This is a genomic window from Streptomyces griseicoloratus, assembly GCF_014534645.1.
GTDB lineage: Bacteria > Actinomycetota > Actinomycetes > Streptomycetales > Streptomycetaceae > Streptomyces > Streptomyces griseicoloratus.
Map to the genome: position 1 here is coordinate 57,347 of NZ_JACVQF010000225.1, position 47,446 is coordinate 104,792.

The following is a 47,446-nucleotide window of genomic DNA, read 5'->3' on the forward strand; positions in this document are numbered from 1 at the left end:
AGCGGGGCGACGGCCAGCTTCAGCAGGCCTATGAAGGTGTCGCCGATCTTCTCCAGGGTCGTCACGAGCCAGGACAGGTCCTGGCTGCGGGCCAGCCAGCCCAGCAGGACGCCCAGCACGAGACCGGCGATTATCTGGGCCCAGAAGGGCACCTTCGGCAACTTGGAGGACGCCTTGGCGGGCGTCGCGGACTTCGTGTTCGCGGACACGGACAGACTCCGTAGGGGACGGGACGCGGGGACGGACGCGCAGGGGCTGACGTGGAGGACGGCGGAGGGAAGGACGTCAGGGGCGACAGGTCGCGGACGCGCACCGACAGAGGTCCACGTGCAGGCGCGCCACGAGCCCGAGGCTCGGCGGTGTGGCGGGCGCGGCTGCTGGCATCATGCACACGACTTTAACACCATTGCTTTGGGAGTCCCATAGCCTGACTTTGAGAGGTGGGACACCGCTTTCTCCCGTAAAACGCAAAGTGCCCCGGTTTCCGGGTGATCCGGAGACCGGGGCGGTCGCGTCTGTGAGGAAGCTTACGAGGTCTGGCCCTGGGCGCGGGCGGCGTCGTCGACCACGTCCTCCTGGCTGCGGCTGGCCTCCAGGTTGGCCTTCATGCGGTCCACGCGCTGCACGACCTGCACCGAGGCCCGGTCCCGCTCCCCCCGCAGCGCCACGAAGCTGATCGGGGCCGAGATCAGCAGGGCGAGCAGGATGATCCACATGCCGTTGGAGTCGCCGAGCCCGCGTGGGAACACGCCGGCGTAGACGAGGCCCCAGACGACCACGAGGCAGCCCACGAAGATCCCGAGGCGCATCAGCGTGTAGCGGAGCATCGCAATCCACTCTTCCGTTTCGGGGAGGCCAGAACGTACCCAAAGGGGCACCGTCCAGTGAAGCACGCCGGGGCCCGCATCCCGCAGCCGGGGGGTACGGCGCCGCGTCAGAGCAGCGGCAGCAGCATGGTGATGTCGTCCCGGTCGTCGCCCGGCGCGACACGGATCGCCTCCGGCACCCGGCCGACCTCCTTGTAGCCGCAGGAGGCGTAGAAGTCCTCCAGGCCGAGGCCGCCGCGGCAGGTGAGGCGTATCGCCTCGATGCCGTCGAGGCCGCGGGCGGCGTCCGCGGCGGTGGCCATCAGGTCCCGGCCGTAGCCCCGGCCCTGGTGGCGCGGATGCACCATCACCGTGTACAGCCACAGCCAGTGGGTCATCAGGCGGTGCGTGTTCAGGGCGAGGAACGCGGTGGCCGCCACCCGGCCCTCCTCGTCGTGCCCGACGAGCAGCCGGGTACGCCCCTCCGCCATGGCCACCATGTGCCTGACCAGCTCGGGACGTATGTCCTCCCGCGTCACGGGCGGCACGAAGCCCACGGAGCCGCCCGCGTTGGTGACGTCGGTCCACAGGTCGAGAATGCCGTCGCGCAGGTCGGGGGAGATGGCGGGTTCGAACGTGAAAGTAAGCGGCACAGCGCCATGGTACCTATTACGCCAGAGCTTGGGCCGCCGTCTTGAGATCCGAGACGAGCCCTCGGTAGGCGCCCTCCCGGTCGTCCGCCCGCAGCACCGCCGAGGGGTGCACCGTGGGCACCAGCCGCTCCGGACGTCCGTGGATCTCGGTCTCCAGCACCGTGCCGCGGACCTCGGTGACCCGGAACGACGACCCCAGCAGCGCCTTGCCCGCCGTGGCGCCGAGCACCACGATCAGCTCCGGTTCCACCAGGGCCAGTTCGGCGGCCAGCCACGGACCGCAGGCCGTCATCTCCCGCAGCGTGGGCGCCTTGTGGATCCGCCGCTTGCGCGGCTCGGCCTGCGTGAACTTGAAGTGCTTGACCGCGTTGGTGAGATACGCCTCGGCGGGGTCGATGCCGGCCTCGGCCAGCGCCCGGTCGAGCAGTTTCCCGGCGGGACCGACGAAGGGCCTGCCCTTGCGGTCCTCCTGGTCGCCGGGCTGCTCGCCGACGAGCATGACGCGGCCGTGCGGGTTCCCGGCCCCGAAGACGGTCTGCGTGGCGTCCCGGTGCAGGGGGCATCCCCGGCAGCCGGCGGCGGCCTCGCGCAGGGCGGGGAGGTCGGCGCCGCCGGGGACGAAGGGTTCGGCGGTGTACTGGTCCTCGGGGGAGGCTGTTCTCGGGTTCACGGCCGCCGGGTACCCCGCTTTTCACCTACCGAGTCGGGTGGTGGGTGGGCACAGGCCGGGGGTCCAGGGGGCGGAGCCCCCTGGCCGGGGCCGAAGGGGCGGAACCCCTTCAGACCCGCATCGGCTGCGGCGACTCCCGGCGCGCCGGGTCGGGACCCTCGTACTCCCGGATGATCTCGTACCGCGTGTTGCGCTCCACCGGCCGGAAGCCCGCGTCGCGGATCAGCTCCAGCAGGTCCTCGCGGGTGAGCTTGTTCGGCGTGCCGTAGTTGTCGGCGTCGTGCGTGATCTTGTACTCGACGACCGAGCCGTCCATGTCGTCGGCGCCGTGCTGGAGGGCCAGTTGGGCCGTCTGGACGCCGTGCATGACCCAGAAGACCTTGACGTGCGGGACGTTGTCGAAGAGCAGCCGCGAGACCGCGAAGGTCTTCAGGGCCTCGGCGCCGGTCGCCATCTGCGTGCGCGCCTGGAGGCGGTTGCGGATCTTCCCGTCCTTCATGTCGACGAAGTCGTGCTGGTAGCGCAGCGGGATGAAGACCTGGAAGCCGTTCGTCTCGTCCTGCAGCTCGCGCAGCCGCAGCACGTGGTCGACGCGGTGGCGCGGCTCCTCGATGTGACCGTAGAGCATGGTGCACGGGGTCTTCAGGCCCTTCTCGTGCGCCAGCCGGTGGATGCGCGACCAGTCCTCCCAGTGGGTGCGGTGGTCGACGATGTGCTGCCGCACCTCCCAGTCGAAGATCTCGGCGCCGCCGCCGGTCAGGGACTCCAGCCCGGCGTCGATCAGCTCGTCCAGGATCTCGGAGGCGGACAGCCCGGAGATGGTCTCGAAGTGGTGGATCTCGGTGGCGGTGAACGCCTTCAGCGAGACGCCCGGCAGGGCGGCCTTCAGCTCCCGCAGCGAGCGCGGGTAGTAGCGCCACGGCAGGTTCGGGTGCAGCCCGTTGACGATGTGCAGCTCGGTGAGGTTCTCCGCCTCCATCGCCTTGGCGAGCTTGACGGCCTCCTCGATGCGCATCGTGTACGCGTCCTTCTCGCCCGGCTTGCGCTGGAAGGAGCAGTAGGCGCAGGACGCGGTGCACACGTTCGTCATGTTGAGGTGACGGTTGACGTTGAAGTGGACGACGTCGCCGTTCTTCCGCGTCCGCACCTCGTGCGCGAGGCCGCCGAGCCAGGCCAGGTCGTCCGACTCGTACAGCGCGATGCCGTCCTCGCGGGTCAGCCGCTCACCGGAGCGGACCTTCTCCTCCAGCTCGCGCTTGAGCCCGACGTCCATGCCGATACCTCTTTCTGAGACAGACTCCGTAAACCGTACGCCCAGCCGGTCAGACTTCTTCCGGCAGCTCTCCCACCCGGTTCTCCCACTTGGTGGAGAGCACGATCGTGGTGCGGGTCCGGGAGACGCCCTTCGTGCCGGACAGGCGCCGGATGATCCGCTCCAGGCCGTCCACGTCGGTCGCGCGCACCTTGAGCATGAAGGAGTCGTCGCCGGCGATGAACCAGCAGTCCTCGATCTCCCGCAGGTCCTTCAGCCGCTGCGCCACGTCCTCGTGGTCGGCGGCGTCGGAGAGCGAGATGCCGATCAGGGCGGTGACGCCGAGCCCGAGGGAGGCGGCGTCCACGGTGGCCCGGTAGCCGGTGATGACACCGGCCGCCTCCAGCCGGTTGATGCGGTCGGTGACGCTCGGTCCCGACAGGCCGACGAGGCGTCCCAGCTCGGCGTAGGAGGCCCGGCCGTTCTCCCTCAGGGCCTGGATGAGCTGCCTGTCCACCGCGTCCATGCGATCGAAGCCTTCCGCTGAAGAGTTCTGAGAGGTCTGGAGAGTTCCTGAAACGTGTGGGGGGAGGTGGTGCTCGGGTGCTGCGTCAGTCGGGACGGGAGCCGCCGCCGATCTCGCCGCGCCAGCGGCGGTAGAGGCGGTGCTCGACGCCCGCCGCGTCGAGTACGCGTCCGGCGACGAAGTCCACCAGGTCCTGGATGTGCGTCGCCCCCGCGTAGAAGGCCGGCGAGGCGGGCACCACGGTCGCGCCCGCGTCGTCCAGCGTCACCAGGTTCCGCAGCGTGCGGCCGTCCAGCGGGGTCTCCCGCACGGCCACGACCAGCTTGCGCCCCTCCTTCAGGGTCACGCTCGCCGACCGCTGCAACAGGTCCTTCGACAGCCCGAGCGCGACACCCGCCACGCAGGCCGTCGACGCGGGCACGATCAGCATGCCCTTGGCGGGGTACGACCCCGAGGACGGCCCGGCCGCGAGGTCGCCCGCGCTCCAGTGCCGTACGCCCGAGACGTCGACGTCGAACGTCCCCGGCTTTCCGTCGGCCCCGCGCGCCAGCCATGCGCTCAGGTCGTCCCGCCAGTGTGCGTCACGGAAGGAGATGCCGGTCTCGTCGAGCAGGGTGAGCCGCGAGGCCCGGCTGACCACCAGGTCGACGTCCTCGCCCGCGGCGAGGAGCGCGCGCAGGACTGCGGCGGCGTAGGGCGTGCCGGATGCTCCGGAGACCCCCACGATCCAAGGCGTACGCTGCGCTTCTCCTGGGTTCACATCTTGAGCCTACCGGCGGACGCGGCAGACCTCAGGACCGGTCCACCGCCTCCGGGCTACACCGTCAGGCCCCGAACCAGCAGGTCCAGCAGCGCGCACACGAACAGGGCGATCCCGATGAAGCCGTTGACGCTGAAGAACGCCCGGTTCAGCCGGGACAGGTCGTTCGGCCGCACGATGCTGTGCTCGTACACGAACGCGCCCGCCACGATCAGCAGGCCGAGCCAGAAGAAGGCACCGGCGCCGGTCGCGACGGCGTACCAGACGAACAGGGCCGTGGTCACCGTGTGGCACGCCCGCGCGCCCCAGATGGCCGCCGGGATGCCGAAGCGGGCCGGCACCGACATGACGCCGACCTCCCGGTCGGTCTCGACGTCCTGGCAGGCGTAGATCAGGTCGAAGCCGCCGATCCAGATGCCGACCGCGAGGCCGAGGATCACCGCGTCCCAGGACCAGCTGCCGCTGATCGCCAGCCAGCCGCCGACCGGGCCCATCGCCTGGGCGAGTCCGAGGATGGCCTGCGGGAAGTTCGTGAACCGCTTGCCGTACGGATACACCACCATCGGGATGACCGCGACGGGCGCGAGGGCGAGGCAGAGCGGGTTGAGCAGGGCCGCCGCGCCGAGGAAGACGACGAGGGCGATCAGCGCGCCGGTCCAGGCGTGCCGGACCGACATCGCGCCGGTGACCAGCTCGCGGTGGGCGGTGCGCGGGTTGCGGGCGTCGATCTCGCGGTCGATGATCCGGTTGACCGCCATCGCGAAGGTGCGCAGGCCGACCATGGCGACGGTGACCAGCAGCAGCCGGCCCCAGTGGATGTTCTCGTCCCACTGGAACATCGCGGTGAGGGAGGCGATGTAGGCGAAGGGCAGCGCGAAGACCGAGTGCTCGATCATCACCAGGCGCAGGAACGCCCTCGTGCGCCCCGGCTGCTGCGGCAGCGCGGCGGAAGCCGACGTCACAGTCCGTACTCCTTCCAGCGGCGGTCGACCTTCGCCGCCGTCTCCGGGTCGGACAGCACCATGTCCGGCCAGCCGCCGTCTCGCGTGTACCCCTCCTCGGGCCACTTCTTCGTGGCGTCGATGCCCGCCTTGCCGCCCCAGAACTGCTGGTAGGAGGCGTGGTCGAGGTGGTCGACGGGGCCCTCGACGACCGTGAGGTCACGGGCGTAGTCGGTGTTGCCGAGCGCGCGCCAGGCGACCTCGTGCAGGTCGTGCACGTCGCAGTCGGAGTCGACGACCACGATCAGCTTGGTCAGGGACATCATGTGCGCGCCCCAGATGGCGTGCATCACCTTCTGGGCGTGTTTGGGGTACTTCTTGTCGATCGACACGATCGCACAGTTGTGGAAGCCGCCCGCCTCCGGGAGGTGGTAGTCCACGATGTCCGGGACGATGATCTTCAGGAGCGGCAGGAAGAAGCGCTCGGTGGCGCGGCCCAGCGGCCCGTCCTCGGTCGGCGGACGCCCGACGACGATCGACTGGAGCAGCGGGCGCTTCCGCATCGTCACGCAGTCGATCTTCAGCGCCGGGAAGGGCTCCTGGGGCGTGTAGAAGCCGGTGTGGTCACCGAACGGACCCTCCGGCAGCATCTCGCCGGGCTCCAGCCAGCCCTCCAGCACGACCTCGGCGTTGGCGGGCACCTGGAGCGGCACGGTCTTGCAGTCGACCATCTCGACCCGCTTGCCCTGCAGGAACCCGGCGAACAGGTACTCGTCGATGTCACCGGGGAGCGGCGCGGTGGAGGCGTACGTCACGGCCGGCGGGCAGCCGAAGGCGATGGCGACGGGCAGCCGCTCGCCGCGCCGGGCCGCCACCTGGTAGTGGTTCCGGCTGTCCTTGTGGATCTGCCAGTGCATGCCGATGGTGCGCTTGTCGTGGCGCTGGAGCCGGTACAGGCCCAGGTTGCGGATGCCCGTCTCGGGGTCCTTGGTGTGGGTGAGTCCCAGGTTGAAGAAGGCGCCGCCGTCCTGGGGCCAGGTGAAGAGAGCGGGCAGCCGGTCGAGGTCGACGTCGTCGCCGTGCAGGACGACCTCCTGCACGGGCGCGTTCTCGGACTTCACCTTCTTCGGCGGTACGTGCGTCATCGCGCCGAGCTTGCCGAAGGCCTCCCGCATCCCGACGAAGCCGTGCGGCAGCTCGGGCTTGAGCAGCCCGCCGATCTTGTCGGAGATGTCGCCGTACGACTTCAGGCCGAGGGCCTTCAGCAGGCGCCGGTCGGTCCCGAAGACGTTCATCGCGAGGGGCATGGAGGAGCCCTTCACGTTCTCGAAGAGGAGGGCGGGGCCACCGGACTTGTTCACCCGGTCGACGATCTCCCCGACCTCCAGATACGGGTCCACCTCGGCCTTGATGCGCTTGAGGTCGCCCTCGCGCTCCAGCGCCCTGAGCAGGGAGCGAAGATCGTCGTAAGCCATGCGGTCCAGTATCCCCGAGCGGCTACGCTGGCCCCGTACCGACCCTGTATCGACCTGTATCGCCCACTGCTTCCGTTGGAGAGGGCCCATGCTCCGGGTGCTGATGTTCCTCGTGCCACTGGCGTTGAGCGTCTACGCGTTCATCGACTGCATCAGCACGAAGGACGAGGACGTCCGCCACATGCCGAAGCCGCTGTGGGCGATCCTCGTGCTGCTGTTCCCGCTGGTCGGCTCGATCTCGTGGATCATCGCCGGGAAGAAGCGGCAGCCGGCGGGCGGGTCGCCGTGGCAGGGCGGCGGACGGCGCCAGTGGGTCGCGCCGGACGACAACCCCGAGTTCCTGAAGTCCCTCGACGACGACAAGGACGACAGGCCCAAGAGGGACGGCGACGGCTGAGACGGGGTCGGACCGGCGGCGCCCGGCCGGACCCGTGGCCGCACGTTCCCCCCGGTCCGCACGGACGGACACGGGTCCGGACAGGGCCTCAGTCTGCACCATCGGCGTCCCGGCTTAAAAGGTGCTTCTAGAAAATCATTCTATTTCCGCGCGGCTCCATAAGTTCATCGCACCAGCACGACGTTCGAGGACGGTCGCCCCATGAGCCCCAAGCAGCAACGTGGCGAGGCCACCGTCGAACTGCTCCTGGACACGGCGCTGCGCGTCTACGCCGAGGGGGGCGAGCAGGCGCTGACGGTCAACGCCGTGACCAAGGCCAGCGGGGTCAGCCTGGGCAGCCTCTACCACCACTTCGGCAGCATCGACGGCCTGGTCGACGCCCTGCTGATGCGCTGGCTGGAGCGGCTGCTGGGCGAGATGGTCACGGCCCTGGAGCACTCGCGCACCGCCCGCACCGGCGTCCGCGCCCTGACGCGCGCCTACTTGTCCTTCGTCCGGGAACACCGGGAGGCGGGCATGCTGCTGCACTCCTCGCGGGCCGACCGTCTCGGGATGACCCAGGCGGCACGGCTCCGTGACGCCCAGGAGGCCAGGCTGACGCCGATGGCCGCATGGGTGGCGCACCACGTCGAGAAGGGCGAGATCGCACCGCTGCCCGTGCCGCTGATCGAGTCCCTCGTCCTCGGCCCGGTCGTCGGCGCCGCCCGCCGCTGGCTGACCTTCGGCGACATCGACCTCGACGAGGCGGCCCGTGTCCTGCCGGAGCGGATCTGGCGCTCGATCAGCGCGGAGCCGGAGTGAGACGGGGCCGCCTCACTCGTCGCCGAAGATCCCTTCGGCTGTGCGTGCGGTGACAGCGCGGGCGAGCCAGCGGCGGAGGACTTCGGGGTCGTCGCACTCCGTGATGCGCCTGCGGACGTCATCGGCGACATCGAGGCCGCGCTGCTCCAGGACGAGCAGGACGTCTTGGGCGCCCTGCTGGGCGCGGCCCTGTTCGCGGCCCTGTTCGCGGCCCTCGTCCAGGATCTCTTGGGCGATGTACGACTTGTAGAAGGAGAGGTCCACGGCCACCAGGTTCCTCCAGAGGTGCTTCGCCGGGCGGCTGCCCAGGGCTGACCATGGGTCTCCGTTCAGGGGTCAGGGATGGCCGGCGGCTGCTCGGCAGTCGCGGCAGCGTCCTCCGGGCTCCGGGGCGCGGAAGCCGCGGTCGCAGCCGTCGCAGTTCTGGAGCGGGTGCCGGACGGGTGGCGGTGCGGCCGGGGCGCGGACGGGCGGCGGCGGGGGCAACTGGGCCGTGAGGCGGTGGGCGAGGAGGGCGGCCGGGCGGCGAACGCCTTCGGGTGGCAGGCCGGTGGTCAGGGCGTGGCGTACCGCCGAGGGGGTCACGTCGCGTTCCAGCCAGGCCGCCACGCCGGGGGCCAGGTGGGTGGTGTCGCAGGCCGACAGGAGCAGGCCGGGGGCGTGGCCGCGCAGGCCGGCGAGGAGGTCGGTGGCCTGCTGGAGGAGCGCCGGGGACTTGCAGCTCGGCTGCGGTACGGCGGGCAGGGCGCGCTTCTTGCGGGGCGGGCGCTGCTCGGCGTGGGGCTTCCTGACGGGCTCCGGGCGGTGCCGCGTCGCACCCGGGTGGTTGCAGGAGACCGTACGGGTGACGATGCGCCCGGCGGGGGTACGTACGCGTTCCCGGCGCAGGTAGCCGTGGGCCTCCAGCTCGCGCAGGCCGGCGGCGATCCGGGCCGTGCCCTCCTTGAAGCGCGCGGCGAGGGTCTTGATGTCGCAGGGCCTGCCCGCGGGCAGCGACTGGATGTGCAGCCCCAGCCCGATCGCCAGCAGCGACAACTCCGGGTGCTGGGCGAGGTGGTTGCCGACCACCGTGAAGTTCGTGGTGTGCCGGACGTTGTCGTGGATGACGCCGGAGGGATGGCGGCGACCGTCCCCGGATCGGGGGTGATTGACGCCAACGGCGGACTGGGCGTGCGAGGGCACGCTAAGGTCGGGGGTACCCATCAGGAAGATTGGACCTTCCTCGGTGGTCAGGCCCTCGCGGGGATCGCTACTCCCCGACGGGGGCCGACATATGTCAGCGGTTGTTGCGCTGAGCGTAAGGGAGTTGGGGGATCCGAAATCCAGCCCAACCGATGATGTTCACCCGCCCGAGTGAGACCGCGCCACGGGCGGGAGGGGTGGGGCTTGGTGGGGTTCTTTCTTCCCCAGGAGTCCTTTACGGGGTAGTCGCCCGCAGCACCGGAGCGCGAGAAACCGGGTTCCGGTGTCAGCGCAGGGCCGACGTGAACGCGGCCCAGGCGGAACGGGTGACCAACAGGACCGGCCCGTCAGGGTTCTTGCTGTCGCGGACCGGGACGACGCCGGGGAATTCGGGGGCGATTTCGACGCAGTCTCCGCCGTTGGCGCCGCTGTAGCTGCTCTTGATCCAGTTGGCGGCGCTCAGATCGTGGCTCTTCATGATGCTCGTACCCTTCCATCACGTCGCTGATCAGAGCGGCGGACTCAAGGGCTGACAGCACGTCCGCCCGGAGCACATCATAGGTCGCACTATGGCGGGCGAAGACGGTCGGATCGTCGCTGAAATGGCCACGATCCAACGACTCCGAGTACACCCAACGCTCCCCGTCGGGCAGTTCGATCAACGACAGTGAGGTGTCCGGCCGGTCGATGTCCGGGCGGCTCAACGGCACCACCTGGATACGGATGTTGGGGAGGCGGCCAACGGTCAGCAGATGCGCACACTGGTCGCGCATCACCGCCGGACCACCCACCACGTGACGCAGACAGACCTCGTCCAGAACGACGAGGTAGTACGGACCGCCGTCCCCGTAGAAACGCTGCTGTCGACTGAGTCGTGCCCGCACCCGCTCCTCCACCTCGGCGGGATCCGCCAGGCGCCGCGCGAACAGGGCGGTCGCATAGGCCGGTGTCTGCAACAACCCCGGTACCACCTGCGTCTGGTAGGCGCGGATGGCCACCGCCTCCGCGTCCATGCGCGCCCTGCGCTCGAACCAATCCGGATGCTCCACCTGCGGATACCAGTCGATCCGCCCCCACAACCGCGCCAACACCCCACCCGTGCCCAGCAACTCGTCGCACGTCTTCGCGAACGTGTCCTGCGGCACCCGCGTCCCCGCCTCCACGCGCGCGACGTGTGAGCGGTCGCACGGGATGCGGGCCGCCAGGCCCTCCTGCGTCAGCCCCGCGGCCTCACGGAAGTGCTTCAGCACCTCGCCGAACACCGCGGCCGTACTCACCCCCGAGGCCCCCTCGGCGTTGCGTCGGCTCACGGCCGCCCCTCCCCCTCCGTGACAGTGGTCGACTGTCACGCGTCAAACGTTGATACGGACGGTTCCCCTCGGCAACCCTCGATACACCCAGAGTGACGGAGGTTGAGGATGGAACCGGGATCGCTCGTCTACGACCCGCGGACGCGGAGGGTCGGCGAGTACCAGGGCCTGTCGGGCCCGTACGTGATGCTGCGCCCGGTCGGCGGGGGCCGGGAGTGGCAGGCGGACCCGGCGCTGGTCCGGGCCGCGACGTCCGAGGAGCGGATCAGTGCCGGGGTGCGGGCGGTCAACGGCCGGTCGCTGGTCGGGCTGTTGACGGACCGCCCGTTGGTGGAGGTGGGGCCGCCGCCCGAGCCGTTCGCCGGCTGCGCCACGTGTACCGCACTGGCCCGGCGGCGCGCCCGCGCGCGGGCCGAGGGCGACGGGAGCGCGGAGACCGACGCCGACGTGCTGCTGGCCCGGCACCAGCGGCTCCGGCACGGCGTGGACCGGGCCGGGCGCCGGATCTTCCGGTACGTGCCGTTCACCATCGTGCAGGACCCGTCGGCGCTGCCCGAGTACGAGGCCCGGTGCGTGTCGGGCGACGAGTCGGACTGCGGGGCCGCCTCCGGACCGTTCCCGAGCCCGGAGCAGGTCGAGGAGTGGCAGCGCAGGCACACCCAGGAGACCCGGCACACCCGCTACCGGCGCTGCTTCACCGACTACGCGGTGCTGGAGTGCCGGTCGTAGGCCGTAGGCTGCGGGGCCGATGACCAACGACCGTCGCCTCCGCTCCGTCGACCTGGCCCGTCTGGCCGGCCTCTCGACGCAGCAGATCCGCAATTACGAGGACGCCGGGATCCTGCCCCCGGCCGGGCGGACCGCGTCCGGCTACCGCGTCTTCGCGGAGGTGCACCGGCGTGCGCTGCTGACGTACCGGGCGCTGCGGGAGGGGTACGGGCCGGTGACGGCCGCGCAGGTGGTGCGGGCCGTGCACGACGGGGACGTGCCGGGCGCGCTGGCGCTCGTCGACGCCGCGCACGCCGCCCTGCACGAGGAGCGGGTCTCGCTGCGGGCCGCGAGCGAGGCGCTGGAGGACCTGGCCCGCGAGGAGCCGGAGCCGCTGCCCGGCGCCGGCGGTCTGCGCATCGGCGAGGTCGCCGCGCTGATCGGCGTACGGACGTCCGCGCTGCGGGTGTGGGAGGCCGCCGGGCTGCTCACGCCCCGCCGGGAGCCCGGCACGAAGTACCGCCTGTACGACCCCGCCGACGTCCGCGACGCCCGGCTGGTCCGCACCCTGCGCCGCAGCCACTATCTCTTCGACCAGATCCGCCCGGTGCTGGACGGCCTGCGCCGGGAGGGCAGCGGCGAGGCCCTGCGGGCGGCGATCGCGGCACGGGGCGAGGTGCTCACGGCACGTACGCGGGCGATGCTCGCTGGTGCCGGGGCCCTGCACGCGTACGTCGAGTACGTCGAGGAGGGCCCGTGACGGGCGTCGCGCCGGTCAGGTGCCGCCCTCCAGCAGGCCGATCAGCCGCTCGAACCGCGCCCGCCAGCGCTGCTCGGTCTCCTGCTCGCCCCGGAACTCGTGGGTGAAGCGCAGCGTGGTGCCCTGGTCACCGTCCCGTTCCAGATGGAAGCGGATGCGGCCGCCGCCCTCCACCGTGTACTCGGCGACCCTCTCCACGTCCCAGGCGGTGACCCGTCCCGCACCCACGCCACGCAGGGTGACCGCCCCTTCCAGACGGTGTTCGAGGACGTCGGCCGGGGTGTACCAGGCCGCGAGGCCGACCTCGGTGGCCAGTGCGGGCCAGACCTTCTCCACGGGCCGGGGAAGCCGCACCAGGAAGTGGAGGAGATGGGCGCTCCCCCGGGTCTCGCTGGTGCCCTGTTCGATGGAACCGGTCATGACACCAGCGTGACTCCGCACCCGAGGTCGCGCACGCCCTGCGGTGTCAGAAACCGACGGACGTCAGCGCGCCCAGGCCCACGTCGGCGTAGGAGTGCTTGCCGGAGACGAAGATGTTGACGCCGTAGTAGTTGAACAGCCAGCAGCCGAAGGCGACCAGGGCCAGGTAGGCGGCCTTGCGGCCCTTCCAGCCGGCGGTGGCGCGGGCGTGCAGGTAGCAGGCGTAGGCGACCCAGGTGATGAAGGACCAGACCTCCTTGGGGTCCCAGCCCCAGTAGCGGCCCCAGGCGTCGCCGGCCCAGATCGCGCCCGCGATGATCGTGAACGTCCACAGCGGGAAGACGGCGGCGTTGACGCGGTAGGCGAACTTGTCGAGGGAGGCCGCGGCGGGCAGGCGGTCCAGGACCGAGTTCGCGAAGCGGCCGGGGGTGCCGCCGCCGGCGAGCTTGTTCTCGAACGAGTCCTTGAACAGGTACAGGATCGTGGAGACCGCGCCGACGTAGAAGACCGCGCCGCAGAAGATCGCCGTGGAGACGTGGATGTACAGCCAGTACGAGTGGAGGGCGGGAACCAACTGGTCGCTGGCGGTGTACAAGACAGTGACGGCGAGACCGAGGTCGAGGAGGACCGTGGTGGTCAGGGGAAGGCCGAGCCAGCGGACGTTCTTCTTCAGGGCGAGCAGCGCGAGGTACACACCGACGGCGACGGTGGTGAAGGTGATGTTGAACTCGTACATGTTGCCCCACGGCGCCCGCTGCACCGACAGGGCCCGCGTGAGCACACCGCCGGCCTCGATGGCGAAGGCGAGCACGGTGAGCGAGATGGCGATACGCCCGTAGAGGTCGCCCTTCTCGGTGCCGCCGTGCGCCCCCGGCCCGTCGGGCACGTCACGGGAGCCGGCCGCGGCGCGCACGACGACCTTGGGCCGCTCCAGCACGGCGGTGCCGCCGGCCTTGTTCACGGTGACGGCCGGTGCGGCCTTCGCCTTGGCCTCGCTCGTGGCGGTGAGCGCGGCGGCGGTGCGGCCGACCTTGCTGCGGCTGCCGAAGAGCCATTCGGCGATGTAGGCGAAGAAGGCGAGGGTGTAGACCGCCATCGCGGAGTAGATCAGCGTGTTGCTGAGGTTCGCGAGGTTCTCGTTGGTCGCGGCGGCCAGTTCTGTTACGGCGGCGAGAGTCACTTCTCAGCCCCTTCGGCAGGTACGACTTGGGGGTCGGGGGATTCGGGGGTGTCGTCGTCGGGCGCGCCGGGCGCCTGTTCGTAGAGGATTCCGGCGAGGTCGCCGAGCTCTTCGGGCACCTTGGCGGACTCGCTGCGGCCGAGGCCCGCCATCTCGACGACCGTGACGCCGTCGGCACCCTTGACGGCCCGCACCCACACGCGGCGGCGCTGGACGAAGAGGGAGGCGGCGAGGCCGAAGATGGCGGCGACGGAACCGGCGAGCGCCCAGCCGCTGGCCGGCTGCTGGGTGACCTGGAAGCCGGCCCACTCCTGGACGCCGTCGAAGGTGACGGAACCGGCGCCGTTCGGGAGCGTCATGGTCTCGCCGATCTTGAGCTGCTTCTTGAACAGCTCGCCGTCGGAGTCCTTGAACTCCTTCATCTTGCGCTTGTCGAGCTGGTACACGCTCTGCGGGATGCCCGCGTCGACGCCGAGGTCGCCGTGGTAGGCGTTCAGCGCGAGCATCGGGTTGATCAGCGCCGGGAACATGGACACCATCGTGCTGCCCTTCCCGCCGTAGGTCGGCAGGAAGAAGGCCTGGAAACCGAGCTGCTCCTTCTTGCCCTTGGCGTCGCGGTAGCCGTCCATGACCTTGATGGCGCCGGAGGAGGTGACGTTGGCGTCCAGCGGGAGCAGGGCCACGGCCTGCTTGTCCATCACGACCTCGCCCCTGCCGTCCTTGACGGTGACGATGGGGGCGTAGCCGTGGCTGACGAGGTAGACCTTCGAGCCGTCGATCTCCAGCGGCTCGTTGACCTTGATGGTGGTCCTCTTCTCCTTGCCGTAGGCGCCGACGCTGTAGGTGACGTCCGCCTCGTAGGTGCGCGGCGTGCCGCGGTTGGGGCCGGTGGGCTCGTAGGTGCCCTTGAAGTCGTTCAGGCGGAAGCTGAACGCGTCCAGGTCGTCCTGGCCGAAGAGGTTGCCGGACTTGAAGTCGTCGTACTGGGTGAGCGTGTTGGCGAAGCCGTCGCCCTCCAGGATCAGCTTGTTGCCCTCGTACTTGAACAGCTGGCCCCAGGCGAAGGCGATCAGCATCACGATCAGCGCGATGTGGAAGGCGAGGTTGCCGACCTCCCGCAGATAGCCCTTCTCGGCGGCGACGGCGTCACCGACGGTGTGGGCACGGAAGCGGCGCTTCTTCAGCAGGGCCAGCGCGGCCTCGCGGACCTGCTCGGGCTCGGCCTCGGTGCGCCAGGTGGTGTAGGCGGGCAGCCGGGTCAGGCGGCGGGGCGCGCCCGGCGGGCGGCCGCGCAGCTGGCCCACGAACTGCCAGGTGCGCGGGACGATGCAGCCGATGAGGGAGACGAACAGCAGGATGTAGATCGCGGAGAACCACACCGAGCTGTAGACGTGGAAGAGACCGAGCTTGTCGTAGATCGGCGCGAGGACGTCGTGCCGCTCGCGGAAGTCCTCGACCGCCAGGGCGTCGATGCCGGACTGCGGGATCAGCGAGCCGGGGATCGCGCCCAGCGAGAGCAGCAGGAGCAGCAGCAGCGCCACCCGCATCGAGGTCAGCTGCCGCCAGAACCAGCGCGCCCAGCCGATGACACCGAGGGCGGGGAGGTTCGGCGCCTCCTCCTTGGGCGCGGTGGACAGCTGGGAGCCGGCGGCACCCAGGTCCTGGTCGTCACCGGCCTTCGGGGTCTTGTCTGCAGTGGTGTTGCTCATGGATCAGATCCCCACAGTGAAGCCGTTGGACCAGGTCTGCATGTCCTGCACGATGCTGTCCCACGCGCCGGTCAGCAGCAGCAGACCGGTCGCGATCATCATGGTGCCGCCGATGCGCATCACCCACGTGTAGTGGCGCTTGACCCAGCCGAAGGCGCCGAGCGCCTTGCGGAAGGCGACCGCGGCGAGCACGAAGGGCAGGCCGAGGCCGACGCAGTAGGCGACGGTCAGTATCGCGCCGCGTCCGGCGGTGCCCTGGTCGGAGGAGAGCGCCAGCACGGAGGCGAGGGTGGGGCCGATGCACGGCGTCCAGCCGATGCCGAACAGCGCGCCCAGCAGCGGGGCGCCGACCAGCCCGGTCACGGGCCGCTTGTGGAAGCGGAACTCGCGCTGGGTGAGCCAGGGCATCAGTCCCATGAAGAAGACGCCCATGAGGATCATGAGCACCCCGAGCACCTTGGACAGGACACCGCGCTGTTCCTGCAGCGTCGAGCCGAAGAAGCCGAACAGGGCCCCGCTGGAGACGAACACGGCGGTGAAGCCGAGGACGAAGAGGGAGGCGCCGGCGACCATCCTGCCGCGCCGGGCCTCGGCCAGGTCGGTGCCGGTGACCCCGGTGACGTAGGAGAGGTAGCCGGGGACGAGCGGCAGGACGCAGGGCGAGAAGAAGGAGACGAGGCCGCCGAGCAGTGCGATGGGCAGGGCCACCAGCAGGGCGCCGTTGAGCACCGTGCCGTTGTAGCCCTCCGCGGCGAGCGTGGTGACTGCGGTCACGTCACTTCTCCGCGAGGACCGGGTCGAGCATCTTGCGCAGCTTCTCCTCGCTGAGCGCCTGGAGGGTGCGCGCGGCGACCTTGCCGTCCCGGTCGATGACGAGCGTGGAGGGGATCGCCTGCGGGTTGAGCGTGCCCTTCTCGAAGCGGAGCATCAGCTTGCCTGCCGGGTCGTACAGGCTCGGGTAGGTGACCCCGTACTCCTTCTCGAAGGCGCGGGCCGGACCGGTGGAGGTGTCGCGGGTGTTGATGCCGACGAACTGGACGCCCTGGTCCTTGACGTCCTGGTAGACCTTCTCGAAGTTCTTGGCCTCGGCGCGGCAGGGCGGGCACCAGGAGCCCCACACGTTGAGGACGATGACCTTGCCCTTGTAGTCGCCGACGTCCAGCTGTCCCCCGTCGACGGTCTCGCCGGACAGGTCGGGGGCGTCGGCCCGCTCCCCCTTCTTGACGGTGGCGATGCCGTCGGAGCCGGTGATGAAGCCCGTCTGGCCGCCGCCTCCCGAGGTGCCCCCGGAGCTGCACGCGGACACGAGCAGCGCGCACGCGGCGGCACCGGTGGTCAGTGCGGCGCGGCGACGGACGCGGGCGGTGGTGCGGTTCGAGCGCAGGGGGGCGCGGCTGGCGGCACTCATGTGAAAAGTTTCGCATGTCCGTTCCGGGGATCTTGCGCACCCCCCTCACGGGCGGAAACCCGCATTTCAGGCGGTGTTTGCGGGGGGTGTCGAGGTCTCCTTCAGGAAGGCGTTCCAGCCGCCGGCCGGCCGCTGCCCGACCTCGACGGTGCGGAGCTTGGCCAGCACCTCCGGCCGCTGGACGTCCAGCCAGTCGGTGAACTGGCGGAAGGAGACCAGCCGGACGTCCCCGCCCTTCTCCTTCTCCCGTGCGATGTGCTTGAGGGCTTCCTCGACGGCGTCCATGTAGATGCCGCCGTTCCACTGCTCGAAGTGGTTGCCGATGAAGAAGGGGGCCCTGTTTGTCTCGTATGCCCGCTTGAATCCGGATATGTACGCCTGGGCGGACTGCTCCCGCCAGCCCGGGTAGTTGTGGGCGGGTGCCTTCGTCGAGTTGAGCGACTGGTTGGCGAGCATGTTGTAGTCCATCGACAGCACCTCGAAGGAACGCCCGGGGAAAGGTATCTGCTGCAACGGCAGGTCCCAGATCCCCTGCCGCTTCACCGGCCAGACCTGGCGGCCGCCGGGCGAGGAGGCGTCGTAGCGCCAGCCCAGTTCACGGGCGGTGGGCAGCAGGTTGTCCTGGCCGAGCAGACAGGGCGTGCGGCCGCCGACGAGTTCCTTGTCGTAGTCGAACGGCAGGGACGGCAGGTCGGTCCAGCCGGTGTTGGTCCGCCACTGCTTGACGAAGGACTTGGCCTGGTCGATCTCGCTGCGCCACTGCTGCGGCGTCCAGTTCGCCACGCTGCCGCGGCCGGCGCAGAAGTGCCCGTTGAAGTGGGTGCCGATCTCATGGCCCTCCAGCCAGGCCCGGCGGACGTTCTGCAGCGTGGCCTTGACGTGGTCGTCGGTCAGGTAGCCGATGTCGGACGCGCCACGAGGGTTGTTCGGCGGGTCGTACAGCCGCTTCTTCGACTCGGGCAGCAGGTACAGCCCCGAGAGGAAGAAGGTCATGTGCGCGCCGTGCTCCTTGGCGAGGTCGAGGAAGCGCGGGAAGAGCCCGTTGCCGACCTCCCCCGCCCCGTCCCAGGAGAAGACGACGAACTGCGGCGGGGTCTGCCCCGGCTCCAGCGGGACGGGCGCCTCCGGCTGGTGCGGCTGCTTGCCGGTGTACGACGTCGAGCCGTCACCGATGGGGCGGGCGGGCGGCGTGCTGCTGCCGGACGGAGACGGCCGGGCCCCGGAACCGCCGGCCTGGTGCGAGCCGTCCGGCGAGGTGTGGCTGCCGCAGCCCGCGAGCCCGACGGCGGCGGCGGCCCCCGCGCCGAGTCCGAGCATCCCCCTGCGGGTGAGAGTGCGGTGGGAAGTGCGCATCGCAACCCCGTTCGTCGCGTCCTGTGGTGGTCACCCAGTCAGAGGACGTGACGAACGGGCGGGTTCCGAAAATACGTGCGGATTCCGTAACGAATGTCACGAATACCGTCACCGCACGGGAGGGACGGCAGGAGCCGGGGGGACGGCGGGGGGCGGAGGTACGGCAGATGGCGACGAGGCGTCAGGCCCCGAACGCCTTGGCCTTCCCCTTCACCGGCTTGGCCCCGGCCAGCAGGTGCGCCGGGACCAGGTCCCGGGCGGGCTCGGTGTAGCCGACGGACACGATCCGGTCGCCCTGGTACGTGAACGTCGTCAGGGACGCCAGCGTGCACTGCCGCTTGCGCGGGTCGTGCCACAGCCGCCGCCGCTCGACGTAGGAGCGCAGGATCCAGATCGGCAGCTGGTGGCTGACCAGGACGGCCTCGTGCCCCCGGGCCCGGTCCTTGGCCGCGTTCAGGGCGCCCATCATCCGCACGACCTGGTCGATGTACGGCTCGCCCCAGGACGGCCTGAACGGATTGACCACGTGCTTCCAGTTGGCGGGCCGGCGCAGCGCGCCGTCGCCGATGCCGAAGGTCTTGCCCTGGAAGACGTTGTCGGCCTCGATCAGCCGCTCGTCGGTGTCGAGGTCCAGCCCGTGCGCCTTGGCGATCGGCGTCGCCGTCTCCTGCGCCCGCTCCAGCGGGGAGGCCACGACGTACGTGATGTCGCGGGACGCGAGGTGATCGGCGACCCGGTCGGCCATCCGCCGGCCCAGCTCGGAGAGGTGGTAGCCGGGCAGGCGGCCGTAGAGGACGCCGGTGGGGTTCTCCACCTCGCCGTGCCGCATCACATGGACGACGGTGATGTCGCTCTTGCTGGTGCTGGTGCTGTCGCTCACGCCGTCGCCTCCGCGGCCGCCCGGGCCGCCGCCGGAAGGGCGTCGGCGATCCGCTGCACCGCCCGCTCGTCGTGCGCGGTGGACACGAACCACGACTCGAAGGACGACGGCGGCAGGTAGACGCCGTTCGCCAGCAGCGAGTGGAAGAAGGCGGTGAAGCGGAAGGACTCCTGCGCCTTGGCGTCCTCGTAGTTGCGGACCGGCCGGTCCGTGAAGAAGACGGAGAACATGTTGGAGGCGGTCTGGAGCGTGTGCGCCACCCCCTCCTTGCTCAGCGCCTCGGTGACGAGCGACTGGATCTGCGCGGAGACCGCGTTGACCTTCTCGTACGCGGCGTCGTCGAGGAGGCGGAGCTGCGCGAGGCCGGCGGCGGTGGCGACCGGGTTCCCGGAGAGGGTGCCCGCCTGGTAGACGGGGCCGGCCGGGGCGAGGTGGGCCATGACGTCGGCGCGCCCGCCGAAGGCCGCGGCCGGGAAGCCGCCGCCCATGACCTTGCCGAAGGTCATCAGGTCGGGGACGACGCCTTCGACGCCGTACCAGCCGGCCTTGCTGGTGCGGAAGCCGGTCATGACCTCGTCGGAGATGAACAGCGCGCCGTTCGCGGCGCACGCGTCCTTCAGCCCCTGGTTGAACCCGGGCAGCGGCGGCACGACGCCCATGTTGCCGGGGGACGCCTCGGTGATCACGCAGGCGATCTCGCCGGGGTGGGCGGCGAAGGCGGCGTGCACGGCGTCGAGGTCGTTGTACGGCAGGACGATCGTGTCGCCGGCCTGGGCGCCGGTGACGCCGGGGGTGTCGGGCAGCGCGAACGTGGCGACGCCGGAGCCCGCGGCGGCCAGCAGGGAGTCGACGTGCCCGTGGTAGCAGCCGGCGAACTTGATCACCTTGGCGCGCTGCGTGAACCCGCGGGCGAGCCGGATGGCGGACATGGTGGCCTCGGTGCCGCTGGACACCAGCCGCACCTCCTCCAGCGGAGCGACCCGGGCGACCATCTCCTCGGCGAGCGCGACCTCACCCTCGGCGGGCGTGCCGAAGGACGTCCCGCGGGCGACGGCCTCCTGCACGGCGGCGATCACCTCGGGGTGCGCGTGCCCGAGGATCATCGGCCCCCAGGAACACACCAGGTCGACGTACTCCCGCCCGTCGGCGTCCGTCAGATAGGGCCCGGTGCCGGACACCATGAACCGGGGCGTGCCGCCCACGGCACGGAAGGCCCGCACCGGGGAGTTCACGCCGCCGGGCGTGACGGCAGCCGCGCGGTCGAACAGAGCCTGCGAGGCCGGTGCTTCGTATGGATATGCCAGTTCGCTCATGACCTGCGACTTCTCCGACCTTCTCGACCTTCTCCGACGTCTCGGACTCTGCGTGCCCGGGTGACCTCATCAGGGTAGACAACCCACCCGGACGCCGTGCCGTCTGCCAGACTGGAAGCCATACACGCAGTTCACGGGGGCATGCGGACCAGGGGGCCGCGGACGACCCACGGGCAGATGCTTCACCGCACGTTTCGGCGCGCGGCCGTGGGGGAGGTCACTGACACGATGATCGGGTTGCGCGGCGGGGGTCACGCGTCCTAGAAAAGCAGTCGGGTGGAGATATGCATCGCGGTGGCGGACTGGGCGAGGGGACCGACGACCTGGGTCCTCGACGTGCCCGGCGGGGAAGGCACCGGCGCGACGCGGAGGAAACGACCGGAGCACGTCAGGGACACGGTGCGTCGAGTGAGCCGGACCGGTTCGACCGACGGGTCGAACGGCTGGGGGCGGGGAGCGGGAATGGTGGCCGGGTGGGGGTGACGTACAAGTACTTCGGCGCGCCCGACGGCGCGACCGCGGCCCGCGTCCCGATCTCGATGCGCCCCGAGGAACTCGGCGGCGACGAGCTCGGCATGAACGGCATGTTCACCAAGATCAAGCCGGAGACCATGGCGGCCATGGTCCTCACCGGCATCGAGGGCGTCCCCCTGCACCGGGTCCCGCCCCTGGAACTGGTCGTCCTGCACCCCGACTACGCGGTCGTGAAGCTCCCGATGACGGTCGTCGACCCCCTGCGCGGCATAGGCGAGGAGGCGGTCGGCGCGGCAGCCTTCATCTGGTCGACGGTCCCGGACCGGGGCGGTCCGCGGGACGCGTTCAACGTGTACCAGTTGCTGCACGAGTGGCAGGACTTCAGCCACCGGCTGCACGAGGCGGGGCATCAGCCGTATTGCCTTGTGTGGCCCTGATTTGGGGTTTCCGGTCGGCCGGGCGGGGTTTCCGGAGCCCGCCCTCGTCATGGGCCGGGAGGGGCGTCATGCCGCGAGGGCACATTGAGGGCAGACGGGTTTCTCCCAGGGCACAAATGTGCCCTGGGCCTCTGCTGCCGGGGCCTCGGTGAAGACTTCGTCGATCGCCTTGCGGGTCCGGGTCTCGCTGGACGCAGCAGGTGCATGTACGTCCGGAGCCACTGCTCTGGCCCACGAGACAGCACCGCCTTGTCCCCCGCAGTCGCGAGCACGTCGGCGCTGATCACGACCGCACGGACAGCCTGGGGGCAAGTAGCTCCAGCACTTCCTCCCAGCCGTAGCGGCCGGCTCCGCCGCCCGCCTTTGGCCGGTGAGGCTCGTAGGAACCGAGCAGGACGCCCATCTCGCGCAGCCGTTCCAGGCTCTGGCGGTACGCCGGGTGGGCGGCCTGGGCGGAGTTCAGGTACGGCAGCACGGCGACCGGAACGCCCATCGCGGGAGCCTCGCACAGGATGCCCAGGGCGAGATTGTCGGAGATTCCGGCGGCCCACTTGTTGACCGTGTTGAAGGTGGCTGGGGCGACCGCAATCACATCCGCAGCTCGGCTCGGGCGCGGTTGCCCCGGTGATCGCCAGGCCGAGCGGATGGGGCGGCCGGTTTGGGCCTCGACCGCCTCAGCGTCAAGGAAGCCGAGTCCTTGGGGGGTGGCGACCACGCCGACCTCCCAGTGCTGTTCCTGCGCCGCGGTGATCAGCCGGCCGACATCGGCGGCGACCCCGGCCGCGCAGACCACGATCTGGAGGAACGGCTTGTAGTGCGGGTCACTCACGCGGGCACTCCCAGTTGGCGGCTGAAGTGGTGGAGCTCGGGCAGCGCCCGGCGACGGTCACGGGCTACCATGTCGGCGACCAGTTCGCGTACGGCCGGGCGGCGGACGTCCTGTGCCGCGCAGCCCTCGGCGATGCGCAGGGCCTGGTAGCCGTCGGCGAGCCTGCCCTGCTGACTGTAGGCGCGGGCGGCCTCCACCCAGAGCGCGGCCCGTCGCTCGGGGCCGGGGATGTGCCGCCGCATGAGGGGGCGAGCGGTTTGAAGGGCGATTCCGGCGTCGCCGAATGAGACAGCCGCGCTGATCTCGTGCAGGGCTACGTTAGTCGGGCTGAAGTTCGCCCAGGCGTCCGGCCTGTCGAATGCGACGTAGCGGGCCACCTCTTTGGCCTCGGTGAGGAAGTCCTGGGTGGTGCCGCGGTCGCCGTTTCTGCTGGCGGCGGTAGCTCCGCGGAGCAGCAGCAGGCCGACCGCTGCCAGGTATCGGGGCGAGCGTTGGTCGTAGGAGCCGCTGAGCTGGTCGACGGTGTGGCGCACCATGTTCACGGCCTGGGCTGTGTGCTTCTCCCGTACGAGCACGTGGGCGTGAACGCGGACGCTGGCGGCGAGGACGACAGGGTCCCCGGATCGCTCTGCCTCGGCCATGGCCCGACCGGCCGCTAGCCAGGCGTTTCCCTGGTCGGCTAGCTTCAGTAACAGGCTCACCGACGTCTGGTAGGCGGTCGCGAGCAACCCGGACGCCTCCGCCGAACCGGATGAGCCGCCGACGACCTGGCGCAGGTCGGCGCGCTCGCCCGGGACGGGGCGGCACGGCTGCCGTGGCCGGGAGGCTGCCGGATCGGCGTACGCGCGATGGACCTGTATTTCAAGGTGTACGAGGCGTTCGGCGACCGGGGTGTGCTGGACGACTGCGGATATCGCGTCGCGGCCGCCAGGCGCCGCAACGGCACCGTGTCCCTGGTGCTGCCGTTCCGCTCGCGCGGGGCGACGGTGGCCGCCCTGCTCCGGGCCGTTACCACCGGTCGGCCTCTGCGGCTGGGCGAGCCCAATCTCTCTCCGGAAGTGATTTATGTGCTGGAGGCCCTGCAGACGGCTGGCTGGGAGGCCCGGACCGGCAAACGTCTGCTCACCCTCTCACCGCCATCCTCAGCACCAAGCGACGCCGCATGGGTGGTGCCAGGAGACAAGGTAGAGGCAGGGACACTGGCCTGTGCAGTCGCCGCGACCGGCGGAAGCGCACGCATCACAGGGGCGCGGGCCGACGACCTGGGCCCTCTCGTGGCCGCCCTGCATCGACTGGTGCATCTCTGGCGGCAACGAGGCGGACGCTCTCACCGTGAACGCCCAGGATGGCCGCGTGGCCAGCCGCCTCTTACGGGCCACCGCCTCGCTCAGCCCTGGCGGATTGGTCGCCGACTTCGAACCACCGCTCATGGCCCTAGCCCTCGGCCTGCCTGGTACCCACCTGTTCGCCGACGCCATCACCCCGGGTCGCCACGGCAATCTTCTCCCGCAGTTGGCCCGCCTCGGGGCGATCATCGAAGAAGTCTCCCCCACCGAGTGCCGTCTTACCGGTCCTCAACGGCTGACCGGAACGGGCGTGGAGGCCACCGACATCCGAACCGGATCCGCCCTCATGGTCGCCGGCCTCACCGCCCAGGGCGGCACCATCCTCTTGCGCGTCAACGCACCGGCATCGCCCACCCTAAGTCTCCACGGCCCAACTCTAGGGGGTGGCAAAACCGCCGGATCGTGACAGCGCTTCTGATGCACCTACCAATCAGTAGCCACTACGTTCTCCTGCGCCGCCGTGACCAGGGCGGATACCCTCTCTACTCCACACAGCGCGATGCGCAGGGGGCACGGGAGTCGGCGTGAATCTGAGCAGTGGTACTGGAGTGCTGCAGGGTCGTTACGAGCTCACCGAAAGGGTTTTCCGCCGCAGGCTTAGCGATGAGAACGGATCCGGAGGCGCAGAGAACTGGCTCGCCCTTGGTGAATATGGGCAGGAGTACCTGCTGAAGATCTGGCCTCACAGCAAAGATGACCCTGACGTCTCCGACATGAATCGAGCATTGTGGGACGCGGAGCTACGAACCCTGTATCGAGCGTGCAGCTCCCCGGGCGCCGAGCGATCTTTGATGGTCCTCAGAGAAGCTGGCGTCGACAATGAAATCGGGCTCTTAGTAATGGCCCTGGAAGCGCCAGGATATTCATGCCTTGCCGTCGAACTCGCCGAAAACCGCAGCTCTCACTACTGGCTGACCAACGAGAACACTGAGTCGCGTCGCGACCTATGGAATGGCCTCAAGGGACTTGCCGACGGCCTCAACCTACTCCACGAACAGCAGGTGCTGCATACTGGAGTCTCGGCGGAGAGTGTCTTCTTGGATCCCACGCAGGGGGCCGACTCGCTAAGACTGGGCGGATTCGAGTGGAGCGTGCGGGTTGGCTCTGGCTCGGCGCGCCCATTGTCGGCACACTGGGGTACACCACCTGAAACCATGGGTGGCCCACATCAGGTGTTCGGTCCGGATGGCGACTGGTTCGGATTTGGCATTCTGGCGGCACGATGCCTGTTGCCCATCGAGCACCTCAACAACAATTCCCCCACAGTCCAGGCGCGTTACAAGCACATCCTGAACAAAATCGAAAAATCGAAGGACCTACTCACAGACCTGGAGCGAGACTTCCTTCTGCGCCTGGTTGCGGAATCTCCCCTAGACCGAATGACACGCTACGAGGACATCGCAGCACGCATAGAGGACATTGTAAGCCGACTGGGACGATCGCCAGCACCCAATGAATGGGACGACCGTTACGTCCTGATGATCGACCCAAAGAACACCCAGGTTACCGAATCTGCCATGGCGGCGGGTCTCCGCAAAGAACTGAGCCTGGGCCCCACGGAGATGTTCAATCCGCGGGACGCCAGGCATGCCACCGCCCTAACCCGGTTCGTACAGCAAGATTTGAATAGTCAGGGTGCCCGCTTGTACGCGGTCCGCAACCAGCATTTCTTCATGCTCCTCGGGGACAAACTGCAACTTCGTATCGGCCAGTACCGGGATCGGTACGTGGGCGCCGGCGAGGCAGAAGCCACCTGGAAACACGCCCGCGTCCTCGGTGTGGGAGAACTGCGTGGAGCGTCCGATGACGCCGTTTCTGCGTTCCCGCCAGGCAGCATCACTGTGCTGAACATCCTCGAGAACCTCCGCCGAACCGAGCCCACCCTGTTGCAAAACGCATCAAGCTGGGAACGCCGCCTTCCCAGGGTAGACAGGGCTGCCAAGCAACGGGCAGAGCTCGAAAAGTTCTGCGCGTTCGTGCGGGTGACCAACCAGATCGAACTCCTCTTCCGAGACGCCGAGCTCTTCGCCTACCGCATCGTGGACCGCACCGTCACCGACAGCGGCAAGGAAGAGATCACGATCGAGGAGTTGGAACGCCCACGAGAGGTGCTCAGCTTCCTCCAAGTAGATGGCGGGCTTGTGGAGTTTCTCCAGCGCGAGCGCGAGAACTCTTCCAAGACCGACGCCGGACTCGTCGTCCTCACGGGACTCAGCCTGGACTCTTTGAGCTCTCCTCCGGCCGAACTCTCCTCCACCTGGAACATCACCCAGGTCGACGTGGCCCACAGACAAGCCAAACTGACCCGGCAGGACGTGGCGGCGCAGATGACGGAGGTGCCTGATCACGGAATCCTCCGCAGCCACGGTATGGAGGGTCAGATCAGGCTGATCAAGCGGCGTAAAGAGGCCATCGACCGACTGCCCAGTCACACATACCTGCTGCGCAGCCTGGCCAATCCTGGGGAGGTGTTCATGGACACGGGTGACGTGGAGCCACCTGTCGCCCTTGACCCTGCCAAGCTCGATCAGTCCAAACGAGGTGTCATCCAGGACATCCTCCGGGTCCGTCCTATCTACGCACTCCAGGGCCCCCCTGGAACAGGAAAGACCACCATGGTGGCCTGGCTGCTGCGGCAGATCCTCGACGAGGATCCAGTCGCCCAGATCCTCATCACGGCTCAGGCCCATGGAGCCGTCGATGTGCTGTGGTCGAAGGTAAAGGAGGAGGCATTCCGGGGCGTCCGCGAGGAACGCCAGCCACTGGCCGTGCGACTTGGGCGCAAGTCGACAGAGGGAGCCTCTGAGCAGGAGGGGTCGGTCGACGAGGTCGTCGGCAAGACCTTGGACAGTGCGGTCCGTCACCTTCTGGCGGAACCAGACCGCAGCGCCGTCCAGAACCAATGGCTGGCTGCATGCCGTGACATGCAGGCCGAACTTGCCGCTCCGGAGCCCGGAGCCCTCCTTCCGGACTTCCGTCAGCTCGTCAAGAGGGGGGCCAATCTGACGTTCTGCACCACCAGTGCTGGTGAGCTTGAAGGGCTCTCGTCGGAGCTGAGCTTCGACTGGTCCATCGTCGAGGAATCCGGCAAGGTCCATGGGTTCGACCTGGCGCTCCCCCTTCAGGCGGGCCACCGGTGGCTCCTGATCGGTGACCAAAAACAATTGCCACCATACCGAGACAAAGACTACCTCGATGCGGTCAACCATTTGGATCGCGTCGTCGATGCACTGGACTCCCTCCCCGACGGCGGTGCACGTCTATTGGACCGCGAGTTCGTGCGGATGTGGCGGGAGTGGGACGAGGCCGAGCGTGACGATTTCATCGTCTACTCCCGGGAATGGCTGAAGGTCTTCAAGACGATCTTCGACAACTGCAGCTACGCACAGGGCGGCCGAGGGGAGAATGACCCTGTGCTGACGGGTAAGACCGAGCAGGGCGCCGCTATGGCAGGAATGCTCGCCGTACAGCACCGGATGCATTCGGACATCGGCACACTCATCTCGGAGGCGTACTACGACGGTGAACTGACCAACTCCGACAGGACGAAACCGTCATCGGGTCGACTCGGCAACTTGGCTCATCCGTTCGTGGCACCCGACGGAATCGCCGGAAAGGCGATCGTGTGGATCGACACGCCGTGGAGTGCCGCGGGTGAGGAGGCGGGTGAGTGGGGAGCACCCACTGGAGGTAAGCAGGTCCCCCGGTACATAAACCCGGCGGAGGCACACGCACTGTTCCGCTTCATCGAAAAGCTGAAAGTCGACCCGACTGCCGCCGGACGAGAGCCTCTCAAACTCACCGTGCTCTCGCCCTACAGCCAGCAGGTCGGATATCTGGAGCGCAATCTTTCGTCCTGTCGGCTACCTTCCGGGGTACGGTTCGCGGAACGGGCCCGGCGGGGCGGTGGGCAGCCTCGCTCAGGGGCCTTCACCGTGGACTCTTTCCAGGGCGATCAGTCAGACATCATCGCCGTCAGTCTGGTCCGGAACAACCAGGCTCCGGGACATCTCCGCGGCCAGGGAATGGGCTTCCTTCAGGATGCGCCTCGACTCAATGTTTTGCTCTCAAGAGCAGAAAGACTGCTCGTGCTCGTCGGCTCGTGGGATTTCTTCCGGAAGCAAACTGAGCTAATCGAGCTAGACGAGCAGGACAAGGAACTCTGGCACTGGAAGAAAGTACTGACCACACTCGAAGCTTGGGAGGCGGACGGGCGAGTACTACGGCTCCCCGCTGACCTGAGCGAGTATCGGGAACCTACCGTTCGAGAAGTCCTCAGCAACCGCCACAGGAGTGCACAGTGATTCTGCTTGTTCCTGTAAGCCGATTCCATGTCACTTATGAGGTGGGTGTTGGGCGGCCGTATTCGCAGCTCGAGGAACTCGTGTGCCGCTTGATCGCCGAAGCCGACCAGCCTGTCACGTTGACAGAGTTGCGTGACACTTTCAAGGTGCACGATCGTCTCCTGATCGAGAGCGTGGTTACCCTAGTCCGCGCTGGATGGGCGGCGATGGATCTCGGGGTTGGGCTTGTTGTCACGGAGCAGGGCCGGCAGACCTTCAGCGAGGGGGGCAAGCCGCACAACACAGTCGTACGTAGAGCGCGTGCGAATCTCTACATGGAGCGGGTGTGTGGGCTTCTACAACGCGAGACGCAGTCCAGGCTCAACGTGCGGACTCTGCGGGACCTTAGGTCCCTAATGAGCCAAACCGACCTGGATCGTTCGATGGTCACCGTACGCAACCCGCGCAATAGTCTGTCCGTCGGGCAGGCCCAGGGCTTGCTGCCGCACCGGCCTGGCGAGTGGATCAAGTGGGTAGCCGAGCCACGCATGCACACCAAGGCCAACGAGTTCATGCCGGTCGCTGTTGATCTCTCCACTCGCACTGTGACCGGCCTGCCCAGGTCTTGGGAACCGCTACTGACCGACACACTATTGCGCGAGGCCACGGAGCGGGCCGAGGAGATGCGTGAGCTCTCATACGACGAGATCTCACAGTTGATGCCCCATCGGCCTGGCGCCAGGTCGAACCGCAGCTCGGCGCCAGGCACTTTGCTCCCCGGGAGCGCAACCTTGCTTCGGAGCACAGACGACTTCCTGACAGCGGTGGAACGGGCCGTCGAGCAAGCCCAGACCTCCATCCTCATCATGGCTCCGGAGATCGACGCAGCAGGCGTGAAGGCATGGGAGCCTCGGCTCAAAGCCGCGTTGGAGCGAGGCGTGTGCATCGACGTGCTCTGGGGAACTGGCCAGGCCGATAACGAAGCTGGGCTGGCTGAGCTGAAGCGCATTTCCGCACAGAGCGCAAATGGTCCTGTCCGGTCCCTGCGATTTAACGACCGATCCGCCGGAACAGTGAGCCGAATCGTCATAGCAGACGTCAAAGCCGAGCGCGGAGCCAGAGGCTGCAGTGCCATCTTGGGTGGCCTCTCCCTGCTGAGCGCGCAGGAGCCGGCGGACTGCCTGCTTCCCGGACTGCTCGTATCCGACCCTGGCGTCGTCGCGCAACTCGCCCGCGCGGTTGCCGGATGGTGGGCAGAGACACCAGGTCAGGAGTTCTCCGCTGCGATCGATCGTTGGCGGACCCTGGCGTCCCGTTGGGAAGAGAGCTCAAGATCGCCACTTGGCCATCACCCACCACCTCAGCAGACCAATCGACTGTGCGTTTCTGGGGGCTACACCTCAGCGCGGGTGGTCCTCGACGTCGACTGTGCAGTGCTCGACTCCGAATCCGTCACGCCGGACGTGGAACAGGATGTAGTTGTTCGCGCATACCAATCCGATGGTGCCAGCAGTGAGGACGAGTTCGGACATATTGGTTCGATGACTCTCCGTGGCGCAGTTGCGGTACATCTACGCAGTTAGCATCCTGCTTCGCGCGGCATGCTCCAGTGGCACGTGAATGCCCACCAATCGCGCCTGCCCGACGGGCGCGGAAATCGGACCAAGCACTCCGGCCGCCGAGATGCCGAGGGCACATCCAAGGCACATGAGCCTGGGAAACGGCGTTGACCCGTGAGAACTACCGAGACCAGTTTCCGCCAGGTCAACGCACTTTTCACCGAGAAACTCCAGGTCAGCGCCCCGTCCCTCTCAGTTGCTGCACGAGTGGCAGGACTTCTCGCACCGGCTGCACGAGGCGGGGCATCAGCCGTACTGCCTTGTGTGGCCCTGAGCTGGGTCTCGCTGGTGGCGGGTGGGGCTTCGGGGCTCGGGTCACAGGCCGCGGGCCAGGAGCAGGGTGACGTCGTCGGGTGGGGGCGTGGTGGGTAGCGTGGCGATTGCCGCCGTGCAGAGGTCCTCCAGGGACGCCGTGCGCTGGGTGAGCGCACGTCCCAGTCGTCGCAGGCCGACGTCGATGTCCTGGTGACGGTCCTCGACCAGCCCGTCGCTGAAGAGGGCGATCAGGGTGCCCGCGGGCAGGTCCAGCTCCGCGGTCGGGAATGCCAGCATTCCGAGACCGAGCGGTGTGCCGTGCGGCAGGTCGGGGAAGGAGACGCCACTGTCCGGGTGGACGACGGCGGGCGGCGGATGGCCGGCCAGTGCCAGCGTGCACTTGCGGGTGGCGGGGTCGTAGACGGCGTAGACGCAGGTGGCACCCAGGGACGGGATCTCCGTTTCGGCCGCCTCCTCGTCCTCGGTCAGCCGGATGAACGTCCGGTCCAGCCTGGTCAGCAGCTCCCCAGGAGGCAGGTCGAGGTCCGCGAGCGTGCGGATGGCCGTACGCAGTCGCCCCATGGTCGCCGCCGCGGCGACGCCGTGCCCCACCACGTCGCCCACCACGAGGGCCAGGCGCCCGCCGGGCAGTCCGATGACGTCGAACCAGTCGCCGCCGACACCGTCCTCGGCGTCCGCGGGGAGGTAGCGGGCGGCCACCTCCATGGCGGTGCCGCCGTGCACCCGCCGCGGCAGCAGGCTGCGCTGGAGGGCGAGGGCCGTGTTCCGCTCACGGGTGTACCGGCGGGCATTGTCCAGGCTCAGCGCGGCCCGGGCCACCAACTCCTCGGCCAGGAGCTGGTCGTTCTCGTCGAACGGCGTCGGATTCGACGTCCGTACGAAGACCGCCACGCCCAGGAGGACGCCTCGGGCGTGGACCGGGAGGATCAGCAGGGAGTGCATGCCGAACTCACGGATCTTCGCGGCCCGCGCCGGGTCGTCGGCCAACCAGGTGTCGTGCGAGGTGTCGAGCAGGGGTTCCAGCAGGGGACGGCCCGTGTACAGCACCTGAGTGAACGGCGACGTCTCCGGGACGTACACCACCTCGCCGATCGACCACAGCGACTCCGGGGCACCGGTGTGGACCGAGGCCCGGCCCGCTCGCCTGAACTTGGGGACACGTCCGCACGAGGGGCCCAGCCGGTCCAGCGGCTCCTCCCCGAACCGCACCGCCTCCGTGAGGTCGACGGTCACGTAGTCGGCGATCAACGGCACCGTGTAGTCGGCCAGCTCCTGTGCCGTGCGCATGACGTCCAGCGTGGTGCCGATGCGCGCGCCGGCCTCGCTCACCACCGCCAGGCGGTCCCCCGCCCACCGCCGGTCGGTGACGACCAGTATCAGCATGCACACCCCGAGAATGCGGCCGTCGGCGTCCTCCAGGCGCACGAAGGAGGCCGAGAAGGCGCGGTCCCGTCGTTTCCCCGCCACTGCCGGGACGCGGTACTCGCGGCCCGTGACACAGTGGCCGCCGGCCAGCACCCGGCGTATGAGGGCTTCCAGCCGGTCGGAGTCCCCGGTCAGGGAGTCCCGTGGCCGGCGGCCCAGGCGCTGCTCCCGGGCGATCCCGTCATAGCGTTCGAGGGCGTCGTTGGCCCAGACGCACCGCAGGTCGGTGTCCCAGACGGCGAGACCGACGACCGAGCCGGTCAGCAGGGCCCGGAGTGCCGGGCCGGCATCGTTCATGCGCTCAGATGAGGTCCTCGATCGTGATCGGCAGTTCGCGTATCCGCCGCCCCGTGGCGTGGTGCACGGCATTGGCGATGGCGGCGGACACGCCGACCTGGCCGATCTCGCCGACGCCTTTGACACCCAGGGGGTTGACGACGTCGTCCTCGACCTCGATCAGTTCGACGTCGACGTCGGGTGCGTCCGCGTTGACGGGGACGAGGTACTCCCCCAGGCTCGAACTGACCCAGTGCCCGGTGTCCGGGTCCATGTGGTTGGCTTCCAGCAGGGCCTGGCCGAGGCCCCACAGCATGCCGCCCATCAGCTGGCTGCGGGCCGTCTTGGCGTTGAGGACCCGGCCGGGCGCGAAGGCGCCGGTCATGCGCCGCACCCGGACGACGCCCAGGTCCGCGTCCACGGCGACCTCGGCGAACTGGGCACCGAAGGTCATCATCCCGTAGGGGACGTCGTGTGCGGGCGGATTCCACTGCCCCACGGCCTCGGCGTCCGGCCGCAGGGTGCGCCGCAGAAGGTCGCTGTACGACTCGGAGGCGGCTCCTGCGGTCATGACGCCGTCCCGCACGACCACGCGTACCGGGTCCGCACCGAACAGCGGCGAGCCGGGATCCGCGACGGCGCTGTCGACGAGTTGCCGGCGCAGGGCCGTGGCGGCGCTGTGCACGGCCGCACTGATCATGCCGGCGCCGGCCGAGCCGACCGCGGCGGCGATGTTCGGCAGATCGGTGTCACCGCTCTCGAAGCGGCACCGGTCCACGCCGAGTCCCAGGCCGTCGGCCGCGACCTGGGCCATGACCGTGGCGACACCGGTGCCGAAGTCGGGGGTGGCGGCCTGGACGACCGCCGTGCCGTCGGCGTAGAGACGCGCGCGGGCGCGCTGCGGGTTGGCGAGCGGAGCGACCGGGTAACTGGCGGTGGCCATACCGGTGCCGATCAGCCAGTCGCCCTCCCTGCGCGTGCCCGGACGGGGATCACGGCCGGCCCAGCCGAAGCGGTCGGCACCGCGCTCGTAGCACTCCCGCAGGCCGCTGCTCGACCAGGGGTGCCCCGTCATGGCGTCGACCTCGGTGTGATTGCGCAGTCTCAGCTCGATCGGGTCCAGGCCCAGCTCGTGCGCGAGTTCGTCCAGCGAGCACTCGAGCGCGTGCATGCCGCTGGCCTCTCCCGGCGCCCGCATGAAGGTGGGGGTCATGGTGTTGGCACGGAACAGCCGGTAGGCCCCCTCGTAGTGGGGGCACGCGTAGATCTGCGAGGAGGTGCCGACGGACGGTTCCGCCCAGTCGTCGAAGTGGGAGGTCGGGGACAGCTTGAGGTGCCGTATGGCGGTCAGCCGGCCCTCGCGGGTGGCACCGAGCGTCACCTGCTGCTCCTGTTCCTCGCGGTGACCGACCGAGGTGAACATCTGCTCGCGGGTGAGGAAGAGCTTGACGGGCCTGCCGACCGCGCGTGCCGCCATCGCGGCGAGGGTCGGGTGGGCGTGGATCATCGCCTTCGACCCGAAGCTGCCGCCGACGTAGTGGCCGATGACCCGGATCCGCGACATCGGGATGCCGAGCAGCCGGGAGACGGTCATCTGGGTGGCGTTGACGCCCTGGGTGGCGTCGTACAGCAGCAGGTCGTCCCCGTCCCACTGGGCCGTGGTGCAGGACGCCTCCAGCGGGTTGTGGTTGTTGGCCGCGTAGGTGTACGTGCCGTCCACCGTGACGTCCGCTTCCCGCAGCCCGGCGGCCACGTCCCCGCGTTCGGAACGGCCCGGTATCCAGCCCCCGAAGATCCGCTCGGGCTCGTAGGCCAGATCGCGTCCCTGGTCGAGGGTGGTGACGGGAGGGGTCTCCTCGTAGGAGACGCGCAGCAGCCGCGCGGCGTGCTGGGCCCGCTCCCAGGTGTCGGCGACGACCAGCGCTATCGGCTGGCCCGCGTAGTGCACGGTGTCGTCCTGCACGGGGAAGAAGGTCTGACCGGGCGCCGCCGTGCCGGCGAGCGAGGGGATGAGCGGGGGCTGCTCGGCGATCCTCGGCAGCGTCTGACGGGTGAGGACGGCCAGTACGCCCTCCTCGGCCTGTGCGGCACTCGCGTCGATGCCGGTGACTCGTCCGGCGGCGATACGGGAGCCGACCACGTACGCGTACGCCATGTCCGGGATGGGGATCTCGGCGGAGTACCGCGCGCGTCCGCTGACCTTGGCGTAGCCGTCGACGCGGTCGAGCGGCTGTCCTGTGGCGGAGGGGATGGTCGCGGTCATGACGGGCTCCCTGTCCCGGGCCGGGGCGCCGGCCCGGCTCCCGGTCCATCGCTGAGCGTGCGCAGGGCGCGGACGATCGCGCGCTGGGCGAGTTCGACCTTGAAGGCGTTCAGGGGGGTGGGCCGGGCGTCGGCCATCTCCACGCGTGCGGCCATGCGGAAGCCGTCGGGGTCGGTGGCCGCGCCGACGAGGAAGTCCTCGGCCCGTCGGGCCCGCCAGGGTTTGGTGGCGACGCCGCCGAGGGCCATGCGCACATCCGCGATCGTGCCGTCCGCCACGGACAGCGCGGCCGCCACCGAGACCAGCGCGAACTCGTACGATGCGCGGTCCCGGACCTTGAGGTAGAGCGACCGGCGCGCCACCGGTGTGGCCGGCACCTCGATCCCGGTGATCAACTCACCGTGTTCCATGGGGTGTTCGCGGTGCGGGGAGTCACCGGGGACGAGGAAGAAGTCGTCGACGGCATAGGTCCGCTCCCCCTTCGGGCCCAGGGTGCGCACCCGGGCATCCAGCGCCACCAGGGCGACGGCCACGTCCGAGGGATGGGTGGCTATGCAGTGTTCGCTGGTGCCGAGCACGGCGTGACCGCGGCTGAAGCCCTTGATGGCCGAGCAGCCGGTGCCGGGTTCCCGCTTGTTGCACGGGGATTCGGCATCGCGGAAGTACGAACAGCGCACGCGTTGCAGCAGGTTGCCCCCCATGGACGCCATGTTGCGCAACTGGGCGGACGCTCCCGACTCCAGCACCTGGGCCAGCATCGGGAAGCGCTCGCGCACGACGGGGGCCGCGGCGACGTCGCTCATCCGGGCCAGTGCGCCTATGCGCAGGCCGCCTTCGGGGGTGCCTTCGATGCCGGTCAGCGGCAGGTCGTTGATGTCGACGAGTCGGCGGGGGTTCAGTACTTCCTGTCGGAGCAGGTCGACCTCGGTGGTGCCGCCGGCCAGGAAGTCGCTGGTGGGGTCCGTGCTGACGGCCTCGACGGCGTTCGCCGCATCGGTCGCGCGGAGGTAGGCGATGGGCCGCACGAGAAGTCTCCCTACGTCTGGTCGCGGACGGCGCGGATCGCGGCCCGGATGTTGGGGTAGGCGGCGCAACGGCAGATGTTGCCGCTCATCCACTCCTTGATCTCGGCGTCGTCCCCCGCGTGTCCTTCCTCGATCAGTGCCACCGCGGACATGATCTGGCCCGGAGTGCAGTAGCCGCACTGGAAGGCGTCGTGCTCGACGAAGGCCCGTTGCAGGGGGTGCGGTTCGGCCTCCGGGGCGAGCCCCTCGATCGTCGTGACCTCGTGGCCCTCGCAGGTCAGCGCCAGGGTGAGACAGGCCAGTACGCGCCGTCCGTCGACCCACACGGTGCAGGCTCCACAGGTGCCCTGGTCACAGCCTTTCTTGGCGCCGGTCAGGTCCAGGTGCTCCCTCAGCGCGTCCAGGAGGCTGACGCGTGGTTCGACGTCGAGGCTGTGCTCGGTGCCGTTGACCGACAGGGTGATCCGGACCGGATCAGGTCCCCGTTCCACCGCGGTCGTGTCTCGTCGAGTGAGGGCCGGGCCAGTAGCGGACATGGGGCACCTCCAAGTGCAGCACCTTCCGATTCTCTTATGGGCGTATTTAGTGCGCAAAAGGTGGGTTCGCGGACTGCGCCGGACGCGCGAGCGCGGCTTCCCCCTGGTGGCGTACGCCTGGTGGTCCGGACCCTCCGCGCGGGTGAGAGTGGCACTGGCCGTGCGCGCGGTCGCGCCACGTGCGCGGCGCATGCCGTCTGCCAGGGAGCTGCCGATGCCTCAGAGCGCTTCCCTTTCGAGGTCTTCACCCCCTGACACACCGGCCGGCGAGGCCGTATGACGCATCCCGGCACGCTCGTCCTGATCCTGGCCGCGGCCGTACTGGCGCCGCTCCTCGTCCACGCCACGGGCCGCCGGGTCCGTATCCCGCTGGTCATCTTCGAGATCGCCCTCGGCATCGTCATCGGTCCGCAGGTCCTCGGCTGGGCGCACACGGACGAGGTCGTCGACACGCTCGCCGATCTCGGGCTGTCGATGCTGATCTTCCTGGCGGGCTACGAGATCGAGTTCGCCGCGATCCGCGGTGACACCCTGCGCCGGGCGCTGTGGGCCTGGCCGGTGTCGCTCGCGGCCGGGATCGGGCTGGGGTTCCTGGTCTCCGGCGGCGAGGTGTTCGAGGCGTTCGTCGTCGGCACCGCGCTGACCAGTACGGCACTGGGGACGGTACTGCCGATGCTGCGGGACCGCGGGGAGCTGCGGGGGCGTTTCGGGACGGTGGTGTCGGCCTTCGGGGCCGTGGGCGAGTTCGGGCCCGTCGTCGCCATGGCCCTGCTGCTCAGCGGACGCCGGCCGGCCGAGTCCGCGGTGCTGCTGGCCGCGTTCGGCGCCGTCACGGCCGCCGCCGTCTTCTGGGCCCTGCGCCCTCGGCCGGCCTGGTTCGGGCGGCTGACCGAGCGGACCCTGCACAGCAGCGGCCAGTTCGCGGTCCGGTTCGTCATGCTGATGCTGGCCTGCATGCTCGGCCTCGCCGAGGTCTTCGGCCTCGACGTACTGCTGGGCGCCTTCGCCGCGGGGGTCCTCACCCGTCTCGTACTCCACCGGGCCGCCCCCGCGAGCAGCGGCGAGGTCCTGGGCAGGGTGGAGGCGATGGGCTTCGGCTTCCTCGTGCCGTTGTTCTACGTCGTCACCGGCATCGAGTTCGACCTGGACTCCCTGCTCGACGATCCGGTCGCGCTGCTGCTCGTGCCGGTCTTCCTGGTGCTCTTCCTGCTGGTGCGCGGCGGGCCCGTGTACCTGCTCGCCCCGAGGGATCTGAGCCGTGCCGACCGGACCGCTCTCTCGCTGTTCTCCTCCACGTGCCTGCCCCTGGTCGTCGCCATCACGACCATCGGCGTCGACCAGAAGCTCCTCGGCACGGACCGGGCCGCCTCACTGGTCGGGGCGGCGATGGTCTCCGTCCTCGTCCTCCCGCTGCTCGCGATGCGGGTGCGGCAGGCGCGCGGCGGGGCGGGGCCGCCCGGGCCCCGGAGCGGCGAGGGCACGGCGGAAGGCACGGAGACGTGGTGAGCGCCGGCTTCCGGTGCGTCCGCTCCGAGGGGCGACGCCTCGGTGGTGGGCGGGTCAGGCCGTGGAGGCGGGGCCCGGGGGCAGGTGGACCGTCATGATCAGGTGGCAGGTCCCGGTGCCGGCGCCGCGGTAGGTGTGGGGGGCGTCGCCGTCGAAGGCGGCGGTCTGCCCGGCCTCGACGGAGTGCTCGGTGCCGTCGACGACCAGGGTCATCCGGCCGGCGGTGACGCTGACGGTTTCGACGACTCCGGGCTGGTGGGGATGGCTGGGGTATTCCTCGCCCGGTTCCAGGCGCCAGCGCCAGACCTCGACGGGGGCCGGCCCCGAGGTCGTCAGCATGAGCCGGGCCTCGCTGCCCCGCTCTCCGGCCCAGAGCGGCATGACGGCATCGGCGGCCACGATGCGGACGCGGCCCTCGGCGGGCCCCTCCATCAGCGCGGAGACGGAGATGCCGAGGGTGTCGGCCAGCCGGACGAGGGTGGCGAAGTTCGGGTTGCCCTGGGCCTTCTCCAGACCGACCAGGGCGCCCTTGCTCACCTGGGCCCGTCGGCCGAGTTCGTCCAGGGACAGGCCGGCGCGAGTACGGGCCGCCCTGACGTTGTGCGCGAGCGTCCGCAGGGCCGCCTCTGTCTCGGCCATCCGATCACCCTTCCGAAAGTGGCTTCCGAGAGTGGACCAATGGAATGCACCGGCCGGTCGTTTGGTTGACACAGGCCGGTCGATCCGTTGTACGGTTCAGTCGTTCCACTGAATGGTAAAGGATTCCCCGTGCTCGCTCTGCTGCTGGCCCTGGGCAGCTCTCTCGCCTACGGATGCGCCGACTTCCTCGGCGGTCTCGGCGCCCGCAAGGCCCACGTCCTGCGTACCGTCATGGTCGCGGCCCCGGCCAGCCTGGCGATCGAACTGCTGCTGTGGCCGGTGCTCGGCGCCTCCTTCGGCCCGGCCGCCCTCGGCTGGGGCGCCGCCTCCGGTGTCGCCTCGGCCGCGGCGTTCGCCCTGCTCTACAAGACCCTGGCGATCGGCCCGATGAACGTGCTGTCCCCCGTGACCGCGCTGGTGTCCGCCGCGCTGCCCGTCACCGTGGGCCTGCTCCAGGGCGAGCACCTGAGCCGGGCGGGACTGATCGGCCTGCCGCTCGCGCTGGTCGCGGTCGTGCTGGTCAGCGCCGGAAGCGGCGCGGGCTCCGCGCGGCCCTCCCGGACGGCGCTGCTGCTGGCCTTCGGCGCCGGGGCCGCCATCGCCCTGCAGCTCGTCTTCCTGCACCAGGCGCCGTCCGACAGCGGCGTGGCCCCGCTCATCGTCGGCAGGGCGGTCTCCTCGGCCGTCACCCTGACCGCGGCGGGCATCCTGCACCGCAGGCTCGGCGCGGAGAAGCCCGCGTACGCGATGTCGGCCGCCGCGGGCGTGCTCGACTCGGTGGCGAACCTGCTGTTCCTGCTCGCCGCCCGCAGCGGCGACCTCACCGTCGTCGCCGTGATCACCGCCCTCTACCCGGCCGGCACCGTCCTGCTCGCCCGCGGCGTCCTCGCCGAACGCATCCACCGCGGCCAGCTCGTCGGCCTGGGCACCGCCGCCGTCGCCGTCAGCCTCCTCGCCCTCACCTGAACCGCCGCCAACCGCACGCAGGAACGGAGATCCTCTCCATGACCGCCTTCCTCATCGCCCCCGCCGTCGCCGAGGCCTTCCCCGACACCCTCATCGCCGTGGTCACCGCCACCGGCCTGCGCGGCCGCGAACCCTGGCCGGACACCGTGGCCGCACTCGACGGCCTGGAGCAGCGGCTCGCCGACGGCGCCTGGCAGCCCGCCGACGAGAGCGACCCCCGTATCGAGGCGTGGCACACCGCCTACCGCTCCTTCGGCACCAACCCGCGCCGCATCCGCCCCAGCGTCGACGCGCTCGGCCGCCGCCTGGCCAAGAAGGGCGCCCTGCCCCGCATCAACCCCGCCGTCGACTCGTACAACACCGTCTCCGTCCGCCACGGACTGCCCGCCGGCGCCTTCGACCTGGACCACGTCGCCGGCGACGTCGACATCCGGTACGCGGACGGCACCGAGGAGTTCACCCCGCTCGGCGAGCCCGAGACCGTCGAGAACCCCAAGCCCGGCGAGATCATCTACGCCGACACCGCCGGCGTCCTGACCCGCCACTGGAACCACCGCGACGCCCACCGCACCCGCGTCACCGAGGACTCCGCCCACGTCGCCTTCGTCCTCGAAACCCTCCACGCCGAGCGCGACGGCCACCTGCTGAAGACGGCGGCGGAGGAACTGCGGGGCCTGCTCTCCCCGCACGCCGACGAGACCGCCGTGCACCACCTCGGCCCCGACCGTCCCCGGCTGTCGCTGTGACGGCGGCCCGTACGATGGGCGGGTGACCAGCAGTACCCGATCAAGCAGCCGCCCGGCCGGGCGGCTGTTCGTGCTGCTGGTGATGGCGGTCCTGGCCGGTGTGCTCGGCATGCACGGCCTGGCGCCCGGGGTGGTGCCGACGAAGCATTCGGGTGCGGGCCACGAGATGGCGATGGCCGCCGCGGGCGGTGCGCCGCACGCGGACGTGGCCTGCGCCCACACGGACGGCGGAACGGGGCACCTCGATCACGCCGATGGTACGTGTGCCGCCGCCGGGACCGGTTCGGCCTACACGCCACCGGCGCCGGCCGGCACCCTGCCGGACGCGCCCGCCGCCACCTCGCCCGCCTCGGCGGCCATGGGAGCGTCCCGCGGCGGGCGGGCGCCGCCCGACCTCTCCGAGCTGCAGCTTCTGCGGATATAGAGCGGCCCGCTCGGCACCCCCGCGTCCAGTGATCTCCGGTGACGGGTGCCGTGCTTCCGCATGCCCTCACATCCGTTCCTCCCGCACGCCGTGACCGGCGTGCGCCAAGGAGTTGCATCACCATGATCCACAAGCGTTCACTCGTCCGCCGCAGTGCCGCCGTCGTCGCCGCCGGTGCGGCAGCGCTCGTCCTGGCCGCCTGCGGCGGCGACGGCAGCGGCGACGGCTCCGCCGGGCACGGCGGCCACAACGCCACCGCCTCCTCGTCCGCCCCGGCATCCGCCCCGGCTTCGGCGCCGGCGTCTCAGGGGCAGCACAACGCCGCCGACGTCGCCTTCGCGAAGGGGATGATCCCCCACCACCGCCAGGCCGTCGAGATGGCCGGCCTCGCGCCCGGCCGGGCCCAGTCGGCCGAAGTGAAGAAGCTCGCCGAAGAGATCAAGAAGGCCCAGGCCCCGGAGATCAGGACGCTCTCCGGCTGGCTGACCTCGTGGGGCGAGGAGGTGCCCGCCGAGGGTGCCATGGACCACTCCATGCACGGCTCGGGCGGCATGATGACGGCCGCGGAGATGAGCGAGCTCGAGGACGCCTCGGGCAAGGCGTTCGACACCGCCTTCATGGAGCTGATGATCAAGCACCACGAGGGCGCGGTCGACATGGCGAGGACCGAGCAGGCCGACGGCGCCTACTCCCCGGCCACCAGGATGGCCGAAGAGATCATCGCCTCGCAGAGCGCGGAGATCGAGCAGATGAACAAGCTGCTCGGCAAGGACTGACCACCACCACGTCGGTGCGGGGCGGGCGCCTTCGGCCTTCCGGGTGCCCGCCCCGTGGGCCCGAGGATCACCCTCTCGACGGAATACCCCCTGGGGGTATACCGTTGGGCATGTGGGACCGCCCGGTTCCTCGTTGGAACGTCGAATGGGGATGAAGGTCATGGACCACAGCACGCACCACACCGGCACCCCGCACCACCACACCGGCACCGCGCACCACCACGCCGCCCCCGTCGGCGGCCACGCGCACGGCGCGTCGTGGGCGACGGCGGTGAAGGCGACGCTGCACTGCCTCACCGGGTGCGCCATCGGCGAGATCCTCGGCATGGTCATCGGCACCGCCCTGCTGTGGGGCAACGTGCCGACGATGATCCTCGCGATCACGCTGGCCTTCGTCTTCGGGTACTCCTTCACCCTCTTCGCGGTGGTGCGCGCCGGGGTGTCCCTGAAGGCCGCGATCAAGGTCGCACTGGCCGCCGACACCGTCTCCATCGCAGTGATGGAGCTGGTCGACAACACCATCATCGCGCTGACGCCGGGAGCGATGGACGCACACCTGTCGGACGGACTGTTCTGGTCGGCGCTGCTCGGCGGGTTCGCCGTGGCCTTCGTGATCACCACGCCGGTCAACAAGTGGATGATCGGCCGCGGCAAGGGCCACGCCGTGGTGCACGCCTACCACTGACCCGCACAACGGCGTGCGCATACCACCTCTGGGTATGCGCACGTCGTTGTCGCCTTCACCCGAACGGCCCACACCCGCTCGCCACCCGCCCGTCACGGACCGACGCTCGAAGTTCCCCGCCCAGCGCGGATTCCGAGAGACGGAGAACGACCATGGCCAACGCCACCCGAAGCAGCGGGCACCCCACAGGGCACGGAAGCAGCGCGAGCGCCTGGGCCTCCGGCGGTGTCGTCTTCGCCGGTGTGCTGATGCTGGTGGAGGGCATCTTCGGCATCCTCACCGGCATCGCCGCCATCGCGGAGGACGACGTGTACACCCGCATCGGCGACTACGTCTTCGAGTTCAACCTCACCACGTGGGGCTGGATCCACCTGATCCTCGGCGTCCTGGTCGCCGTCACGGGCTGGGGCATCCTCAAGGGCGCCGCCTGGGCGCGGGGCCTCGGTGTCGGACTCGCCGCCCTCGTCGTCGTCCTGCAGTTCATCTGGCTGCCGTACCAGCCGGTCTGGGCGATCATCTCGATCGCCATCGCCGTCTTCGTCATCTGGGCGCTGTGCACCGACCACGGCCGCCCGTCGTCGGCCTGACGCCCCCGCGCCGCGGCCGGCCCGAGGCCCCCCGTCGCTCTCCGGCCCCACCAGCCCTCCACGTCCTCACCCGCTCGAAAGGAACCCCCGTGGCCGCCACCCTCACCGCCTGGAAGTTCCCCAACCCCGAAGGCGCCGAGCACGTCGAGCAAACCCTCCTCGACCTCCAGAAACAGGGCCTGATACAGGTGCACGACGCGGCCGTCGTCAGCTGGCCGGAGGACCGCAAGCAGCCCAAGACGAAGCAGCTGCACAACCTCGCCGCCACCGGCGCCCTGTCCGGGACCTTCTGGGGCATGCTCTTCGGGCTGATCTTCTTCGTACCGCTGCTCGGCGCCGCGCTCGGCGCCCTCAGCGGTGCGCTCGGCGGCTCCCTGGCCGACGTGGGCATCGACGACGACTTCATCGACAGCGTCCGGGGCGAGGTGACGCCGGGCAGCTCGGCCCTGTTCCTCCTCACCTCCGAGGCGGTCGTGGACCGCGTCCACGAGGCGTTCCCGAACGGCAGCGCCCAGCTGATCAGCAGCAACCTGTCCCACGACGACGAGCGCAAGCTCCGCGAGGTCTTCGAGGCGTGAGGGACCGCGGCCCGCCGGTCACTTCGTGCCGACCGTCCGCAGCAACGCCACCACCAGCGTCCGGGTCACCGCCACCACCTCCCGCAGCGACACGTGCTCCCGCTCGCTGTGCGCCACCTGGATGTCCCCCGGCCCGAACTGCAGCGTCGGTATCCCGGCTCCCGCGTACAGACGCAGGTCGCTGCCGTACGGCGCCCCGCGCTCCCGCAGGGCCGGGCCGCCGGTGGCGTCGGTCCGCGCGGCGCGGATCACGTCCGGCAGCGGGTGGCCCTCCGGCAGGCGGCCGCTGGCGAACCTGCCGCCGGGCCAGGTCACGGTGGCCGGGTGGTCGCGCAGCCACGGGTCGGCGGCGCACGCCTCGGCCACACACCGTTCCAGCTCGGCCCGCGCCCGTGCCGGGTCCTCGCCGAGGCGGACCCCGAGCCGGCCCTCGGCGACCAGCAGGTCCGGCACGCTGCTCGCCCAGTCGCCGGAGCGCAGCGTGCCGACGGACAGGGCGTAGGGGAGGGCGTACTCGGCCATCAGCGGTGCCGGATCGGCGTTGCGTTCCGCTTCCAGGCCGGCCAGCGCCCGGTGCAGGGGCAGATACGCGTCGATCGCGCTGACGCCCTGGTCGCGCGCACTGGCGTGGGCGGCCTTGCCGGGCACGGCGAGACGGAAGGTCAGCGCGCCCGCGTTGGCGGTGATGAGCGTGCCCGCGGTCGGTTCCGCGATCACGCAGGCGTCGCCGCCGTACCCGCGCCGCAGGGTGCCGAAGGCGCCGAGACCGCCGTCCTCCTCGCCGACGACGAAGTGCGCGGCGACCCGGCCGCGCAGGCGCACGCCGGCCGCGCGGACGGCCGCGAGCGCGGCGAGGTGGGCGGCCAGGCCGGCCTTCATGTCGCAGGCCCCGCGCCCGTGCACGACGTCGTCCCCCGTCACCCGCGGCACGAACGGATCGCCCTCCCAGGCCGCGAGGTCCCCGGGCGGTACGACGTCGACGTGGCCCTGGAGGATCAGGGTCGGCCCGTCGCCGCCGTCCGGGGTGGTGCCGACGAGGCCCCAGGCCTCGTCCCTCGGGGCCTCGGCGCCGGGGAAGCCGGGGTCCGCCCGGAGCGCGGGCAGGTCCATCGGCCACAGGTCGACGTCCATGTCCAGCCGCTCCAGGCGGCGGGCCAGGTCGTGCTGGAGTTCCGACTCCGCCGGGCTCCCGGTCACGCTGGGCACGGCGATCAGCTCCAGCAGCGTCCGGGCCAGGTCCTTCTCGTCGATCGCCGCCAGTGCGGCGGCCTCCTCGTCGCTCAGCACGCTGCCGGTCCTCCCCTTCCGCCGCCGACGCCCCCCGCACGGATGACTGCTCAGCCGGAGCCGCCGCTATGCGGCTCGTCCCCGGCGGGTCCTCCGCCCACGGTGAACCCGATCACCGAACCGCCCCCCTCCCGCCGGTGCGCGAACGGCGCTCCCCCATGGGCCAGGGCCACCTCCCGGACGATGGACAGGCCGAGGCCCGAGCCGGGCTGGGAGCGGGCGTCGGCGGCGCGGTAGAAGCGGTCGAAGACGTGGACCAGGTCGCGGTCGGCTATGCCGGGGCCGCGGTCCAGGACCTCGACGCGGACCGTACCTGGGCGGGCGGGCCCGGCGACGGAGACCTCGATGGGGCCGGTGCCGTCGCGGTCGAACTTCGTGGCGTTCTCGACCAGGTTGGACACGGCGCGGGTCAGCATGGCCGGGCGGCCGTCCGTGGTCGTGTCGCCGCAGGCGCGGACGCTGATCTCGCGCCCGGTGCGGCGCCGGGCCAGCGTCGCGACGTCGTGCGCGATCTCGGCGAGGTCGACCCGCTGCGGGGGCTCGGTGTCGGACTGGCCGGCCGCCAGGTCGACCAGCTCGTTGACCAGGTCGGTCAGTTCGCGGGCCTCCTGGCCGAGGTCCGCGACCAGTTCCTCGCGTGCCGCGGGCGGAAGCTCGTCGATCCTGCGCAGCAGCGAGATGTTCGTACGCAGCGACGTCAGCGGCGTGCGCAGTTCATGGCCCGCGTCCTGCACCAGCCGGCGCTGGTCCTCCTCCGACTGGGCGAGGCGGCCCAGCATGCGGTCGAAGGCGCGGCCGAGCCGGCCGACCTCGTCGAGCCCGGTGACCGGGACCTGGATGCCGAGCCGGCGGGTGCGGGCGACGTCCTCGGCGGCGGCGGTGAGGGCCACCAGGCGCCGGGTGATGCGCCGGGCCAGCCACCAGCCGAACAGGCCGGCGGCGGTCACGACCGCCGCCATCAGGATCCCCGTCCGCCGCTGCAGGGACCGCAGCAGGTCCTCGGTGTCGCCGAACTCCTGCGCCACCTGCACCGCACCCCGGCCACCGCCCAGGGCGACGGTCGCGATGCGGTAGACGTCCCGGCCGACGACCACGTCCTTGTGCTGGACCATCCGCGCGGAGACGGCGGCGCCCGCGGTCCTCCGGTCGGACTCGGTGACCGGCAGCCGGGGATCGGACGGGTCGGTCACCCTCCCGTCCGGCCCGAGCACCTGTACGTCCGTGCGGACCGGGCGCACGATGTCGTGGCCCGGCGCGGAGGAGGAGAAGTCGTCCGGCGTCATCCGCCGCTGCCGCACCTCGTCGCGCAGGTCCTGCACGACCTGGTCGAAGACCGACTCGTGGTCCACCCGGACCAGCCGGGCGGCGGCGTTGTACGACAGCACGCCCACGAGCACCGTGACCACGGCGGTGACCGTCGCGAACGACACGGCGAACGTGGTCCGCAGCGACAGCAGCCGCAGCCGCCGCGGGATGCCGGCAGCGCCCACTCAGCCCTCCCGCAGCACGTAACCCACGCCGCGCACGGTCTGGATCAGCTGCGGGGCCCCCGGCTCGTCCAGCTTGCGGCGCAGATAGCCGACGTAGACGGCCAGGTTCTTCGAGCCGGGCCCGAAGTCGTACCCCCAGATGCGGTCGTAGATGGTGGAGTGGTCGAGGACGATGCCCGCGTTGCGGACCAGCAGCTCCAGCAGCTCGAACTCGGTCCGGGTCAGCTCCAGCTCACGGCTCCCGCGCCAGGCGCGGCGGGCCTGCGGGTCCATGCGCAGCCCGGCGGCCTCGACGTACCGGCCGGGGCCCTCGGGGGCCGCGGCCGCCTCCGGGGCGGGGGCCGGCTTCGGCGGGTCGCCCGGGTCCGCCCCGCCGGTACGGCGCAGCAGGGCGCGCAGCCGGGCGAAGACCTCCTCGACGTCGAACGGCTTGAGGACGTAGTCGTCGGCGCCGGCGTCCAGGCCCGCGATGCGGTCGGCGGTCTCCACCAGCGCCGTCAGCATCAGGATCGGCGTACGGTCGCCCTCTGACCGCAGGGTCCGGCAGACCTGGAGTCCGTCGATGCCCGGCATCATCACGTCCAGGACGAGCACGTCGGGCCGGCCGCGGTGCGCCTGCGCCAGCGCCTCGACGCCGTCGGCGACCGCGGTGACCTCGTAGCCCTCCAGGGTGAGGGCGCGCTCCAGGGCGTGCCGGATGGCGCGGTCGTCTTCGGCGAGCAGAACAGTCCGGGGCACCCGTCCAGTCTGCCAAGGCCGCGGGCACGGCGGCCGGGCGGTGGCGCTTCTTACCGAGCTCTCACCCCGCGGTCCGCAGCGCGGCGAGCCGCTGCTCGAACGGCACCACCTCGGGCTCCCGGCCCGCCGGCTCCGCCGTCGTCGTCGACAGGCCCCGCATCAGCGCCGCCAGCTCGCCCGCCGCCCGCTCGATCCGCCCGTCCAGGCCGCCGGCGCCCCAGTCCTCGGAGGCGGCGTAGACACCGGTCGGGACGACGACGGCCTTGAGGTACGCGAAGAGCGGGCGCAGGGCGTGGTCCAGGACGAGCGAGTGCCGTGCCGTACCGCCGGTCGCGGCGATCAGTACGGGCTTGCCCGCGAGGGCGTCGGGGTCGCTCACACTGAGGGTGTCGAAGAACGACTTGAACAGCCCGCTGTACGACGCCGAGAACACCGGCGTGACGACGATCAGGCCGTCGGCTCCCGTCACGGCGTCGAACGCGGCGGACAGCGCCCGCCCCGGGAACCCGTTGGTGAAGTTGTGCGCGATCTCCACGGCGAGGTCGCGCAGCTCCACCACCTGGACCTCGGCCGAGGCCGGGCCGGCGGTGGCCGCCGCGAGCCGGTCGGCCAGGAGCCGGGTGGAGGACGGGACGCTCAGCCCCGCGGAGACGACGACGAGCTTCATGCGCGGGCTCCTTCCTTCACGGTGTCCTTGCCGGCCAGCAGGGAGGTGTGGGTCGGCGCGTCCGGCACGTTCGCGGGCCGGTTCTTGGCGAACTCCTTGCGCAGCACCGGCACGACCTCCTCGCCGAGCAGGTCGAGCTGCTCCAGCACGGTCTTCAGCGGCAGCCCGGCGTGGTCCATCAGGAACAGCTGGCGCTGGTAGTCACCGGCGTACTCGCGGAACGACAGGGTCTTCTCGATCACCTGCTGCGGCGAGCCGACGGTCAGCGGCGTCTGCTCCGTGAAGTCCTCCAGCGACGGGCCGTGCCCGTAGACCGGCGCCACGTCGAAGTACGGCCGGAACTCGCGCACGGCGTCCTGCGAGTTCTTCCGCATGAACACCTGCCCGCCGAGGCCGACGATGGCCTGCTCGGGCGTGCCGTGCCCGTAGTGGGCGTACCGGGTCCGGTACAGCTCGACCATCCGCTTGGTGTGGTCGGCCGGCCAGAAGATGTTGTTGTGGAAGAAGCCGTCGCCGTAGTACGCGGCCTGTTCCGCTATCTCGGGGGAGCGGATCGAGCCGTGCCAGACGAAGGGCGGCACGCCGTCCAGCGGGCGCGGCGTGGAGGTGAAGCCCTGCAGGGGGGTGCGGAACTTGCCCTCCCAGTCGACGACGTCCTCGCGCCACAGGCGGTGCAGCAGGGCGTAGTTCTCGACGGCGAGGTTGATGCCCTGCCGGATGTCCTGGCCGAACCAGGGGTAGACCGGGCCGGTGTTGCCGCGTCCCATCATCAGGTCCATGCGGCCGTCGGCCAGGTGCTGGAGCATCGCGAAGTCCTCGGCGATCTTCACCGGGTCGTTCGTGGTGATGAGGGTGGTGGACGTGGACAGGATCAGCCGCTCGGTCCGGGCCGCGATGTAGCCGAGCATCGTGGTCGGCGACGAGGGCACGAACGGCGGGTTGTGGTGCTCGCCGGTCGCGAAGACGTCGAGGCCGACCTCCTCGGCCTTCAGCGCGATGGCGACCATGGCCTTGATGCGCTCACGTTCGGTCGGCGTACGGCCCGTGGTCGGGTCCGGCGTGAC

General features: G+C 70.2%; 47 protein-coding genes and 2 pseudogenes (1 of these 49 only partly in view). 16 read left to right on the forward strand and 33 right to left on the reverse strand.

The genetic code is table 11. The annotated features are described in order from the left end of the window. From H0H10_RS32655 to H0H10_RS32695, 9 genes are all read right to left on the reverse strand, one after another. A protein-coding gene (locus H0H10_RS32655; RefSeq protein WP_188184830.1) for a dicarboxylate/amino acid:cation symporter crosses the window boundary here: on the reverse strand, positions 1 to 215 show its 5' portion. It extends 1,120 nt beyond the left edge of the window; 215 of the gene's 1,335 nt are visible here — the first part of the coding sequence; the start codon lies at positions 213 to 215; its stop codon lies off the left edge, out of view. Positions 216 to 527: 312 nt separating this feature from the next. Next, entirely contained in the window at positions 528 to 827 is a 300-nt protein-coding gene (locus tag H0H10_RS32660; RefSeq protein WP_188184784.1) for a DUF4229 domain-containing protein, read from the reverse strand. Between the two features lie 107 nt (positions 828 to 934). Further along, positions 935 to 1,459 (reverse strand): GNAT family N-acetyltransferase, encoded by a 525-nt coding sequence (locus H0H10_RS32665; RefSeq protein ID WP_188184785.1) that lies wholly within the window; start codon positions 1,457 to 1,459, stop codon positions 935 to 937. A 16-nt stretch (positions 1,460 to 1,475) separates the two neighbouring features. Continuing rightward, the gene (locus H0H10_RS32670; RefSeq protein ID WP_188184786.1) at positions 1,476 to 2,129 is read right to left on the reverse strand and encodes a UdgX family uracil-DNA binding protein; all 654 of its coding nucleotides are present in this window, start codon (positions 2,127 to 2,129) and stop codon (positions 1,476 to 1,478) included. Between the two features lie 109 nt (positions 2,130 to 2,238). Next, the gene (mqnE, locus tag H0H10_RS32675; protein ID WP_188184787.1) at positions 2,239 to 3,402 is read right to left on the reverse strand and encodes an aminofutalosine synthase MqnE; all 1,164 of its coding nucleotides are present in this window, start codon (positions 3,400 to 3,402) and stop codon (positions 2,239 to 2,241) included. Between the two features lie 49 nt (positions 3,403 to 3,451). Beyond that, a complete protein-coding gene (locus H0H10_RS32680) occupies positions 3,452 to 3,907 on the reverse strand; it encodes an Lrp/AsnC family transcriptional regulator (protein ID WP_188184788.1) in 456 nt (151 codons plus the stop codon). An 85-nt stretch (positions 3,908 to 3,992) separates the two neighbouring features. Then, positions 3,993 to 4,667 (reverse strand): UbiX family flavin prenyltransferase, encoded by a 675-nt coding sequence (locus H0H10_RS32685; RefSeq protein ID WP_188184789.1) that lies wholly within the window; start codon positions 4,665 to 4,667, stop codon positions 3,993 to 3,995. Positions 4,668 to 4,723: 56 nt separating this feature from the next. Further along, positions 4,724 to 5,629: a menaquinone biosynthesis prenyltransferase MqnP gene (gene mqnP, locus H0H10_RS32690; RefSeq protein WP_188184790.1), complete on the reverse strand. Its 906-nt coding sequence runs from the start codon at positions 5,627 to 5,629 to the stop codon at positions 4,724 to 4,726. After that, positions 5,626 to 7,083, reverse strand: coding sequence for a menaquinone biosynthesis decarboxylase (locus H0H10_RS32695; RefSeq protein WP_188184791.1), 1,458 nt, complete (start codon positions 7,081 to 7,083; stop codon positions 5,626 to 5,628). The genes mqnP and H0H10_RS32695 overlap by 4 nt, the downstream gene beginning before the upstream one ends. 88 nt (positions 7,084 to 7,171) lie before the next feature. Here H0H10_RS32695 and H0H10_RS32700 point away from each other — a divergent pair, with 88 nt between their 5' ends. Further along, positions 7,172 to 7,480 (forward strand): PLD nuclease N-terminal domain-containing protein, encoded by a 309-nt coding sequence (locus H0H10_RS32700; protein WP_188184792.1) that lies wholly within the window; start codon positions 7,172 to 7,174, stop codon positions 7,478 to 7,480. A 201-nt stretch (positions 7,481 to 7,681) separates the two neighbouring features. Continuing rightward, positions 7,682 to 8,281: a TetR/AcrR family transcriptional regulator gene (locus H0H10_RS32705; RefSeq protein ID WP_188184793.1), complete on the forward strand. Its 600-nt coding sequence runs from the start codon at positions 7,682 to 7,684 to the stop codon at positions 8,279 to 8,281. A gap of 12 nt (positions 8,282 to 8,293) precedes the next feature. On the opposite strand, the gene H0H10_RS32710 is transcribed toward H0H10_RS32705, so the two are convergent. From H0H10_RS32710 to H0H10_RS32720, 4 genes are all read right to left on the reverse strand, one after another. Next, complete coding sequence (locus tag H0H10_RS32710) at positions 8,294 to 8,551, reverse strand: hypothetical protein (RefSeq protein WP_188184794.1); 258 nt, start codon at positions 8,549 to 8,551, stop codon at positions 8,294 to 8,296. A gap of 66 nt (positions 8,552 to 8,617) precedes the next feature. Next, entirely contained in the window at positions 8,618 to 9,484 is an 867-nt protein-coding gene (locus tag H0H10_RS32715) for a helix-turn-helix domain-containing protein (RefSeq protein ID WP_188184795.1), read from the reverse strand. A gap of 265 nt (positions 9,485 to 9,749) precedes the next feature. After that, the gene (locus tag H0H10_RS40805; RefSeq protein ID WP_309141943.1) at positions 9,750 to 9,863 is read right to left on the reverse strand and encodes a DUF397 domain-containing protein; all 114 of its coding nucleotides are present in this window, start codon (positions 9,861 to 9,863) and stop codon (positions 9,750 to 9,752) included. After that, positions 9,811 to 10,773, reverse strand: a complete 963-nt coding sequence (locus tag H0H10_RS32720; protein WP_188184796.1) for a helix-turn-helix domain-containing protein — start codon at positions 10,771 to 10,773, stop codon at positions 9,811 to 9,813. The genes H0H10_RS40805 and H0H10_RS32720 overlap by 53 nt, the downstream gene beginning before the upstream one ends. 108 nt (positions 10,774 to 10,881) lie before the next feature. On the opposite strand from H0H10_RS32720, the gene H0H10_RS40810 reads away from it, so the two are divergent. Beyond that, positions 10,882 to 11,502, forward strand: coding sequence for a DUF7848 domain-containing protein (locus H0H10_RS40810; protein WP_188184797.1), 621 nt, complete (start codon positions 10,882 to 10,884; stop codon positions 11,500 to 11,502). Between the two features lie 19 nt (positions 11,503 to 11,521). Continuing rightward, on the forward strand, positions 11,522 to 12,241 hold the full coding sequence (locus H0H10_RS32730; RefSeq protein WP_188184798.1) for a MerR family transcriptional regulator: 720 nt from the start codon (positions 11,522 to 11,524) through the stop codon (positions 12,239 to 12,241). Between the two features lie 15 nt (positions 12,242 to 12,256). Here the strand turns inward: H0H10_RS32730 and H0H10_RS32735 are convergent, their stop codons facing one another. The 8 genes from H0H10_RS32735 to hemL all read right to left on the reverse strand — a co-directional run bounded on the left by H0H10_RS32735 (position 12,257) and on the right by hemL (position 20,504). After that, positions 12,257 to 12,661 carry an SRPBCC domain-containing protein gene (locus H0H10_RS32735; protein WP_188184799.1) on the reverse strand — a complete coding sequence of 135 codons (405 nt, stop codon included), beginning with the start codon at positions 12,659 to 12,661 and terminating at the stop codon, positions 12,257 to 12,259. A gap of 46 nt (positions 12,662 to 12,707) precedes the next feature. Continuing rightward, entirely contained in the window at positions 12,708 to 13,841 is a 1,134-nt protein-coding gene (gene ccsB, locus H0H10_RS32740; protein WP_188184800.1) for a c-type cytochrome biogenesis protein CcsB, read from the reverse strand. Next, positions 13,838 to 15,550 carry a cytochrome c biogenesis protein ResB gene (resB, locus tag H0H10_RS32745; protein ID WP_188184801.1) on the reverse strand — a complete coding sequence of 571 codons (1,713 nt, stop codon included), beginning with the start codon at positions 15,548 to 15,550 and terminating at the stop codon, positions 13,838 to 13,840. Before resB ends, ccsB begins: the two co-directional genes overlap by 4 nt. 3 nt (positions 15,551 to 15,553) lie before the next feature. After that, positions 15,554 to 16,324, reverse strand: coding sequence for a cytochrome c biogenesis CcdA family protein (locus H0H10_RS32750; RefSeq protein ID WP_188184802.1), 771 nt, complete (start codon positions 16,322 to 16,324; stop codon positions 15,554 to 15,556). Position 16,325: 1 nt separating this feature from the next. Beyond that, positions 16,326 to 16,958, reverse strand: a complete 633-nt coding sequence (locus tag H0H10_RS32755; RefSeq protein ID WP_188184803.1) for a TlpA family protein disulfide reductase — start codon at positions 16,956 to 16,958, stop codon at positions 16,326 to 16,328. A gap of 66 nt (positions 16,959 to 17,024) precedes the next feature. Further along, the gene (locus tag H0H10_RS32760; protein ID WP_188184804.1) at positions 17,025 to 18,311 is read right to left on the reverse strand and encodes a polysaccharide deacetylase family protein; all 1,287 of its coding nucleotides are present in this window, start codon (positions 18,309 to 18,311) and stop codon (positions 17,025 to 17,027) included. 181 nt (positions 18,312 to 18,492) lie between these two features. After that, positions 18,493 to 19,140: a histidine phosphatase family protein gene (locus H0H10_RS32765; RefSeq protein WP_188184831.1), complete on the reverse strand. Its 648-nt coding sequence runs from the start codon at positions 19,138 to 19,140 to the stop codon at positions 18,493 to 18,495. Positions 19,141 to 19,187: 47 nt separating this feature from the next. After that, positions 19,188 to 20,504: a glutamate-1-semialdehyde 2,1-aminomutase gene (hemL, locus tag H0H10_RS32770; protein ID WP_188184805.1), complete on the reverse strand. Its 1,317-nt coding sequence runs from the start codon at positions 20,502 to 20,504 to the stop codon at positions 19,188 to 19,190. A gap of 284 nt (positions 20,505 to 20,788) precedes the next feature. Here hemL and H0H10_RS32775 point away from each other — a divergent pair, with 284 nt between their 5' ends. After that, positions 20,789 to 21,415: a hypothetical protein gene (locus H0H10_RS32775; RefSeq protein WP_188184806.1), complete on the forward strand. Its 627-nt coding sequence runs from the start codon at positions 20,789 to 20,791 to the stop codon at positions 21,413 to 21,415. 283 nt (positions 21,416 to 21,698) lie between these two features. On the opposite strand, the gene H0H10_RS32780 is transcribed toward H0H10_RS32775, so the two are convergent. Together H0H10_RS32780 and H0H10_RS32785 are read right to left on the reverse strand one after the other, a co-directional pair. Further along, entirely contained in the window at positions 21,699 to 22,244 is a 546-nt protein-coding gene (locus H0H10_RS32780) for a flavoprotein (protein WP_188184807.1), read from the reverse strand. After that, positions 22,241 to 23,041: pseudogene (locus tag H0H10_RS32785) on the reverse strand (helix-turn-helix domain-containing protein); the annotation flags it as partial. The gene H0H10_RS32780 and the pseudogene H0H10_RS32785, both read right to left, overlap by 4 nt. Between H0H10_RS32785 and H0H10_RS32790 the strand changes: the two are divergent. From H0H10_RS32790 to H0H10_RS32800, 3 genes and pseudogenes are all read left to right on the forward strand, one after another. After that, positions 23,012 to 23,996 (forward strand): annotated as a pseudogene (locus H0H10_RS32790) (carboxyvinyltransferase). The pseudogenes H0H10_RS32785 and H0H10_RS32790 sit on opposite strands and share 30 nt — an antisense overlap. 118 nt (positions 23,997 to 24,114) lie before the next feature. Beyond that, positions 24,115 to 27,894 (forward strand): AAA domain-containing protein, encoded by a 3,780-nt coding sequence (locus H0H10_RS32795; RefSeq protein WP_188184808.1) that lies wholly within the window; start codon positions 24,115 to 24,117, stop codon positions 27,892 to 27,894. Next, positions 27,891 to 29,456 carry a phospholipase D-like domain-containing protein gene (locus tag H0H10_RS32800; protein WP_188184809.1) on the forward strand — a complete coding sequence of 522 codons (1,566 nt, stop codon included), beginning with the start codon at positions 27,891 to 27,893 and terminating at the stop codon, positions 29,454 to 29,456. The genes H0H10_RS32795 and H0H10_RS32800 overlap by 4 nt, the downstream gene beginning before the upstream one ends. Positions 29,457 to 29,807: 351 nt before the next feature. On the opposite strand, the gene H0H10_RS32805 is transcribed toward H0H10_RS32800, so the two are convergent. From H0H10_RS32805 to H0H10_RS32820, 4 genes are read right to left on the reverse strand one after another with little or no spacing between them, the layout of a single operon-like run. Beyond that, positions 29,808 to 31,490: a SpoIIE family protein phosphatase gene (locus H0H10_RS32805; protein ID WP_188184810.1), complete on the reverse strand. Its 1,683-nt coding sequence runs from the start codon at positions 31,488 to 31,490 to the stop codon at positions 29,808 to 29,810. 4 nt (positions 31,491 to 31,494) lie between these two features. Then, positions 31,495 to 33,732, reverse strand: coding sequence for a xanthine dehydrogenase family protein molybdopterin-binding subunit (locus H0H10_RS32810; RefSeq protein WP_188184811.1), 2,238 nt, complete (start codon positions 33,730 to 33,732; stop codon positions 31,495 to 31,497). After that, positions 33,729 to 34,757 (reverse strand): FAD binding domain-containing protein, encoded by a 1,029-nt coding sequence (locus H0H10_RS32815; RefSeq protein WP_188184812.1) that lies wholly within the window; start codon positions 34,755 to 34,757, stop codon positions 33,729 to 33,731. The genes H0H10_RS32810 and H0H10_RS32815 overlap by 4 nt, the downstream gene beginning before the upstream one ends. A gap of 11 nt (positions 34,758 to 34,768) precedes the next feature. Beyond that, on the reverse strand, positions 34,769 to 35,293 hold the full coding sequence (locus H0H10_RS32820; protein ID WP_188184813.1) for a (2Fe-2S)-binding protein: 525 nt from the start codon (positions 35,291 to 35,293) through the stop codon (positions 34,769 to 34,771). A 276-nt stretch (positions 35,294 to 35,569) separates the two neighbouring features. Here H0H10_RS32820 and H0H10_RS32825 point away from each other — a divergent pair, with 276 nt between their 5' ends. After that, positions 35,570 to 36,799: a cation:proton antiporter gene (locus tag H0H10_RS32825; protein WP_188184814.1), complete on the forward strand. Its 1,230-nt coding sequence runs from the start codon at positions 35,570 to 35,572 to the stop codon at positions 36,797 to 36,799. A gap of 54 nt (positions 36,800 to 36,853) precedes the next feature. On the opposite strand, the gene H0H10_RS32830 is transcribed toward H0H10_RS32825, so the two are convergent. Further along, positions 36,854 to 37,438, reverse strand: a complete 585-nt coding sequence (locus H0H10_RS32830; protein ID WP_188184815.1) for a helix-turn-helix domain-containing protein — start codon at positions 37,436 to 37,438, stop codon at positions 36,854 to 36,856. A 129-nt stretch (positions 37,439 to 37,567) separates the two neighbouring features. On the opposite strand from H0H10_RS32830, the gene H0H10_RS32835 reads away from it, so the two are divergent. The 7 genes from H0H10_RS32835 to H0H10_RS41005 all read left to right on the forward strand — a co-directional run bounded on the left by H0H10_RS32835 (position 37,568) and on the right by H0H10_RS41005 (position 42,200). Further along, entirely contained in the window at positions 37,568 to 38,404 is an 837-nt protein-coding gene (locus H0H10_RS32835) for an EamA family transporter (RefSeq protein WP_188184816.1), read from the forward strand. 38 nt (positions 38,405 to 38,442) lie between these two features. Continuing rightward, positions 38,443 to 39,150, forward strand: a complete 708-nt coding sequence (locus H0H10_RS32840; RefSeq protein ID WP_188184817.1) for a B3/B4 domain-containing protein — start codon at positions 38,443 to 38,445, stop codon at positions 39,148 to 39,150. 22 nt (positions 39,151 to 39,172) lie between these two features. After that, the gene (locus H0H10_RS32845; RefSeq protein ID WP_188184818.1) at positions 39,173 to 39,574 is read left to right on the forward strand and encodes a DUF6153 family protein; all 402 of its coding nucleotides are present in this window, start codon (positions 39,173 to 39,175) and stop codon (positions 39,572 to 39,574) included. A 122-nt stretch (positions 39,575 to 39,696) separates the two neighbouring features. Further along, positions 39,697 to 40,350 (forward strand): DUF305 domain-containing protein, encoded by a 654-nt coding sequence (locus H0H10_RS32850; RefSeq protein WP_188184819.1) that lies wholly within the window; start codon positions 39,697 to 39,699, stop codon positions 40,348 to 40,350. A gap of 160 nt (positions 40,351 to 40,510) precedes the next feature. After that, entirely contained in the window at positions 40,511 to 41,035 is a 525-nt protein-coding gene (locus tag H0H10_RS32855) for a DUF4396 domain-containing protein (protein ID WP_188184820.1), read from the forward strand. A gap of 152 nt (positions 41,036 to 41,187) precedes the next feature. Continuing rightward, complete coding sequence (locus H0H10_RS32860; protein ID WP_188184821.1) at positions 41,188 to 41,622, forward strand: DUF7144 family membrane protein; 435 nt, start codon at positions 41,188 to 41,190, stop codon at positions 41,620 to 41,622. Positions 41,623 to 41,711: 89 nt separating this feature from the next. Beyond that, on the forward strand, positions 41,712 to 42,200 hold the full coding sequence (locus H0H10_RS41005) for a DUF1269 domain-containing protein (RefSeq protein WP_188184822.1): 489 nt from the start codon (positions 41,712 to 41,714) through the stop codon (positions 42,198 to 42,200). Positions 42,201 to 42,218: 18 nt separating this feature from the next. Here the strand turns inward: H0H10_RS41005 and H0H10_RS32870 are convergent, their stop codons facing one another. From H0H10_RS32870 to H0H10_RS32890, 5 genes are all read right to left on the reverse strand, one after another. Further along, positions 42,219 to 43,487 carry an ArgE/DapE family deacylase gene (locus tag H0H10_RS32870; RefSeq protein WP_188184823.1) on the reverse strand — a complete coding sequence of 423 codons (1,269 nt, stop codon included), beginning with the start codon at positions 43,485 to 43,487 and terminating at the stop codon, positions 42,219 to 42,221. Between the two features lie 50 nt (positions 43,488 to 43,537). Next, a complete protein-coding gene (locus H0H10_RS32875; RefSeq protein WP_188184824.1) occupies positions 43,538 to 44,977 on the reverse strand; it encodes a HAMP domain-containing sensor histidine kinase in 1,440 nt (479 codons plus the stop codon). Then, positions 44,978 to 45,715, reverse strand: coding sequence for a response regulator transcription factor (locus H0H10_RS32880; protein ID WP_188184825.1), 738 nt, complete (start codon positions 45,713 to 45,715; stop codon positions 44,978 to 44,980). Positions 45,716 to 45,776: 61 nt separating this feature from the next. Continuing rightward, a complete protein-coding gene (locus H0H10_RS32885) occupies positions 45,777 to 46,382 on the reverse strand; it encodes an FMN reductase (protein WP_188184826.1) in 606 nt (201 codons plus the stop codon). Continuing rightward, positions 46,379 to 47,446: LLM class flavin-dependent oxidoreductase (locus H0H10_RS32890; protein ID WP_188184827.1), on the reverse strand; the 1,068-nt coding region annotated here is incomplete at its 5' end. The genes H0H10_RS32885 and H0H10_RS32890, both read right to left, overlap by 4 nt.

Coding starts and splice junctions, on each gene's coding strand:
- H0H10_RS32825 (WP_188184814.1), top strand. CDS start 35,570: ATGACGCATCCCGGCACGCTCGTCCTGATCCTGGCCGCGGCCGTACTG.
- H0H10_RS32715 (WP_188184795.1), bottom strand. CDS start 9,484: ATGGGTACCCCCGACCTTAGCGTGCCCTCGCACGCCCAGTCCGCCGTT.
- H0H10_RS32755 (WP_188184803.1), bottom strand. CDS start 16,958: ATGAGTGCCGCCAGCCGCGCCCCCCTGCGCTCGAACCGCACCACCGCC.
- H0H10_RS32660 (WP_188184784.1), bottom strand. CDS start 827: ATGCTCCGCTACACGCTGATGCGCCTCGGGATCTTCGTGGGCTGCCTC.
- H0H10_RS32810 (WP_188184811.1), bottom strand. CDS start 33,732: ATGACCGCGACCATCCCCTCCGCCACAGGACAGCCGCTCGACCGCGTC.
- H0H10_RS32850 (WP_188184819.1), top strand. CDS start 39,697: ATGATCCACAAGCGTTCACTCGTCCGCCGCAGTGCCGCCGTCGTCGCC.
- mqnE (WP_188184787.1), bottom strand. CDS start 3,402: ATGGACGTCGGGCTCAAGCGCGAGCTGGAGGAGAAGGTCCGCTCCGGT.
- H0H10_RS32885 (WP_188184826.1), bottom strand. CDS start 46,382: ATGAAGCTCGTCGTCGTCTCCGCGGGGCTGAGCGTCCCGTCCTCCACC.
- H0H10_RS32680 (WP_188184788.1), bottom strand. CDS start 3,907: ATGGACGCGGTGGACAGGCAGCTCATCCAGGCCCTGAGGGAGAACGGC.
- H0H10_RS32760 (WP_188184804.1), bottom strand. CDS start 18,311: ATGCGCACTTCCCACCGCACTCTCACCCGCAGGGGGATGCTCGGACTC.
- H0H10_RS32765 (WP_188184831.1), bottom strand. CDS start 19,140: ATGCGGCACGGCGAGGTGGAGAACCCCACCGGCGTCCTCTACGGCCGC.
- H0H10_RS32855 (WP_188184820.1), top strand. CDS start 40,511: ATGGACCACAGCACGCACCACACCGGCACCCCGCACCACCACACCGGC.
- H0H10_RS32805 (WP_188184810.1), bottom strand. CDS start 31,490: ATGAACGATGCCGGCCCGGCACTCCGGGCCCTGCTGACCGGCTCGGTC.
- hemL (WP_188184805.1), bottom strand. CDS start 20,504: ATGAGCGAACTGGCATATCCATACGAAGCACCGGCCTCGCAGGCTCTG.
- H0H10_RS32830 (WP_188184815.1), bottom strand. CDS start 37,438: ATGGCCGAGACAGAGGCGGCCCTGCGGACGCTCGCGCACAACGTCAGG.
- H0H10_RS32840 (WP_188184817.1), top strand. CDS start 38,443: ATGACCGCCTTCCTCATCGCCCCCGCCGTCGCCGAGGCCTTCCCCGAC.
- H0H10_RS32860 (WP_188184821.1), top strand. CDS start 41,188: ATGGCCAACGCCACCCGAAGCAGCGGGCACCCCACAGGGCACGGAAGC.
- H0H10_RS32820 (WP_188184813.1), bottom strand. CDS start 35,293: ATGTCCGCTACTGGCCCGGCCCTCACTCGACGAGACACGACCGCGGTG.
- H0H10_RS32705 (WP_188184793.1), top strand. CDS start 7,682: ATGAGCCCCAAGCAGCAACGTGGCGAGGCCACCGTCGAACTGCTCCTG.
- H0H10_RS40810 (WP_188184797.1), top strand. CDS start 10,882: ATGGAACCGGGATCGCTCGTCTACGACCCGCGGACGCGGAGGGTCGGC.
- H0H10_RS32695 (WP_188184791.1), bottom strand. CDS start 7,083: ATGGCTTACGACGATCTTCGCTCCCTGCTCAGGGCGCTGGAGCGCGAG.
- resB (WP_188184801.1), bottom strand. CDS start 15,550: ATGAGCAACACCACTGCAGACAAGACCCCGAAGGCCGGTGACGACCAG.
- H0H10_RS32775 (WP_188184806.1), top strand. CDS start 20,789: ATGCATCGCGGTGGCGGACTGGGCGAGGGGACCGACGACCTGGGTCCT.
- H0H10_RS32700 (WP_188184792.1), top strand. CDS start 7,172: ATGCTCCGGGTGCTGATGTTCCTCGTGCCACTGGCGTTGAGCGTCTAC.
- H0H10_RS32735 (WP_188184799.1), bottom strand. CDS start 12,661: ATGACCGGTTCCATCGAACAGGGCACCAGCGAGACCCGGGGGAGCGCC.
- H0H10_RS32730 (WP_188184798.1), top strand. CDS start 11,522: ATGACCAACGACCGTCGCCTCCGCTCCGTCGACCTGGCCCGTCTGGCC.